The 55,652-nt window shown below is 72.0% G+C and carries 49 protein-coding genes and 1 pseudogene; 26 read left to right on the top strand and 24 right to left on the bottom strand.

The genetic code is table 11. From position 1 onward, the window contains the following. Positions 1-421: 421 nt before the first annotated feature. A complete protein-coding gene (locus tag ACFW6B_RS37115; protein ID WP_386603512.1) occupies positions 422-1,087 on the top strand; it encodes a hypothetical protein in 666 nt (221 codons plus the stop codon). Positions 1,088-1,159: 72 nt separating this feature from the next. Here the strand turns inward: ACFW6B_RS37115 and ACFW6B_RS37110 are convergent, their stop codons facing one another. Beyond that, positions 1,160-2,566 (bottom strand): adenylate/guanylate cyclase domain-containing protein, encoded by a 1,407-nt coding sequence (locus tag ACFW6B_RS37110; RefSeq protein ID WP_386603509.1) that lies wholly within the window; start codon positions 2,564-2,566, stop codon positions 1,160-1,162. A gap of 184 nt (positions 2,567-2,750) precedes the next feature. Further along, entirely contained in the window at positions 2,751-3,620 is an 870-nt protein-coding gene (locus ACFW6B_RS37105) for a biotin--[acetyl-CoA-carboxylase] ligase (RefSeq protein ID WP_386603507.1), read from the bottom strand. Between the two features lie 188 nt (positions 3,621-3,808). On the opposite strand from ACFW6B_RS37105, the gene ACFW6B_RS37100 reads away from it, so the two are divergent. The 4 genes from ACFW6B_RS37100 to ACFW6B_RS37085 all read left to right on the top strand — a co-directional run bounded on the left by ACFW6B_RS37100 (position 3,809) and on the right by ACFW6B_RS37085 (position 6,601). Continuing rightward, complete coding sequence (locus ACFW6B_RS37100) at positions 3,809-5,401, top strand: acyl-CoA carboxylase subunit beta (protein ID WP_386603506.1); 1,593 nt, start codon at positions 3,809-3,811, stop codon at positions 5,399-5,401. A gap of 32 nt (positions 5,402-5,433) precedes the next feature. Then, positions 5,434-5,643 (top strand): acyl-CoA carboxylase epsilon subunit, encoded by a 210-nt coding sequence (locus ACFW6B_RS37095; RefSeq protein ID WP_386603504.1) that lies wholly within the window; start codon positions 5,434-5,436, stop codon positions 5,641-5,643. A 158-nt stretch (positions 5,644-5,801) separates the two neighbouring features. Further along, a complete protein-coding gene (gene mmpB / locus ACFW6B_RS37090) occupies positions 5,802-5,930 on the top strand; it encodes a morphogenic membrane protein MmpB (protein WP_386603502.1) in 129 nt (42 codons plus the stop codon). Positions 5,931-5,980: 50 nt separating this feature from the next. Then, on the top strand, positions 5,981-6,601 hold the full coding sequence (locus ACFW6B_RS37085; protein ID WP_386603500.1) for a Maf family protein: 621 nt from the start codon (positions 5,981-5,983) through the stop codon (positions 6,599-6,601). Between the two features lie 164 nt (positions 6,602-6,765). On the opposite strand, the gene ACFW6B_RS37080 is transcribed toward ACFW6B_RS37085, so the two are convergent. Continuing rightward, complete coding sequence (locus tag ACFW6B_RS37080; protein WP_386603498.1) at positions 6,766-7,581, bottom strand: pentapeptide repeat-containing protein; 816 nt, start codon at positions 7,579-7,581, stop codon at positions 6,766-6,768. 355 nt (positions 7,582-7,936) lie between these two features. On the opposite strand from ACFW6B_RS37080, the gene ACFW6B_RS37075 reads away from it, so the two are divergent. Together ACFW6B_RS37075 and ACFW6B_RS37070 are read left to right on the top strand one after the other, a co-directional pair. Further along, positions 7,937-9,709: an acetyl/propionyl/methylcrotonyl-CoA carboxylase subunit alpha gene (locus ACFW6B_RS37075; protein ID WP_386603496.1), complete on the top strand. Its 1,773-nt coding sequence runs from the start codon at positions 7,937-7,939 to the stop codon at positions 9,707-9,709. A gap of 314 nt (positions 9,710-10,023) precedes the next feature. Next, positions 10,024-10,569 (top strand): TetR/AcrR family transcriptional regulator, encoded by a 546-nt coding sequence (locus ACFW6B_RS37070; RefSeq protein ID WP_386603520.1) that lies wholly within the window; start codon positions 10,024-10,026, stop codon positions 10,567-10,569. 27 nt (positions 10,570-10,596) lie between these two features. Here ACFW6B_RS37070 and ACFW6B_RS37065 read toward each other — a convergent pair whose 3' ends face one another. Next, positions 10,597-11,565, bottom strand: a complete 969-nt coding sequence (locus ACFW6B_RS37065; RefSeq protein WP_386603494.1) for a DeoR/GlpR family DNA-binding transcription regulator — start codon at positions 11,563-11,565, stop codon at positions 10,597-10,599. A 167-nt stretch (positions 11,566-11,732) separates the two neighbouring features. Further along, positions 11,733-13,181: an NAD(P)H-quinone dehydrogenase gene (locus ACFW6B_RS37060; RefSeq protein WP_386603492.1), complete on the bottom strand. Its 1,449-nt coding sequence runs from the start codon at positions 13,179-13,181 to the stop codon at positions 11,733-11,735. Between the two features lie 107 nt (positions 13,182-13,288). On the opposite strand from ACFW6B_RS37060, the gene ACFW6B_RS37055 reads away from it, so the two are divergent. The 4 genes from ACFW6B_RS37055 to ACFW6B_RS37040 all read left to right on the top strand — a co-directional run bounded on the left by ACFW6B_RS37055 (position 13,289) and on the right by ACFW6B_RS37040 (position 17,957). Further along, entirely contained in the window at positions 13,289-13,726 is a 438-nt protein-coding gene (locus ACFW6B_RS37055; protein WP_386603490.1) for a gamma-glutamylcyclotransferase, read from the top strand. A 181-nt stretch (positions 13,727-13,907) separates the two neighbouring features. After that, positions 13,908-14,732 carry a purine-nucleoside phosphorylase gene (locus ACFW6B_RS37050; protein ID WP_386603488.1) on the top strand — a complete coding sequence of 275 codons (825 nt, stop codon included), beginning with the start codon at positions 13,908-13,910 and terminating at the stop codon, positions 14,730-14,732. 82 nt (positions 14,733-14,814) lie between these two features. Then, entirely contained in the window at positions 14,815-16,446 is a 1,632-nt protein-coding gene (locus tag ACFW6B_RS37045; RefSeq protein ID WP_386603486.1) for a phospho-sugar mutase, read from the top strand. A 290-nt stretch (positions 16,447-16,736) separates the two neighbouring features. Further along, the gene (locus ACFW6B_RS37040; RefSeq protein WP_386603484.1) at positions 16,737-17,957 is read left to right on the top strand and encodes a hypothetical protein; all 1,221 of its coding nucleotides are present in this window, start codon (positions 16,737-16,739) and stop codon (positions 17,955-17,957) included. Between the two features lie 229 nt (positions 17,958-18,186). Here ACFW6B_RS37040 and ACFW6B_RS37035 read toward each other — a convergent pair whose 3' ends face one another. Next, the gene (locus ACFW6B_RS37035; protein WP_386603481.1) at positions 18,187-18,861 is read right to left on the bottom strand and encodes a PH domain-containing protein; all 675 of its coding nucleotides are present in this window, start codon (positions 18,859-18,861) and stop codon (positions 18,187-18,189) included. A gap of 162 nt (positions 18,862-19,023) precedes the next feature. Between ACFW6B_RS37035 and ACFW6B_RS37030 the strand changes: the two genes are divergently transcribed. From ACFW6B_RS37030 to ACFW6B_RS37015, 4 genes are all read left to right on the top strand, one after another. Continuing rightward, positions 19,024-19,881: a class I SAM-dependent methyltransferase gene (locus tag ACFW6B_RS37030; protein ID WP_386603479.1), complete on the top strand. Its 858-nt coding sequence runs from the start codon at positions 19,024-19,026 to the stop codon at positions 19,879-19,881. Positions 19,882-20,274: 393 nt separating this feature from the next. Next, a complete protein-coding gene (deoC, locus tag ACFW6B_RS37025) occupies positions 20,275-21,228 on the top strand; it encodes a deoxyribose-phosphate aldolase (RefSeq protein ID WP_386603518.1) in 954 nt (317 codons plus the stop codon). Positions 21,229-21,234: 6 nt separating this feature from the next. Continuing rightward, on the top strand, positions 21,235-22,692 hold the full coding sequence (locus ACFW6B_RS37020) for an aldehyde dehydrogenase family protein (RefSeq protein ID WP_386603477.1): 1,458 nt from the start codon (positions 21,235-21,237) through the stop codon (positions 22,690-22,692). Beyond that, complete coding sequence (locus ACFW6B_RS37015; protein WP_386603475.1) at positions 22,693-23,598, top strand: aldehyde dehydrogenase family protein; 906 nt, start codon at positions 22,693-22,695, stop codon at positions 23,596-23,598. 324 nt (positions 23,599-23,922) lie between these two features. Here the strand turns inward: ACFW6B_RS37015 and ACFW6B_RS37010 are convergent, their stop codons facing one another. Then, positions 23,923-24,330, bottom strand: coding sequence for a hypothetical protein (locus ACFW6B_RS37010; RefSeq protein WP_386603472.1), 408 nt, complete (start codon positions 24,328-24,330; stop codon positions 23,923-23,925). A 263-nt stretch (positions 24,331-24,593) separates the two neighbouring features. On the opposite strand from ACFW6B_RS37010, the gene ACFW6B_RS37005 reads away from it, so the two are divergent. After that, on the top strand, positions 24,594-25,241 hold the full coding sequence (locus ACFW6B_RS37005) for a uridine kinase (protein ID WP_386603470.1): 648 nt from the start codon (positions 24,594-24,596) through the stop codon (positions 25,239-25,241). A gap of 224 nt (positions 25,242-25,465) precedes the next feature. On the opposite strand, the gene ACFW6B_RS37000 is transcribed toward ACFW6B_RS37005, so the two are convergent. Further along, positions 25,466-26,260, bottom strand: a complete 795-nt coding sequence (locus tag ACFW6B_RS37000; RefSeq protein WP_386603468.1) for a SigE family RNA polymerase sigma factor — start codon at positions 26,258-26,260, stop codon at positions 25,466-25,468. A 296-nt stretch (positions 26,261-26,556) separates the two neighbouring features. Between ACFW6B_RS37000 and afsQ1 the strand changes: the two genes are divergently transcribed. The 5 genes from afsQ1 (at position 26,557) to ACFW6B_RS36975 (ending at position 30,523) form a co-directional block, all read left to right on the top strand. After that, positions 26,557-27,234, top strand: coding sequence for a two-component system response regulator AfsQ1 (gene afsQ1 / locus ACFW6B_RS36995; RefSeq protein ID WP_037625670.1), 678 nt, complete (start codon positions 26,557-26,559; stop codon positions 27,232-27,234). Next, positions 27,231-28,814: an ATP-binding protein gene (locus ACFW6B_RS36990; protein ID WP_386603465.1), complete on the top strand. Its 1,584-nt coding sequence runs from the start codon at positions 27,231-27,233 to the stop codon at positions 28,812-28,814. The genes afsQ1 and ACFW6B_RS36990 overlap by 4 nt, the downstream gene beginning before the upstream one ends. 125 nt (positions 28,815-28,939) lie before the next feature. Beyond that, positions 28,940-29,590 (top strand): hypothetical protein, encoded by a 651-nt coding sequence (locus ACFW6B_RS36985; protein WP_386603463.1) that lies wholly within the window; start codon positions 28,940-28,942, stop codon positions 29,588-29,590. A gap of 63 nt (positions 29,591-29,653) precedes the next feature. Further along, complete coding sequence (locus ACFW6B_RS36980; RefSeq protein WP_386603461.1) at positions 29,654-30,235, top strand: VanZ family protein; 582 nt, start codon at positions 29,654-29,656, stop codon at positions 30,233-30,235. Positions 30,236-30,319: 84 nt separating this feature from the next. Next, positions 30,320-30,523, top strand: a complete 204-nt coding sequence (locus ACFW6B_RS36975) for a PspC domain-containing protein (protein WP_386603459.1) — start codon at positions 30,320-30,322, stop codon at positions 30,521-30,523. Positions 30,524-30,724: 201 nt separating this feature from the next. Here the strand turns inward: ACFW6B_RS36975 and ACFW6B_RS36970 are convergent, their stop codons facing one another. Together ACFW6B_RS36970 and ACFW6B_RS36965 are read right to left on the bottom strand one after the other, a co-directional pair. After that, positions 30,725-31,075: an ATP-binding protein gene (locus ACFW6B_RS36970; RefSeq protein ID WP_386603457.1), complete on the bottom strand. Its 351-nt coding sequence runs from the start codon at positions 31,073-31,075 to the stop codon at positions 30,725-30,727. Positions 31,076-31,218: 143 nt separating this feature from the next. Continuing rightward, the gene (locus tag ACFW6B_RS36965) at positions 31,219-32,373 is read right to left on the bottom strand and encodes an adenosine deaminase (protein WP_386603455.1); all 1,155 of its coding nucleotides are present in this window, start codon (positions 32,371-32,373) and stop codon (positions 31,219-31,221) included. A 113-nt stretch (positions 32,374-32,486) separates the two neighbouring features. Between ACFW6B_RS36965 and ACFW6B_RS36960 the strand changes: the two genes are divergently transcribed. Beyond that, positions 32,487-33,248 (top strand): alpha/beta hydrolase, encoded by a 762-nt coding sequence (locus ACFW6B_RS36960; protein ID WP_386603453.1) that lies wholly within the window; start codon positions 32,487-32,489, stop codon positions 33,246-33,248. A 145-nt stretch (positions 33,249-33,393) separates the two neighbouring features. On the opposite strand, the gene ACFW6B_RS36955 is transcribed toward ACFW6B_RS36960, so the two are convergent. Then, complete coding sequence (locus ACFW6B_RS36955) at positions 33,394-34,356, bottom strand: LysR family transcriptional regulator (protein WP_386603451.1); 963 nt, start codon at positions 34,354-34,356, stop codon at positions 33,394-33,396. Between the two features lie 62 nt (positions 34,357-34,418). Here ACFW6B_RS36955 and ACFW6B_RS36950 point away from each other — a divergent pair, with 62 nt between their 5' ends. Then, entirely contained in the window at positions 34,419-35,726 is a 1,308-nt protein-coding gene (locus ACFW6B_RS36950; RefSeq protein ID WP_386603449.1) for an MFS transporter, read from the top strand. Between the two features lie 193 nt (positions 35,727-35,919). Next, positions 35,920-36,996, top strand: coding sequence for a sigma-70 family RNA polymerase sigma factor (locus ACFW6B_RS36945; RefSeq protein WP_386603447.1), 1,077 nt, complete (start codon positions 35,920-35,922; stop codon positions 36,994-36,996). 39 nt (positions 36,997-37,035) lie between these two features. Here the strand turns inward: ACFW6B_RS36945 and ACFW6B_RS36940 are convergent. The 13 genes and pseudogenes from ACFW6B_RS36940 to ACFW6B_RS36880 all read right to left on the bottom strand — a co-directional run. After that, positions 37,036-37,275: pseudogene (locus tag ACFW6B_RS36940) on the bottom strand (hypothetical protein); the annotation flags it as partial. 68 nt (positions 37,276-37,343) lie between these two features. Further along, entirely contained in the window at positions 37,344-38,627 is a 1,284-nt protein-coding gene (locus ACFW6B_RS36935; protein ID WP_386603445.1) for a thymidine phosphorylase, read from the bottom strand. Between the two features lie 65 nt (positions 38,628-38,692). Further along, positions 38,693-39,106 (bottom strand): cytidine deaminase, encoded by a 414-nt coding sequence (locus ACFW6B_RS36930; protein ID WP_386603443.1) that lies wholly within the window; start codon positions 39,104-39,106, stop codon positions 38,693-38,695. Then, positions 39,103-40,368 carry an ABC transporter permease gene (locus ACFW6B_RS36925; RefSeq protein WP_386603441.1) on the bottom strand — a complete coding sequence of 422 codons (1,266 nt, stop codon included), beginning with the start codon at positions 40,366-40,368 and terminating at the stop codon, positions 39,103-39,105. Before ACFW6B_RS36925 ends, ACFW6B_RS36930 begins: the two co-directional genes overlap by 4 nt. After that, a complete protein-coding gene (locus ACFW6B_RS36920) occupies positions 40,365-41,489 on the bottom strand; it encodes an ABC transporter permease (RefSeq protein ID WP_386603439.1) in 1,125 nt (374 codons plus the stop codon). The genes ACFW6B_RS36925 and ACFW6B_RS36920 overlap by 4 nt, the downstream gene beginning before the upstream one ends. After that, positions 41,489-43,180, bottom strand: a complete 1,692-nt coding sequence (locus tag ACFW6B_RS36915; protein WP_386603516.1) for an ABC transporter ATP-binding protein — start codon at positions 43,178-43,180, stop codon at positions 41,489-41,491. Before ACFW6B_RS36915 ends, ACFW6B_RS36920 begins: the two co-directional genes overlap by 1 nt. A 243-nt stretch (positions 43,181-43,423) precedes the next feature. Continuing rightward, positions 43,424-44,479 (bottom strand): BMP family protein, encoded by a 1,056-nt coding sequence (locus ACFW6B_RS36910; protein ID WP_386603437.1) that lies wholly within the window; start codon positions 44,477-44,479, stop codon positions 43,424-43,426. A gap of 302 nt (positions 44,480-44,781) precedes the next feature. Beyond that, positions 44,782-45,834, bottom strand: a complete 1,053-nt coding sequence (locus tag ACFW6B_RS36905) for a BMP family protein (protein ID WP_386603435.1) — start codon at positions 45,832-45,834, stop codon at positions 44,782-44,784. A 437-nt stretch (positions 45,835-46,271) separates the two neighbouring features. After that, a complete protein-coding gene (locus ACFW6B_RS36900; RefSeq protein WP_386603514.1) occupies positions 46,272-47,495 on the bottom strand; it encodes an amidohydrolase in 1,224 nt (407 codons plus the stop codon). 483 nt (positions 47,496-47,978) lie between these two features. After that, entirely contained in the window at positions 47,979-49,052 is a 1,074-nt protein-coding gene (locus ACFW6B_RS36895; protein WP_386603433.1) for a hypothetical protein, read from the bottom strand. A 38-nt stretch (positions 49,053-49,090) separates the two neighbouring features. Next, a complete protein-coding gene (locus ACFW6B_RS36890) occupies positions 49,091-50,029 on the bottom strand; it encodes an N-acetylneuraminate synthase family protein (RefSeq protein ID WP_386603431.1) in 939 nt (312 codons plus the stop codon). A 14-nt stretch (positions 50,030-50,043) separates the two neighbouring features. After that, on the bottom strand, positions 50,044-51,351 hold the full coding sequence (locus ACFW6B_RS36885) for a cytidylyltransferase domain-containing protein (protein WP_386603429.1): 1,308 nt from the start codon (positions 51,349-51,351) through the stop codon (positions 50,044-50,046). 73 nt (positions 51,352-51,424) lie between these two features. After that, positions 51,425-52,762 (bottom strand): DUF6716 putative glycosyltransferase, encoded by a 1,338-nt coding sequence (locus tag ACFW6B_RS36880; protein ID WP_386603427.1) that lies wholly within the window; start codon positions 52,760-52,762, stop codon positions 51,425-51,427. Positions 52,763-52,960: 198 nt separating this feature from the next. Here ACFW6B_RS36880 and ACFW6B_RS36875 point away from each other — a divergent pair, with 198 nt between their 5' ends. Beyond that, positions 52,961-53,941: a glycosyltransferase family 2 protein gene (locus tag ACFW6B_RS36875; protein ID WP_386603425.1), complete on the top strand. Its 981-nt coding sequence runs from the start codon at positions 52,961-52,963 to the stop codon at positions 53,939-53,941. Then, positions 53,938-55,272 (top strand): alpha-2,8-polysialyltransferase family protein, encoded by a 1,335-nt coding sequence (locus ACFW6B_RS36870; protein ID WP_386603423.1) that lies wholly within the window; start codon positions 53,938-53,940, stop codon positions 55,270-55,272. The genes ACFW6B_RS36875 and ACFW6B_RS36870 overlap by 4 nt, the downstream gene beginning before the upstream one ends. Positions 55,273-55,652: the final 380 nt, after the last annotated feature.

The following is a 55,652-nucleotide window of genomic DNA, read 5'->3' as shown; positions in this document are numbered from 1 at the left end:
AGGAGGCGTCGCCGCTGGGCAGAACGCCGAGGCCGCAGGGCGGAACTCCAGGGGGACGGCGTCGGAAACCGGAGCGGTCGCCCGAGGAGGCGTCGCCGCTGGGCAGAACGCCGAGGCCGCAGGGCGGAACTCCAGGGGGACGGCGTCGGAAACCGGAACGGTCGCCCGAGGAGGCGTCGCTGCGGGGCGGGACGCCGGAGCAGCGGGGCGGGACGCCGGAGCAGCGGGGCGGGACGCCGGAGCAGCGGGGCGGGACGCCGGAGCAGCGGGGCGGGAAGCCGGAGCAGCGGGGCGGGAAGCCGGAGCAGCGGGGCGGGAAGCCGGAGCAGCGGGGCGGGAAGCCGGGGGTGCCGCAGGGGATGTGGGGGCGGGCGGTGCCGGTCGGGGGTGCGGGATCGTTCCGGCGGCGCGTTCGGCCGGTGTGCGCCGACCCGCGCACACCCCGCACACCCCCGGACACGACGAGCCCGCGCCCGTCCGGCTCCGTGCCGTCCGCGGCCGGCACCGCAAGCCCCGCCGGCGCCGGATCCTCTTCGCCGCGGGAGGGCTCGCCCTCGCCGCCGGGGTGCTGAGCCTCGCCCGGATGACCCCGGACGCGGTGACCGGGGGCGCGGACGGGAGGAACACGGAGGCCGAACCGGCCGTGACGGCCCCGGACAGCGGCACGGCGGACGACGCCGTCCCCACCGTCGCGGCCATGCCCACGCCCACGCACTCCGGAGCCGCGCCGGCGAGCCCCGCGATGGGCGGGGCGAGCCCGGCACCCACCTCGGACACGAGCCTGACCCCGGCACGGGTCCGGACGCCGGCCACCACGGCCCCGGCCGTCCCGGCGGCCCGCGGCGAGGCCCCCGCCACCCCGGCACCGGCCACCACCGGCATCCCCACGGCCCCCGTGGCGACCCCGCCGGCCCCGCGACCGACACCGAGGGCCACCCCGCCCGCCGAGACACCGCGGCACACCCCGGCCCCGACCACCCCGGCACCGTCGCACCGGCCGCCGGGCGTGTGCGTACCGATCGTGGGGATCTGCGTGGACGGGCTGCTGTCGCCCGACCGGGACGGTCAGGAGGGCCAGGACGACTGAGAAGCCGGGACGGCCGAGGAGCCCGGCGGCCAGAGCGACCGGTGACCGGGACGACCGGTGACCGGTGAAGCGCTACGCGCCGTCGGACCGCCGGGCCAGCAGCCACGGCTCGATGACACCGAGACCCCGGACGGGCCGCTGCCACATCGGCTGGAGCGCGAAGCGGTACGAGGGGGGCTCCTCGCCCTCCTTCTCCGCGGCGGCCGCGGCCTCGGCGGCCTCCGCCTCGGAGGCGGGCGAGGCACCGGTGCGGGTCAGCTCCTCGGCGAAGGCGCCGTCGACGAGGACGGCGTCACGCGGCGCTATGGACGTGAGCCGGCTCGCCAGGTTCACGGTCGTACCGAACACGTCGCCCATCCGGGTGGTCACCGTGCCGAAGGCGATGCCGACGCGCAGCTCCGGCATCGTCTCGTCGTTGGCCATCGTCTCGATGAGCCGCAGCGCGATCTCGGCGGCGACACCGGCGTCGTCCGCGGCGTAGAGCACCTCGTCGCCGAGGGTCTTGATGAGCCGGCCGCCGTGCGCCGCGACCAGGTCCGCCGCGGTGGTCTCGAAGGCCTCGACGAGTTCGCCGAGCTCCTCCTCCTCCATGCGGCGCGTCAGCCGGGTGAAGCCGACCAGGTCGGCGAAGCCGACGGCGAGACGGCGGTCGACCATCTCCTCGTCGTCCGCCGCCTGCACCACACGGCCGGTGGCCGCGGCGAGCTGGCGGCGCCAGACGTAGACGAGGAACTCCTCCAGCTCGGGCAGGAGCAGCTCGATCAGGGGGTACGTGACCTCGGTGCGGGTCATCCCCGGCTCCGGGGGCTCGGTCAGGCCCTCCAGGAAGGAATCGATCTGCCATTCGGCCAGACGGGCGGTGGTCTGCCCGGTGGACCGGGCGACCTGGACGGCCATGGCCTCGCTCAGCAGGCCCGCCTCGACGAGACCGGCGAGGCGGCGCAGGGCGAGCACGTCCGCCTCGGTCAGCGCCTTGGCCTGGCCGATGTCCGCGAAGCCCATCGCCCGCCAGAAGCGGGAGGCCAGCTCCATGGAGACGCCCGCGCTGCGGGCCGCCTGGAAGGGGGTGTACCGCCGCTCGGCGCCGAGGATCAGCCCTTCCAGGCGCAGCGCGAGCGGGTTCTCCCCGGAGTCCGGCTCGCCCTGCGGGTCCACGCGGCCGTTCGCCTCGTACCGTGCGTCGGGCCGGACGTCCGGCCGCGCGTCGGCGCCGTGGCCGCCGCCCCGGGGGTCGCTCCCCGTGGCGTAGCGGTCATCGCCGCGGGGTCCGTTCCCCTGGTCCGGGAGGTCGTCCGGGCGGTGGCCGGGACGGTCCGGGCGGGTGCCGGTCCCGGCGCCGGGACCGGCGTCCTGCCGGGCCTCGCCGTCCCCGGCGGCCCGTGCGGGTGTCCCGTCCGTGACCGGCCCGGCGGTGCGGCCCGGCTCGCCGCCGGGAGCGGGGTGGGCGCCCGTGCCGGAGCCGGTGTCGTCGACGGTCACTCCTGCTGCCCTTCCGATCTGCCGTGGTCAGGTTCGACCGCGCTCAACTCTACGGCAGGTGTGCGCTGGCTCACTCCCGATGGCGAAACCCGAGGCCGGGGACGGTGCCGGCGGCCCTCGTCGCGCACGGACCCGGTCACACGCCCCGCCGGGCGGCCCGGCTGGCTCCCCTCGGTCCCTCGTCTCACGCGGGTCGCAGGTGCACCACGTCCCCGGCGCCCACCGGCTCCTGCACGCCGTCCGCCGTCGCGATGACGAGCCGTCCGTCCCCGTCCAGGGCCACCGCCTCCCCGACGAGCGCCCGGCCGCCGGGCAGCTCGGCCCGCACCGTGCGCCCGAGCGTCGCGCAGCCGGCCGCGTACGTCTCCTGGAGGCCGGACGCGACGGGGTCGCCGCCCGCGTCCCGCCAGCGCGCGTACCACTCCTCGAAGGAACGCAGCACGGCCCGCAGCACGGTGTCACGGTCCGTGGTCGTCGCGCCCGCGATCGCGAGCGATCCGGCGCCGGGCACGGGCAGTTCGTCCGTGCGCAGCGAGACGTTGACGCCGATGCCGACGACGACCGCGTCGTCGCCGGCGCGCTCGGCGAGGATGCCGCCGACCTTGCGTTCCTCTCCGTCCACGGTGACGAGCAGGTCGTTGGGCCACTTGAGCGCGGTGTCGACCCCGGCGGAGCGGGAGAGCGCCGTCGCGGCGGCGACGCCGGTGAGCAACGGCAGCCACCCCCAGCGTTCGACGGGTACCGGGCCGGGTTTCAGCACCACGGAGAAGAAGAGGCCGGAGCGGGCCGGAGCGGTCCACCGGCGGTCCAGGCGCCCGCGTCCGGCGTCCTGTTCCTCGGCGACGAGGACGGTGCCCTCGTCGGCCCCTTTCCCTCCGGTGACGGCTGCGGCCAGGTCGGTGTTGGTCGACCCGGTCCTCTCCACCACCTCCACGTCGCGCCACAGGCCGCCGTCGCGGACCAGCGCCCTGCGCAGGGCGGCTCCGTTCAGCGGCGGACGGTCCAGGTCGGACCACCGGTTGTCGTTCGCGTCTGCTGCATCTCGCGGCGTCATGCAACCCAGCCTAGGTGTGGTAAACGCCGCACTGCCGATCGGTAGGGCCGCCACTACGCTACGGATGAGTAGCAAGCCCCCCTTCTGAGCACCGCTTCCGAGCACCGCTGAGCACCGCTTCTGAGCACCGCGTTTTCCGAGCAGTCACCCTCACGTCCCCTTTAGATCAGGCAGGGAGCCGCAACCCGATGTCCGAGCCGGAAGAGCTGCACCACCCCGACATCCACACCACCGCGGGCAAGCTCGCGGATCTGCAGCGCCGCATCCAGGAAGCGACGCACGCCGGCTCGGAGCGCGCCGTCGAAAAGCAGCACGCCAAGGGCAAGTTGACGGCTCGTGAGCGCATCGAACTGCTGATGGACGAGGGCTCCTTCGTCGAGTTCGACGAGTTCGCGCGGCACCGGTCGACCGACTTCGGGCTGGAGAAGAACCGCCCGTACGGCGACGGCGTGGTCACCGGCTACGGCATGGTCGACGGCCGCCCCGTCGCCGTGTTCTCCCAGGACTTCACCGTTTTCGGCGGCGCCCTCGGCGAGGTCTTCGGGCAGAAGATCATGAAGGTGATGGACTTCGCGCTGAAGACCGGCTGCCCGGTCATCGGCATCAACGACTCGGGCGGCGCCCGGATCCAGGAGGGCGTCAGCGCCCTCGGCATGTACGGCGAGATCTTCCGCCGCAACACGCACGCGTCGGGTGTCATCCCGCAGATCAGCCTGGTGGTCGGCCCGTGCGCGGGCGGCGCGGTGTACTCCCCCGCCATCACCGACTTCACGGTGATGGTCGATCAGACCTCGCACATGTTCATCACGGGTCCCGACGTCATCAAGACGGTGACGGGCGAGGACGTCGGCTTCGAGGAGCTGGGCGGCGCCCGGACGCACAACGCCGTGTCGGGCGTGGCCCATCACATGGCGGGCGACGAGAAGGACGCGATCGAGTACGTCAAGCAGCTGCTGTCGTACCTGCCGTCCAACAACCTCAGCGAGCCCCCGGTGTTCCCGGAGGAGGCGGACCTCGCGCTCACGGACGAGGACCGCGAGCTGGACACGATCGTGCCGGACAGCGCGAACCAGCCGTACGACATGCACGCGGTGATCGAACACGTCCTGGACGACGCCGAGTTCTTCGAGACTCAGCCGCTGTTCGCGCCGAACATCCTCACCGGCTTCGGCCGGGTCGAGGGCCACCCGGTCGGCATCGTCGCCAACCAGCCGATGCAGTTCGCCGGCTGCCTGGACATCGACGCGAGCGAGAAGGCCGCGCGGTTCGTGCGGACGTGCGACGCGTTCAACGTGCCCGTCCTGACCTTCGTGGACGTGCCCGGCTTCCTCCCGGGCGTCGGCCAGGAGCACACGGGCATCATCCGCCGCGGCGCCAAGCTGATCTACGCGTACGCCGAGGCGACCGTCCCGCTGATCACGGTCATCACCCGCAAGGCCTTCGGCGGCGCGTACGACGTCATGGGCTCCAAGCACCTGGGCGCCGACCTCAACCTCGCCTGGCCCACCGCGCAGATCGCGGTCATGGGCGCGCAGGGCGCGGTGAACATCCTGCACCGCCGCACCATCGCGGCCGCCGAGGACCAGGAGGCCACCCGGGCCCGGCTGATCCAGGAGTACGAGGACACGCTGCTGAACCCGTACACGGCGGCCGAGCGCGGTTACATCGACGGCGTGATCATGCCGTCGCAGACCCGCTCCCACGTCGTGCGCGGCCTGCGTCAGCTGCGTACGAAGCGGGCGTCGCTGCCGCCGAAGAAGCACGGCAACATCCCGCTCTAGACCCCCCGCAGACCAGGATCCTGGGAGCAGACATGACGATCAAGGTCGTACGGGGCAATCCGACCCCCGAGGAGCTGGCCGCCGCACTGGCGGTGGTCCGGGCACGCGCCGCGGCGGTGGCGTCCGCCCCGTCCGGCGCGTCCGGGCCGCGTGACTCCTGGTCCGACCCCGCCCGCATCGCCGCGCACCGGCTCCCGCGGCCGGGCCCGACGACGTGGGGCCGCACCTACTGGCCGGGCTAGCCCCCTCGGGCCACCGGCCGGGCCGGCCACCTCGGCGAGCGACACCCCGATTCCCCCGCGGACCCCGTCCGCGGGGGAATCTTCGTTTCACAGGACGTCCGCAAGTTGAGTACGCGTACTCAGGCGTCCGGCTCCTTCGTCACCGCACGATCGGGAGCATGCTGTGGTCCGACCCCGAGAACGAACCCCCCGATGAGCTGCGCGACATGCAAGAGATGTTGCGGCGCCTGGGCGTTCTCCTGGCTCTGGCCATGGTGGTCGCGATGGTCCTGGTGGGCGTCCGCTGAGCCTCCCGGCAACCGAGGCGCGGGCGGATCGGCGCCGATACCCTGGGCACATGACCGATCAGCCGCGCCGCCGTCTCGTGCTCGCCTCCCAGTCCCCCGCCCGGCTCAATCTGCTGCGGCAGGCCGGACTCTCCCCCGAGGTGATCGTGAGCGGGGTCGACGAGGACGCCGTCACCGCGCCCACCCCCGCCGAGCTGGCCCTCGCGCTGGCCGAGGCGAAAGCCTCCGTCGTGGCGGCGCGGCCCGAGGTGCAGGGCGCGCTGGTGATCGGCTGCGACTCGGTGCTGGACCTGGACGGCCAGGCGCTCGGCAAGCCCGCCGACGCCGAGGAGGCCACCGCGCGCTGGAAGGCGATGCGCGGCCGGGCGGGCACGCTCCAGACGGGGCACTGCGTCTGGGACACGGCCCAGAAGCGGTGGGAGTCGGGGATCGCCTCGACCGTGGTCCGCTTCGGCGAACCGACCGACGACGAGATCGCCGCGTACGTCGCTTCGGGTGAACCCCTGCACGTGGCGGGCGCGTTCACCCTGGACGGCCGCTCGGCGCCGTTCATCGAGGGCATCGACGGCGACCACGGCAACGTCATCGGCATCTCGCTGCCGCTGGTGCGCAGGCTGCTCGCCGAACTGGGTGTCGGCATCACGGAGTTGTGGGCGCCCCGGGAGGCGTGAGGACCACCGCCCCGGGCGCCGGCCGGGACGGCCCGCCGCCCGGGCCCACCCGCCCGTACCCCGCTCAGGCGGGCACCGGCACGCCTGAGCGCCCCTGCACCCGGGTGCCGGGGCACCCGGACACCCGAGGGCGGCAGAGGGCCGGGAGGAAGACCAGGGGGCCGTCAGGGGGCCGGAGCGGCCGCCGCGGCCACGGGTTCCGCCTCGACGGCGCCCGCCGCCTCGGCTCCCTCCGCCAGGTCGGCCTTGGCCAGGTCGCCCTTGGTCAGGTCGGCCTTCGTCAGGTCGGCCTTCGTCAGGTCGGCCTTCGTCAGGTCGGCCTTCGTCAGATCGGCCTTCGTCAGATCGGCCTTGGTCAGATCGGCCTTCGTCAGGTCGGCCTTCGTGAGATCCGCCTTCCCCAGATCCGCCTTCCCCAGATCCGCCTTCCCGAGGTCGACCTTCCCCGCGGTGACGCCGTCGCCCTCGCCCGGGCCCGTGCTCGTCGCGTCGGCGCTCCCGGCGGGGCCGGTGGAACCCTCCTCGGCCGTGTCGCCCTCGCCGCCGCCGGTCCCGCCGGCCTCCGGCTCGGCGTCGACCGGACCGGCCTCCCGGCCGTCGTAGGCCAGAAGGGTGAACACGATCAACGCGAGCACCACCATCATGAAGGTGAACGCTCCCCAGCCCACCAGACCCACCGTGAAGGCGCCGAGCAGCGCGTGCACCACGGCGGCGCTGATCAGCAGGACACGCCCGAGGACACCCGGCGGCCGCTGCCGGAGCGCGACCAGCAGGGCCGTCACGGCGCACGCCAGGAAGTAGAGGCCGAAGACCAGCCCACCGATCTTGGACGACCGCGCCATCACGTCGGAGTCCAGTCCGGCCATGGACATGTCCTGGCGGTCCACGACCGTGCCGAGGAACCAGTTGAGGAGGGCGATACCCACCGCCTCCACGAAGAGCACGATCGCCGCCACCCACACCAGCGGTCTGCGCACCACCGGCCCCACCCACTTCCGCGTGCTGTTACCCCAAGTACGTCTTAGACATCCCGAACGCTACTAACGGGTAAACCCAGGGACAAGGGTTCCGTCGAGGGCAAAGAATCGTTGGGCCATTCGTAGGGACTCGACAAAGAATCGTTGTGGGCCGCAGCACGGAGTCACAGAGACCTTGGCCACACAGGAGGGCTAGGGTTCAGGGAAGGATTCCCGCGTGCCTTGGCACGACAAGGGATTTCGCGGGTAGGGCGAGCCTCGTATCACGCTCCGTGTGGGCAAGCTCACCACTGGGGACAGCTCGAAACGTCGTGTTGGCTGTCCCTAAACTCGGCTTGTTTTCAAGGAGGGAGCCATCGTGCGCAAGGTGCTCATCGCCAACCGTGGCGAAATCGCTGTCCGCGTGGCCCGAGCATGTCGGGATGCCGGGATCGCGAGCGTTGCCGTGTATGCGGAACCGGACCGGGACGCTCTGCATGTCCGTGCGGCGGACGAGGCGTTCGCGCTGGGCGGTGACACTCCGGCCTCCAGTTACCTGGACATCGCCAAGGTGCTGCAGGCCGCCAAGGACTCGGGCGCGGATGCCATCCATCCGGGTTACGGCTTCCTTTCGGAGAACGCGGACTTCGCCCAGGCCGTTCTCGACGCGGGGCTGATCTGGATCGGTCCGCCGCCGCAGGCGATCCGCGACCTGGGCGACAAGGTCGCCGCCCGGCACATCGCGCAGCGCGCGGGCGCGCCGCTGGTGGCCGGCACCCCGGACCCGGTCTCGGGCGCCGAGGAGGTCGTCGCGTTCGCCGAGCAGCACGGTCTGCCGATCGCGATCAAGGCCGCGTTCGGTGGCGGCGGTCGTGGTCTGAAGGTGGCCCGGACGCTGGAGGAGGTTCCGGAGCTGTACGAGTCGGCGGTGCGCGAGGCGGTCGCGGCCTTCGGCCGCGGCGAGTGCTTCGTGGAGCGCTACCTCGACAAGCCCCGGCACGTGGAGACCCAGTGCCTGGCCGACCAGCACGGCAACGTGGTCGTCGTGTCCACGCGTGACTGCTCGCTGCAGCGCCGTCACCAGAAGCTGGTGGAGGAGGCTCCCGCCCCGTTCCTGTCCGAGGCGCAGGTGGCGGAGCTGTACTCGTCCTCCAAGGCGATCCTGAAGGAGGCCGGCTACGTCGGCGCCGGAACGGTCGAGTTCCTGGTCGGCGTGGACGGCACGATCTCCTTCCTGGAGGTCAACACCCGTCTGCAGGTCGAGCACCCGGTCACCGAGGAGGTCGCCGGCATCGACCTGGTCCGCGAGATGTTCCGCATCGCCGACGGCGAGGAGCTGGGCTACGGCGACCCGGAACTGCGCGGCCACTCCATCGAGTTCCGCATCAACGGCGAGGACCCGGGCCGCAACTTCCTGCCCGCTCCCGGCACGGTCACGTCCTTCGTGCCGCCGACCGGCCCCGGTGTCCGGCTGGACGCGGGCGTCGAGTCCGGCAGTGTCATCGGCCCGGCCTGGGACTCCCTGCTCGCCAAGCTGATCGTCACCGGCGCCACCCGCAAGCAGGCCCTCCAGCGCGCCGCCCGCGCGCTCGCCGAGTTCGACGTCGAGGGCATGGCCACCGCTATCCCCTTCCACCGCGCGGTGGTCGAGGACCCGGCGTTCGCCCCGGAGCTCACCGGCTCGCAGGACCCGTTCACGGTCCACACCCGGTGGATCGAGACCGAGTTCGTCAACGAGATCAAGCCGTTCGCCGCCCCGGCGGACGCCGAGACCGAGGACGAGCCCGGCCGCGAGACGGTGGTCGTCGAGGTCGGCGGCAAGCGTCTGGAGGTCTCGCTGCCGGTCTCGCTGGGCATGTCGCTGGCCCGCACCGGTCTGGCCGCGGGCGCCAAGCCCAAGCGCCGCGCCGCGAAGAAGTCCGGCCCGGTCGCCTCGGGCGACACCCTGGCCTCCCCGATGCAGGGCACCATCGTCAAGGTGGCCGTCGAGGAGGGCCAGGAGGTCAAGGAGGGCGACCTGATCGTCGTCCTGGAGGCCATGAAGATGGAACAGCCCCTGAACGCGCACCGCTCCGGCACCGTCAAGGGCCTGAGCGCGGAGGTCGGCGCCTCCGTCACCTCCGGGGCCCCCATCTGCGAGATCAAGGACTGAGCAGCGCGAACGGGTGACGCGCCCGTCCCCTCGCGTCCGAAGCGCCCGGCGACCGCATCTGCGGCCCGCCGGGCGCTTCGCCGTGCGGGGCGGTGGCCGGCCACGGCGGCGCCCGGCCCCCCGTCCGCACAACCCTCCGTGATGCTTCGAGCCGTCCGGCGCGCGGCCCGTGGCGTCCGCCGGGGAACCGCCGGTGGCATCCTGGAGCGCAGCCGTGCGACGGAAGAGGGCGGGTGGAAGCCATGGTGGGCGCGACCACGAGCGAGCGGACCGGGACGCCGGGGCCCGCCCGGAGTCCAGGAGCGCCGCGTGTGATGCGGGCGGACGCCCGGCGCAACCACGGACGGCTGCTCGCCGAGGCACGCTCCGCCTTCGCCGAGCACGGCACGGACACGTCCCTGGAGGACGTGGCCCGGCGCGCGGGCGTCGGAATCGGCACGCTGTACCGGCACTTCCCGAATCGGCACGCCTTGATGAGCGCGGTCTTCGAGGAGGCCGTGAGCGATCTGCTGGCCCGCTCGCGCGAGTTGCTCGACGCCCCGCAGCCGTGCACCGCCCTGGTGGAGTGGCTGCGCGAGATCATCGCGCACGCGGGCGAGTACCGCGGGCTCGCGCGCGCCCTCATGTCGGCCTCGCGGGACGACGGTTCCCACCTCGCCCGGTGCAGCGGCCCGATGCGTGAGGCGGGCGGCGCCCTGCTGCTGCGCGCCCAGGAGTCGGGGGCCGTGCGCCCCGACGTCTCGATCGGTGACCTCCTCCAGCTGACCAACGCGATCGCGCTGGCGGCGGAGGAGACGGCGGACGACCCCGCGCTGGCCGACCGTCTGCTGGGCCTGACACTGCGCGGCCTCAAGCCCTGAGGCCGCTCCGGCTCCCGCCGACGCCGCTCAGCGGCGTCGGAGATCGGCCACCCGTGCCCTTTCGGCCGGGGGCTGGTCCCCCATCACCGTCGCGCTCCGTAGCTGCGGTCCCGAGCCCGGGACCACCTGGCCACGGCGCGGCCCCGGGAGCGGTACCTCCCGGCGCGGCTGTCGCCCGGACGGGAGCGGATCCCCTCCCGCGCCGCCCGACGCCGACGCCCCGGCCACCGCGATCTGGACGCCCTGGTCGGCCAGGGCCTGCAGTTCGGTGGCCGCACGGTCGTCGTGGGCGGGCGGCTCGTCCGTGACGAGCCGGGTGACGAGGTCGGTCGGCACGGTCTGGAACATGGTGTCCGTCCCGAGCTTGGTGTGGTCGGCGAGGACCACGACCTCGGCGGCCGCCTGGACGAGGGCGCGGTCCACGGACGCCGAGAGCATGTTGGACGTGGAGAGTCCGCGCTCGGCGGTCAGACCGCTCCCGGACAGGAACGCCCGGGACACGCGCAGCCCTTGCAGGGACTGCTCGGCGCCCGAGCCGACCAGGGCGTAGTTGGAACCGCGCAGGGTGCCCCCGGTCATCACGACCTCCACGCGGTTGGCGTGGGCCAACGCCTGGGCCACCAGCAGGGAGTTGGTGACGACGGTCAGGCCGGGCACCCGCGCGAGCCGGCGGGCCAGCTCCTGCGTGGTGGTCCCCGCCCCCACCACGATGGCCTCGCCTTCTTCCACGAGGCCCGCGGCGAGATCGGCGATGGCCGTCTTCTCGGCGGTCGCGAGATGCGATTTCTGCGGAAAGCCGGACTCCCGCGTGAACCCGCCCGGCAATACCGCACCGCCGTGCCGGCGGTCGAGGAGTCCTTCTGCCTCCAGAGCGCGCACGTCCCGCCGTACGGTCACTTCGGAGGTCTGGACGACGCGGGCGAGCTCACGGAGCGACACGGCCCCGTTCGCTCGCACCATTTCGAGGATCAATTGGCGACGTTCTGCAGCGAACACGAAACTGACAGTAACCCCAACGACCGTCTGCTTTCAGCAGTTTGCGCCGAATAACAGAAGTTGTTCGCATGGCGGGGTGGTAAGTGGTATACGCGCCCACTCGCACCGCCCCCGCCTCGCGCAGCGTCACCAACTCCCCGTGACCAGCGGGGAGTCGCCGAAAGACGTCAGCCCTCGCCCGAGGTCTTGCGGGTGTGGAGCTGCCGTGCCACCTCGGCGATCGAGCCGGACAGGGAGGGGTACACGGTGAACGCGTTCGCGATCTGTTCGACCGTCAGATTGTTGTCGACCGCGATCGAGATCGGGTGGATGAGCTCCGAGGCGCGGGGGGAGACGACCACGCCGCCGACCACGATGCCGGTGCCGGGGCGGCAGAAGATCTTGACGAAGCCGTCGCGGATGCCCTGCATCTTGGCGCGCGGGTTGCGCAGCAGCGGCAGCTTCACGACCCGGGCCTCGATCTTGCCCGCGTCGATGTCGGCCTGCGTGTAGCCGACGGTGGCGATCTCGGGGTCGGTGAAGACGTTCGAGGAGACCGTCTTCAGGTTCAGCGGGGCCACCGCGTCGCCGAGGAAGTGGTACATGGCGATGCGGCCCTGCATGGCGGCCACGGACGCGAGGGCGAAGACGCCGGTCACGTCACCGGCCGCGTAGACGCCCGGGGCGGTCGTGCGCGAGACCCTGTCGGTCCAGATGTGCCCGGAGTCGCGGAGCCTGACCCCGGCCTCCTCCAGACCCATGCCCGCGCTGTTGGGGATGGCGCCGACGGCCATCAGGCAGTGCGTGCCACTGATGACCCGGCCGTCGGCGAGCGTGACCTCGACCCGGTCGCCGACGCGCTTGGCGGACTCGGCGCGGGAACGGGCCATGACGTTCATGCCGCGGCGGCGGAAGACGTCCTCCAGGACCGCGGCGGCGTCCGGGTCCTCGCCCGGCAGCACCCGGTCGCGGCTGGAGACGAGGGTGACGCGGGAGCCGAGCGCCTGGTAGGCGCCGGCGAACTCGGCGCCGGTGACGCCGGAGCCGACCACGATGAGTTCCTCGGGCAGCTCGTCGAGGTCGTAGACCTGGGTCCAGTTCAGGATGCGCTCGCCGTCGGGCTGCGCGTCGGGCAGCTCGCGCGGGTGCCCGCCGGTGGCGATGAGCACGGCGTCGGCGGTGAGGGTCTCCTCGGCGCCGTCGGCGGCGGTGACCACCACCTTGCGGGAGCCGTCGAGGGCCTGCATGCCCTCCAGCCGTCCGCGGCCGCGCAGCACACGGGCGCCGGCGCGGGTCACCGAGGCGGTGATGTCGTGCGACTGGGCGAGCGCGAGGCGCTTCACACGGCGGTTGACCTTGCCGAGGTCGACGCCGACCACCTTGGCCGCCTGCTCCATCGGCGGGGTGTCGTCGGCGACGATGATCCCCAGCTCCTCGTACGAGGAGTCGAAGGTCGTCATCACCTCGGCCGTGGCGATGAGGGTCTTCGACGGCACGCAGTCGGTGAGCACCGACGCCCCGCCCAGACCGTCGCAGTCGACGACGGTCACCTCCGCGCCGAGCTGCGCGGCCACCAGCGCCGCTTCATATCCGCCGGGTCCGCCACCGATGATCACGATCCGAGTCACGTACTCCATTGTCCCGCACGCTTCAAGGTGCTTCCGCCCAGGGGTCCCGGGTCCGGCACATCCGGGCCACTTTGTTACGCGAGAGACGCACGCGCCGCTGCCGTACCCTCGACCCCATGTCGCTCTACGCCGCGTACGCCGGCAATCTCGACCCGCGGCTCATGACGCGCCGCGCCCCGCATTCGCCGCTGCGCGCGACGGGCTGGCTGAACGGCTGGCGACTGACGTTCGGCGGCGAGCACATGGGCTGGGAGGGGGCGCTCGCCACGATCGTCGAGGCACCCGGGTCCCAGGTCTTCGTGTCGCTGTACGACATCGCACCGCCGGACGAGGACTCCATGGACCGCTGGGAGGGCGTCGGCCTCGACGTCTACCGCCGGATGCGCGTACGGGTGCACACACTGGAGGGTGAGGAGAGCGCGTGGCTCTACGTACTGAACGGGTACGAGGGGGGACTGCCCTCGGCGCGTTATCTGGGCGAGATCGCGGACGCCGCCGAGTCCGCGGGGGCGCCGCACGACTACGTCATGGAGCTCCGCAAGAGGCCCTGCTGAGGTTCGGTCCACCGGGGCGCGCCGCCGCTCCGCGGCGTACCTCCCACCCGCCCGCCCGTCACGACGTGCCCTCGCGGTGTCCTCCCTCTCACCTATTTGTCGGAAACGACAAGACAACGATCGCAAGACCGTGAGCACTGTCATCTACGCGCGTAGGCCCAAACCGGCTACGCTCTTGCGCGTGAACGAATCTCTTCTTCCGGACGACATCCAGGGCGACCCCCACGCCGCCGCCGACGCCGCCGCCACGCGCCTGCGCGAGCTGACGGGCGCCGAGACCCACGACGTCGCCCTCGTGATGGGCTCCGGCTGGGCCCCCGCGGTGGACGCCCTCGGCACCCCCGAGGCCGAGTTCCCGGTCACCGAGCTGCCCGGCTTCCCGCCGCCGGCCGTCGAGGGACACGGCGGCACGATCCGCTCGTACCGGATCGGCGACAAGCGCGCCCTGGTCTTCCTCGGCCGCACCCACTTCTACGAGGGCCGCGGCGTCGCCGCCGTCGCGCACGGTGTCCGCACCGCCGTCGCCGCCGGCTGCAAGACCATCGTCCTCACCAACGGCTGCGGCGGTCTGCGCGAGGGCATGCGCCCCGGTCAGCCCGTGCTGATCAGCGACCACATCAACCTGACGGCCACCTCGCCGATCGTGGGCGCGAACTTCGTGGACCTCACCGACCTGTACTCGCCGCGCCTGCGCGCGCTGTGCAAGGAGGTCGACCCCACGCTGGAGGAGGGCGTCTACGCGCAGTTCCCCGGCCCGCACTACGAGACGCCCGCCGAGATCCGGATGGCCCGTGTCATCGGCGCCGACCTGGTCGGCATGTCCACGACCCTCGAAGCCATCGCCGCGCGTGAGGCGGGCGCCGAGGTGCTCGGCATCTCCCTCGTCACCAACCTCGCCGCCGGCATGACGGGCGAGCCCCTCAACCACGAGGAAGTCCTCCAGGCGGGCCGCGACTCGGCCGCGCGCATGGGAGAACTTCTGACCCAGGTGCTGGATCGTCTGTAGACGACAGGGCGGTCGCCCCCGGCGCCGGGGGCGGGACGACCCGGCACACGGAACCGTACGACCGAAGAGAGGTGCACCCCAGGTGCAGGACGACACCGTCGCGCGGGCCAAGGCGTGGCTGGCCGAGGACCCCGACCCGGAGACCCGTGACGAACTCGCCGAGCTCATCGAGGCGGAGGACGTCACCGAACTGTCCGTCCGCTTCGGCGGGACGCTCCAGTTCGGCACCGCGGGTCTGCGCGGTGAGCTCGGCGCGGGGCCCATGCGGATGAACCGCAGCGTGGTCATCCGGGCCGCGGCCGGACTCGCCGCGTATCTCAAGGCCAAGGGACAGACCGGCGGACTCGTGGTGATCGGCTACGACGCCCGCCACAAGTCCGCGGACTTCGCCCGGGACACGGCGGCCGTGATGACGGGCGCCGGCCTGCGCGCCGCCGTCCTGCCCCGGCCGCTGCCCACCCCCGTCCTCGCCTACGCCATAAGGCACCTCGGCGCCGTCGCGGGCGTGGAGGTCACCGCGAGCCACAACCCGCCCCGGGACAACGGCTACAAGGTCTACCTCGGCGACGGCTCCCAGATCGTCCCGCCGGCCGACGCGGAGATCGCCGCCGAGATCGCCGCGGTCCGCGCGCTCGCCGACGTGCCCCGCCCCGACTCCGGCTGGGAGACCCTCGGCGAGGAGGTCCTGGACGCCTATCTGGCCCGTACGGACGCCGTCCTCGCCGAGGGCTCGCCGCGCACCGCCCGCACCGTCTACACGGCGATGCACGGCGTCGGCAAGGACGTGCTGCTCGCGGCCTTCGCGCGGGCCGGGTTCCCGGAGCCGGTGCTCGTCGCCGAGCAGGCGGAGCCCGACCCGGACTTCCCGACCGTGGCCTTCCCCAACCCGGAGGAGCCCGGCGCGATGGACCTCGCCTTCGCGGCGGCCCGCGCGGCGGAACCCGACCTGGTCGTCGCCAACGACCCGGACGCCGACCGGTGCGCCGTGGCCGTGCGGGCCGGAGCCGACTGGCGCATGCTGCGCGGCGACGAGGTCGGCGCGCTGCTCGCCGAGCACCTGGTGCGGCGCGGCGCGCGCGGCGTCTTCGCCGAGTCGATCGTCTCCTCCTCGCTGCTCGGCCGGATCGCCGAGGGCGCCGGTCTGCCGTACGAGGAGACCCTCACCGGCTTCAAGTGGATCGCCCGCGTCGAGGGCCTGCGGTTCGGGTACGAGGAGGCGCTCGGCTACTGCGTCGACCCCGAGGGCGTACGCGACAAGGACGGCATCACCGCCGCCCTCCTGATCACCGAGCTGGCCTCGGAGCTCAAGGAGCAGGGCCGGACCCTGCTCGACCTCCTCGACGACATCGCCGTCGCGTACGGGCTGCACGCCACCGACCAGCTCTCGGTCCGGGTGCAGGACCTCTCCGTCATCGCGAACGCCATGCGCCGGCTGCGCGAGCAGCCGCCCACGGAGCTCGCGGGCCTCGCCATCACCAGGGCCGAGGACCTGACCCGGGGGACGGACCGGCTGCCGCCCACGGACGGCCTGCGCTACACCCTCGACGGCGCCCGGGTCATCGTCCGCCCGAGCGGCACCGAGCCCAAGCTGAAGTGCTACCTGGAGGTCGTGGTGCCGGTCGACGGCCACGACGCCCTCCCGGCGGCCCACGCGAAGGCGGCCGAGCTGCTGACGGCGATCAAGCGGGACCTGTCGGCCGCGGCCGGCATCTGATCCCACGCTCCGGCTGGAGCGGTGCTCTCCCACCGGAGTAGTGCTCTCCAGCGGGAGCGGCGCTCTCAGACTGGAGCAGCGCTCTCAGACTGGAGCGGCGCTCTCCGACCGAAGCGGCGCTCTCTCCGGCGGGAGGCGGCACTCTGTCGCCTCCCGCCGGGCCATGACATGCACATCCACCCTCCTTACGGGTGATTTCCGCACGGCAGTTGCCGCAGCGCTCCCGTGCGCCGCCGGACGACCGAGGAACGGTTACCGGCAGCGCACCATCGAGCCCCAGGAGCCGCCGCGTGCCCTCGACCGATTCCCGGCCGACGTCCGCCCCGCCCCGGAGCACCCCGGACGCGGCCGCCCACGGCGTCCCCGCCGCCCGGCGCGCGCCCGGCGCGGCCGGTCTCCTCACCCTGGTCCGCGCCGGTCTGCGGCACGCGGCCCCCGCCCTGACGGCCTACGCGGCCGTCCGCCTCACCGGACTGCTCGCCCTCGCGCTCTGGGCGCACCGCAGACATCACGGTGTCTGGCCGATCCTGGCGGCCCAGTGGGACGCGGACTGGTACCTCGGCATCGCCGACCACGGTTACGCACGCCATCTGGGCACCGCGTTCGACGCGAACAACCTGGCCTTCTTCCCGCTCTACCCGGTCCTGGTCAAGGCGGTCGCGGCGGTGACGCCGGGCACGCGCGCCTCGACCGGTCTGGCGGTCTCGGTCGTGTGCTCGTTCCTCGCCGCGTGGGGCGTCCACGCGGTGGGCAGCCATCTGCACGGCCGTCGCGTGGGCGTGCTGCTGACCGTGCTGTGGGCGGCGCTGCCGGTCGGGCTGGTCCAGTGGATGGGTTACACGGAGTCGCTGTTCACCACGTTCGCGGCGTGGGCGCTGTACGCGGTCCTCACCGGCCGGCCGCTGTGGGCCGCCTCGCTGGCGGCGCTGGCGGGGCTGACCCGGCCCACCGGGATCGCGGTGGCCGCCGCCGTGACCGTGGCGGCCCTGCTGTCGCTGCGCCGGGGCTTCACCGTCCGGGCACTCGCCGCGGCCGTCCTGGCCCCGGCGGGCTGGCTCGCGTACGTCGGCTGGGTGGGCCTCAGACTGGGCCGCTGGGACGGCTACCTCGCCGTACAGCGGCTGTGGCACAACGAGTGGGACGGCGGCGCGGAGACCGTGCGCCGGCTGCGGGAGGTGCTGGCGCAGAACTCCTCGCCGGAGCTGTTCCTGGTGATGGTGACCGTGACCCTGCTGGCGGCGGTGGCGCTGTACGCGCTCTCGGCGGCGGACCGCCAGCCCCTTCCCCTCCTCGTCTTCACCGGGGTCCTGCTGCTGATCGTCCTCGGCAGCGGCGGCGTCTACTTCCCGCGGGCCCGCTTCCTGCTTCCGGGCTTCCCGCTGCTGCTCCCCGTGGCCCTGCACCTGGCCCGCGCCTCACGCCGCTCCAGGGCGCTGTTCCTGACGGCCGCGGTCCTCGGGTCGGCGTACTGCGGGGCGTACATGACCCTGGTGTGGCCGAGCGCGCCCTAGGGCGCGCTCGGCCGGGCCCCGGAACGTGTCTGCCGGGCCCGGGGCGCGGCCGTCAGCCGGAGCGTCCGTTCACGTGGTCGGAGGTGCGCCGGTCCCGGGGGAGCCGAACACCGTCCGTCGTCCCGGTGTCGCCGGGAGCGGGCAGGCACGCCGGATCCGCCGGGGCTCCGGAGCCGGGAGCGGGGAACGGGCTGCGGGGATCGGGGAGCGGGGAACGGGCCGCGGTGCCTCAGCCGACGGCCAGCAGGATGGTCAGGAGCACGAGGCCGGCCAGCGCGGGGCCCATCAGCTCGTACGCCCAGCGCACCGTGACCTCTCCCTGCGAGCCCTCCGCGGCGGCCCGGGTCTCGGCCAGCTGGCGCAGCTCGTCCATGATCCGGTCGGTCTCGGGGCGGACCGGCGCGTCGGTGGCGGCGCCCAGGCCGAAGGCGGACGCGCGGCCCGGCGACGGACGCCTGCCGCCTCCACGGTTGGCCTCGGCCCGCGACAACTGTCTGGCCGCCTTCTTGCGGGCGCGCAGTGACACCGGCAGCGCCCACAGCTGGTACTTCGTGCCCGAGGCGTCGACCACCTCGTTCGAGTAGTGCGACCGCAGGGAGGCGACCTTGCTCCAGGGGAGCACGATCACGCGCAGCGGGTTGCGGACGCGCAGCCGGTCCTCGTTGGCGTAGACGGCGGGGCGCAGCGTGAAGGCGGTCACCACGGGGACGACGAGGATCAGTCCGGCGAGCGCCAGCCAAGGGGTGCGGCCGTGCCCGGAGAACAGTGCGTCGATGCCGAGCCAGCCCACGATGAGCAGCAGGAGGACGCCGCCCGCGATACCGGCGGGCGACCGGTAGATCCGGTCCCGGGCCTCGGGTCGCGAGGTGTCCGGAAGGGGTGACTGGTGGTCGGGGGTCGTCATGGTCCCGATTGTGCACGACGTGTGCCGCGCGCTCGGGCTCGGCCGGGTCTCGCTATGGTCGCGAAGGGCCTCGCGACATCCGCCTTCCCGGCGATATCCATATCCGGGTCCGCAGGAGGACGGTGTTGTCCACAGGCCGTACGGGCAACCACAGGAGGCGTGATGGGATCCGATCACGGGGCCGGCGACACGGCGGGCGACGAGCAGGCCGCGCGCTGGAACGGGCCGTCGGGGAACGCCTGGGTCGAGGCCCAGGACATGGTGGACGCGTTGTTCGCGCCGCTGGAGAAGCTGCTCGTCGAGACGTTTCCGGCGGGGCGGGGCGGCCGGGTCCTCGATGTCGGCTGCGGCACGGGCGGCACGACGGTGGCCATCGCGCGCCGGCTCGGGGCCGGGGGCCGGTGCGTCGGCGTCGACATCTCGGAGCCGATGGTGGAGGCCGGGCGGGCCCGGGCGGAGCGGGAGGGTGCGGAGGTCTCGTTCGTTCGTGCCGACGCTCAGGACCACGTCTTCGAGCCCGCCTCCTTCGACGGGGTCGTCTCCCGTTTCGGGGTCATGTTCTTCTCCGATCCGGGGCGGGCCTTCGCCAACCTGCGGCGGGCGGCGAAGGAGAACGCCGGCCTGCGGTTCGTCGTCTGGCGCGACATCGCGGAGAACCCGTTCATGACGACGGCCGAGCGGGCCGCGGCGCCGTTCCTCCCGGATCTGCCCGTGCGCGAGTCCGGCGCGCCGGGGCAGTTCGCCCTGGCGGACGCGGACAGGGCGCGTCGTCTGCTGGAGGGGGCGGGGTGGGCCGGGGTCGGCGTCCGGCCCGTCGACGTGACGTGCGTCATGCCCGAGAAGGAGCTGGTTCCGTACTTCAGCAGGTTCGGGCCGGTCGGTATCGCCCTGCGTGACGCGGACGAGACGACGAGGGGCCGGGTCGTCTCGGCGGTCCGCCCCGCGTTCGACCCGTACGTCCACGACACGGAGGTCCGCTTCACGGCGGCTTGCTGGCAGATCGACGCGCACGCGGGCTAGCCGCGCGGGTGAGTGGGGGCGGCACCGGTCCGGTGGGGGGTCGGGGCCGTGCCGGTGCATCAGCCCGTCGCCGTTGGACGAGCGGTGAACGTTAGTGGCGACGGGCATCGATGTACCGGCACGGCCCCTCCCGCCGGATCCCGGGTGCGGGTGCAAGATCCAGCCCCTCCGGCGTTTGAGGAGCGGGGGTCCGGGGGCGGCGCCCCCGGTACGGGTCGGGTAGGGGCGGAGGGGGCGAAAAACGCCCGTAGCAGGCGGAGGCCGAAAACGGGGGCCCGGGGCGACCCCGAGGGGTCGGCGGACGCGCGCACCGGGCGGGGTGGCCGAAAAAATCCCCCGGACCCCGGGGGCTGTACAAGCCGCTACGCGCGTAGATATGCTCGTCTGGTGACCATGCCCACCTCTGCCCACGCACACGCACTCGGCGACGTGACCGCGTCCGACAGCACGCTGCGCCGCTTCCTCCACGGGCTGCCCGGCGTCGACGCGGTCGGCCTGGAGGCGCGCGCCGCCTCGCTCGGCACCCGTTCCATCAAGACCACCGCGAAGGCGTACGCCATCGACCTCGCCATCTCGATGGTCGACCTGACGACGCTGGAAGGCGCGGACACCCCGGGCAAGGTCCGGGCGCTCGGCGCCAAGGCGGTCCTCCCGGACCCGACCGACCGCACGACGCCCACCACGGCGGCGGTCTGCGTCTATCCCGACATGGTGGCCGTCGCGAAGGAGGCCGTCGCCGGCTCCGGGGTGAAGGTCGCCTCGGTCGCGACCGCGTTCCCGGCCGGCCGCGCCGCGCTCGCCGTGAAGCTGGCCGACGTCCGTGACGCCGTCGCCGCGGGTGCCGACGAGATCGACATGGTCATCGACCGCGGGGCGTTCCTCGCGGGTGACTACATGAAGGTGTACGACGAGATCGTCGCCGTGAAGGAGGCCTCGGGCGCCGCTCGCCTGAAGGTCATCTTCGAGACCGGCGAGCTGTCGACGTACGACAACATCCGGCGGGCGAGCTGGCTCGGCATGCTCGCCGGGGCCGACTTCATCAAGACCTCCACCGGCAAGGTGGCCGTGAACGCGACGCCCGCGAACACGCTGCTGATGCTGGAGGCGGTCCGCGACTTCCGCGCCCAGACCGGCGTGCAGGTCGGCGTGAAGCCGGCCGGCGGCATCCGCACCACGAAGGACGCCGTCAAGTTCCTGGTCCTGGTGAACGAGACCGCGGGCGAGGACTGGCTGGACAACCACTGGTTCCGCTTCGGCGCGTCCTCGCTCCTGAACGACCTGCTGATGCAGCGTCAGAAGCTGGCCACCGGCCGCTACTCCGGCCCCGACTACGTGACGGTGGACTGATCCATCATGGCTTCCGCATTCGAATACGCCCCGGCGCCCGAGTCCCGCTCCGTCGTCGACATCGCCCCCTCCTACGGCCTGTTCATCGACGGTGAGTTCACCGAGGCCGCCGAGGGCAAGGTCTTCAAGACCGTCTCCCCCTCCACCGAGGAGGTCCTCTCCGAGATCGCCCAGGCGGGCGAGGCGGACGTCGACCGCGCGGTGAAGGCGGCCCGCAAGGCGTTCGTGAAGTGGTCCGCGCTGCCGGGCTCCGAGCGCGCCAAGTACCTGTTCCGCATCGCGCGGATCATCCAGGAGCGCAGCCGCGAGCTGGCGGTCCTGGAGACGCTGGACAACGGCAAGCCGATCAAGGAGACCCGGGACGCGGACCTCCCCCTGGTCGCCGCGCACTTCTTCTACTACGCGGGCTGGGCCGACAAGCTCGACCACGCCGGTTTCGGCGCGAACCCGCGTCCGCTGGGCGTCGCGGGCCAGGTCATCCCGTGGAACTTCCCGCTGCTGATGCTGGCGTGGAAGATCGCCCCGGCCCTCGCGACCGGCAACACGGTCGTCCTCAAGCCCGCGGAGACCACGCCCCTGACGGCGCTGTTCTTCGCGGACATCTGCCGCCAGGCGGGCCTGCCCAAGGGTGTCGTCAACATCCTTCCCGGGTACGGCGACGCGGGTGCGGCGCTGGTCGCACACCCGGACGTGGACAAGGTCGCCTTCACCGGCTCCACGGCCGTGGGCAAGGAGATCGCGCGGACGGTCGCGGGCTCGCACAAGAAGGTCACGCTCGAACTGGGCGGCAAGGGCGCGAACATCGTCTTCGACGACGCCCCGATCGACCAGGCCGTCGAGGGCATCGTCAGCGGCATCTTCTTCAACCAGGGCCAGGTCTGCTGCGCGGGTTCGCGGCTGCTGGTCCAGGAGTCGATCCACGACGAGCTGCTCGACTCGCTCAAGCGCCGTCTGTCGACCCTGCGCCTCGGCGACCCGCTGGACAAGAACACGGACATCGGCGCGATCAACTCCTCCGAGCAGCTCGCGCGCATCACCTCGCTCGTCGAGCAGGGCGAGGCGGAGGGCGCCGAGCGCTGGTCCCCGGCCTGCGAACTCCCGTCCGCCGGCTACTGGTTCGCGCCGACGCTCTTCACGAACGTCACCCAGGCGCACACCGTCGCCCGGGACGAGATCTTCGGTCCGGTGCTGTCCGTCCTGACGTTCCGCACCCCGGACGAGGCGGTCGCCAAGGCCAACAACTCCGCGTACGGCCTCTCGGCGGGCGTCTGGTCCGAGAAGGGTTCCCGGATCCTCTCCGTGGCGAACAAGCTCCGCGCGGGTGTCGTCTGGTCCAACACGTTCAACAAGTTCGACCCCACCTCGCCGTTCGGCGGGTACAAGGAGTCGGGCTTCGGCCGCGAGGGCGGCCGGCACGGCCTGGAGGCGTACCTCGCCCCGTCTAGCCCGGAGGGCGAGCGATAAATGAGTGCAGCCGAGAAGTCCGAGCAGCAGCGCCTGAGCGTCTTCAAGACCTACAAGCTATACGTGGGCGGCAAGTTCCCGCGTTCCGAGAGCGGCCGGGTGTACGAGGTGAGCGACTCCAAGGGCAAGTGGCTGGCGAACGCGCCGCAGTCGAGCCGCAAGGACGCCCGTGACGCGGTCGTCGCCGCGCGCAAGGCGTTCGGCGGCTGGTCCGGCGCGACCGCGTACAACCGCGGCCAGGTCCTGTACCGCGTCGCCGAGATGCTGGAGGGCCGCAAGGAGCAGTTCGTCCGCGAGGTGGCCGACGCGGAGGGCCTGTCGAAGGCGAAGGCGGCGGCCGTCGTGGACGCGGCGATCGACCGCTGGGTCTGGTACGCGGGCTGGACCGACAAGATCGCCCAGGTGGTGGGCGGCGGCAACCCGGTCGCGGGCCCGTACTTCAACCTCTCCTCCCCCGAGCCGACGGGTGTGGTGACGGTCCTGGCACCGCAGGAGTCGTCCTTCCTGGGCCTGGTGTCGGTGATCGCCCCGGTGATCGCCACCGGCAACACGGTGATCGTGATCGCCAGCGAGAAGTCCCCGCTCCCGGCGCTGTCGCTGGGCGAGGTGCTGGCCACCTCCGACGTGCCCGGCGGCGTGGTGAACATCCTGTCCGGCCGGACCGCGGAGATCGCGGCCCCGCTGGCCGCGCACCAGGACGTCAACGCGATCGACCTGGCCGGCGCGGACGAGGTGCTGGCGAAGGAGCTGGAGGTCGCGGCCGCGGACAACCTGAAGCGCGTCGTCCGTCCACAGGCTGTGGATTACGCGCGGACTCCCGGGACCGAGCGCCTGACGGCCTTCCTGGAGACGAAGACGGTCTGGCACCCGACGGGCTCCCTGGGCGCCGGGGGCTCGTCGTACTGAGCCCCGGGCCGCCGCCGCCCCGAGATGTCGGAGCCCCGATCCGTGTCCCCGGGGCCCCGCGCACGAAGGAGCCGCGCTTTCCCTCCGCCAGGGGGGGAAAGCGCGGCTCTCTCATGTCCGGGGCCGCCCAGGCCCTGTCGTCAAATCCCCGTCGTCCGCCCGGAGGGCGGGCCCGGCGGCGTCAGGTGCGTGCTCTCGGCGTGCCGGCCCCAGGCCTGCGTACTGGATGTACTCGGGTCTGGGGCCGGTGCGGCGAGAGTGCGCGCATGGCGTCGCCGGGCAGACAGGGATTTGACGACAGGGCCCAGGCCCGTGCGCGAGGCGTCAGTGCAGGAGTGCGGCCGCCTGGCCGACCCCCGGGATGCTGCCGACCGACTGCGCCTGCGCCACAGGCCCGGTGAGCATCTTCGAGGACAGCGGCTTGAAGTCCCCGACCTGGGTGCCCAAGCCGTTGTCGAGCGGGTCCACACCGGTGCCGGCCAGCGGGTTGGGCTTGAGGTCCTCGACGGGGCCCGTGACATGCCCCACGGTTCCGGTCAGCGCCTTCGCCCCCGCCTGCGGGTCGACGTCGCCGAGCGGGGCCGACCGGGTGCGTACGGTGTCGACGACGGAAGCCGTGTCCGCGAAGGCCGGTGCGGCCGCGGCCACACCGGCGGCGGCCACACCGACCACCGCGGCGATCCGCGCTGTCGTACGGGCCAGGGTGTTCCGCTGGGCTGCGTGTCGCGCCATCAGGTATTCCTCTTCGGCTAGCGGGGATTGAAGGACGGAGGATCGAGACGGATTGCGATTGGTGCGACACGCACAGTAGTTGACGGGGATCACGCCCCGGGTGGTCAATGCGGCGGATTCGCTCCTGCGGGTCAACAGGCATATCAGCGCCACTCGTCACATTCACCCGACATCCGTCCGTACGTTCGGCGAAGACGGGGATAATGGTGGGGAGCCGCGCCGACGCGCGGCGCCGCCGGACCTTTCACAGAAGGCACAGACCATTGGGTTCCCCTCTCCCGATACCCGCCCGCGTGGTGCTGCTCTGCGGCCCCTCCGGCTCCGGGAAGTCCCTTCTCTCCGCGGCCTCCGGGCTCCCCGTGCTCCGGCTCGACGACTTCTACAAAGAGGCCGGCGACCCGACGCTGCCCCAGGTCGAGGGCAGCGAGGACATCGACTGGGACCACCCGCGGTCGTGGGACGCGGACACCGCCGTCGCCGCGATCGAGGAACTGTGCCGTACGGGACGTACGACCATCCCCGTCTACGACATCTCACTGAGCGCCCGCACCGGGACCGAGGCCCTGGGCATCGACGGGGCCCCGCTGTTCATCGCGGAGGGGATCTTCGCCGCCGAGATCGTCGGGCGCTGCCGCGAACTCGGCGTTCTCGCCGACGCGTTGTGCCTGTCCCGCGGCGCGGTCACCACGTTCCGGCGCCGTTTCGTGCGGGACCTGAGGGAGGGCCGCAAATCGGTGCCCTTCCTGCTGCGGCGCGGCTGGCGGCTGATGTGCTCCGAGCGTTCCATCGTGGCGCGCCAGGCCGCGCTGGGCGCCCACCCCTGCGACCGGGACGAGGCCCTGGACCGGCTGAAGGCCGCGTCGGCCACCACGGCCGCACCCCGGGCGTCCGCCCCCACGGCGACCGCGTAACCGCCGACGCCCCGGACACGAAGGCCCGAACACGAAAGAAGGTCCAGGCGGACCCCCGACCGCTTGGACCTTCTTCCGTTTCCCCCGTGGTCCCCCGTGGCACGGCCGATTGCCCGTGCCCCGTTTCCCCGTGACCCCGTTCGGTGCCGGTTCCCCCCGGAACCGGCTCCCCCGTCACCGGCTCCCCCGGAGCCGGCCCGTCCTTCTTGTCGCTCCCCCGGCCCTCAGGCGACGAGCTCGCCGAAGGACTCCTCCTCGTCACGGCCGAAGCTGAGGACCTCGTCCTCGCGCATCCGGCGGAGCGACCGCCAGATGCTGGACTTCACCGTGCCGACACTGATGCCGAGGATCTCCGCGATCTCCGGGTCGGTGCGGCCCTCGTAGTAGCGCAGGACCAGCATCGTGCGCTGGAGTTCGGGCAGCCGGGCCAGCGCCTGCCACAGGACCGCGCGCAGCTCGGTGCCGCGCATCGCGTCCGTGTCGCCGGCCGTCTCCGGCAGCTCCTCGGTCGGGTACTCGTTCAGCTTGCGGCGGCGCCACGCGCTGATGTGCAGATTGGTCATGGTGCGGCGGAGGTAGCCCCCGACCGCGGCCTTGTCGCTGATCCGGTCCCACGCCCGGTACGTCGAGAACAGCGCGCTCTGCAGCAGGTCCTCGGCCTCGAAGCGGTCACCGGTCAGGTGGTAGGCGGTTGCGTACAGGGAGGCGCGGCGCTCCTGGACGTAGGCGGTGAAGGCCGCTTCGGCCTCCGCGCTCCCCGCCCCGGAACGACGCTCCCCCGAGTCCTCCCCGTACGCGGCTCCCCCGTGAGCCTTCCCCCCCGTCGTGCCCACGGCGGCGGGCGCCGTGGTGTTCTCCCCCGTGAAAGTGTCAACCACCGTCATGTACACGGTGTGCTGACGCCCGGCACCGCGAGCGCACCCCCGAGAGCTCACATTCCCGGACTTCTCCGTGGCCCGGGTGACGTCGTGGAGCCGCGTGACAACTGCGCTAGTGCTGGTGCGGTGCAGCGTGTTCATCTCGCGCCCCCCGTCGTGGAGTCCCGGTTCTTCGGTTCGTTCCGTCGTGCGTCCTGCCTTGTGTCGAAAAGCTTGCCGGGCCCACTTCATGGCCGTGTCCCCCGACTGTCACAGACCTGTCACAGGGACCGCCCCCGGGCGCGGCACGGCGCGATCACGGAGAAGAGCGGTACGACTACGCAGACGGTCACTCGGGCCCCGGCCGACGTCCGGGACGCCCTCAGTCGGGCCCGGGAGACGAGTGGGAGCGCTCCAACAGTCGATACACGAGCATGACATGGGCCAGAATGACATCCGTGCCTTCCCTGTTGCTGATCGAGGACGACGACGCCATCCGGACGGCCCTGGAGCTCTCACTGACGCGCCAGGGACACCGGGTGGCCACCGCTGCCACCGGCGAGGACGGTCTGAAGCTGCTGCGCGAGCAGCGACCGGATCTGATCGTGCTGGATGTGATGCTGCCCGGCATCGACGGATTCGAGGTGTGCCGGCGCATCCGTCGCACCGACCAGCTTCCGATCATCCTGCTGACCGCGCGCAGTGACGACATCGACGTCGTGGTCGGACTGGAGTCCGGCGCCGACGACTACGTCGTCAAGCCCGTGCAGGGCCGGGTGCTCGACGCCCGGATCCGTGCCGTGCTGCGCCGCGGCGAGCGGGAGGCGAACGACTCGGCGTCGTTCGGCTCGCTGGTCATCGACCGTGCCGCGATGACGGTCACCAAGAACGGCGAGGATCTGCAACTGACGCCCACCGAACTGCGGTTGCTCCTGGAGCTGAGCCGCAGGCCCGGACAGGCCCTGTCCAGGCAGCAGTTGCTGCGCCTGGTGTGGGAGCACGACTACCTGGGCGACTCGCGCCTGGTCGACGCCTGTGTGCAGCGGCTGCGCGCCAAGGTGGAGGACGTGCCGTCCTCGCCCACTCTGATCCGTACCGTGCGCGGCGTCGGCTACCGGCTGGACAACCCTCAGTGACCAAACCGCAGGACAAGCTCCGCGGCTGGGCCGCGGCGCGCAAGGCGTTGCTGTCCGGTCTGCGCTTCACCAGTCTGCGGCTGCGGCTGGTCGTGGTGTTCGGACTCGTCGCGCTCACCGCGGCGGTGTCCGCGTCGGGCATCGCGTACTGGCTCAACCGCGAGGCCGTGCTGACGCGTACCCAGGACGCGGTGCTGCGCGACTTCCAGCAGGAGATGCGCAACCACGCGAGCATGCTGCCCGTGCACCCGGCGCAGGACGAACTCCAGCGCACGGCGCGGCAGATGGCGAACAGCAGCCAGCGCTTCAGCGTGCTGCTGACCGCCGAGGCCGCCGACGGCAGGAGGATCACCGGCAACTCCGAGCTGGACACGTTCACGCTGGAGGACGTGCCCAGGTCCCTCCGCAAGGCGGTGAACAAGCAGCAGCCGCTGACCTCGACCAACACGTCCGCGTACCACTTGTACTGGCAGCGGATCACCCAGCACGACAAGTCGTACCTCGTGGGCGGGGCCCGGGTGATCGACGGCAGCACGACCGGTTACATGCTCAAGTCCCTGGAGCCGGAGGCCAAGGACCTCAACTCCCTGGCCTGGTCGCTGGGGATCGCGACGGGGCTCGCGCTGATCGGCTCGGCGCTGCTCGCCCAGGCCGCCGCGACCACGGTCCTCAAGCCGGTCCACCGCCTCGGCATCGCGGCCCGCCGGCTCGGCGAGGGCAAGCTGGACACCCGGCTGCGGGTCTCCGGCACGGACGAACTCGCCGATCTGTCACGGACGTTCAACCGGACGGCGGAGTCGCTGGAGAAGCGGGTCGCGGACATGAGCGCGCGGGACGAGGCGTCCCGCCGGTTCGTCGCCGACATGTCGCACGAACTGCGTACGCCGCTCACCGCGATCACCGCCGTCACCGAGATCCTCGAAGAGGAACTGGACGCGCAGACCGGCAGTGTCGACCCGATGATCGAGCCGGCCGTACGGCTCGTCGTCAGCGAGACCCGGCGCCTGGGCGACCTCGTCGAGAACCTGATGGAGGTGACCCGCTTCGACGCGGGCACCGCCCGTATCGTCCTCGACGACGTGGACATCGCCGACCAGATCACCGCGTGCATCGACGCGCGCGCCTGGCTGGACGCCGTCGAACTGGACGCCGAACGCGGCATGATGGCGCGGCTCGACCCGCGCCGGCTCGACGTCATCCTGGCGAACCTGATCGGCAACGCGCTCAAGCACGGCGGTTCGCCGGTCCGGGTGTCGGTGCGCGTGGAGGGCGAGGAACTGGTCATCGAGGTGCAGGACCACGGTCCCGGCATTCCCGAGGACGTCCTGCCGCACGTCTTCGACCGGTTCTACAAGGCCAGCGCGTCCCGCCCGCGTTCCGAGGGCAGCGGTCTCGGGCTCTCCATCGCCCTGGAGAACGCGCACATCCACGGCGGCGAGATCACCGCGGCGAACGCTCCCGAGGGCGGGGCGGTCTTCACGCTGCGCCTGCCCCAGGACGCGTCGGAGCTGCTCGCCGACCACCCGCGGGGCCGGGATGCCTCCGCGCACGGGAACGGCACGGAAGGCCCCACCGGATGACCCCCGCACACCCCCCGGTCCCGGGGACCGCCCACCCCACAGGTTCCCCGGGTGCCGCCTGCCGGCCGTCGGCCGGTTCTCCGGAGACCACCCGCGCCCGGACCGCCGGTTCACCACGCACGCCGGTGGCCCGCGGCTCCGCGCGACCCGCCCGCCCCCGCGTCCCCGGCTCCCCGGTGGGACGGGGCTGGCTGGGTGTGGTGCTGCTCGCCGGGCTGCTCGCGGGGTGCGGCATCCGTCCCACCCAGGTGCCCACCGACTTCGGTCCGGCGCCCTCGCGGGTGCCCTGTGCCCTCTCCGCCACCGACGTCACCGCCCAGACCTCGCACGGGGTACCGGTCCAGGTCTTCCTGACCTGCTCGGAACAACTGGTCACGGTCGACCGGTCGGCACGCATCCCGGACGGCACGGCGGAGTCGGAGCGCCGGGTCCTGGTGGCCCAGGCGCTGCTGGACGAGCTCGCCGAGGCCCCGACGACGCCCGAGGAGCAGGCCGGGTACACGACGGACGTACGCGGCGGCATGACGGTCAGCGGGCCCGGCGACGGGGATCCCGAGGACGCCCTGCGGCTGAGCACCCCGCCGCAGGACCTCACGCGGACGGCCCTCGGCCAGATCGTCTGCACCTTCTCGGACTCGGCCGCGGCGCGGGACGACGGCAGTGTCGTCCTGGGCGGTCCCGCCCCCGCCGGCCTGCGCAGTTACCAGTGCACCCCCGAGGTGCGCGCCGCCCCGGGCGACACGGCCCCGGCGTCGACGGCTGTCCGGAGTTCGTAACGCTACGGGGCCGAAACCCACCGCAGCGGAACCGATCGTGCCGGGGGCCGCGTCTTGGGGGGCGTGCAGCGTCAAGGTTCAGAGGACGGCAGCGCCGTCACCCGCGTCCGTGCGACAGGAGGTGTCCTCCTCGTCGCACACCTGGCGCTCGTCGCCTGGATCACGCTGCGTCCGCTGGACGTCCCCTGGATGAGCGCCGCCAACCTGCGGCCCTTCGCGGGTATCAGAGCCGACCTCGCGCTGGGGCCCGAGGTGGCGGCCCGGCGCATCGCCGCGGGCCTCGGTCTGCTCGCCCCGCTGGGCGTGCTGCTGCCGATGGCGGGGGGCCGGCTCGCCGTCTCCCGTCTCGGCTCGCTCCTGCGGACGACCGCCGCGGGCGTGCTGCTGTCGCTGGGCATAGAACTGCTCCAGACCGGGGTCCCGGGCCAGGTCGTGGACATCGACTCGATCATGCTGAACACCGTCGGCGTGGCCCTCGCGCACCTCGCGGTCGTGCCCGCTCTCAGGGCCCGGTTCCGCCGCAGGGCCGAGACGCGGCGCCGCGCGGCCGTTCTCCGGGAGGACCTGGCTCAGGGTCGGACCCCGACGATTCCCAGGGTCGGGATCGCCCCCTGGAGCGAGGTTTCGCGTACTTCGTCCTCGTAGCGTTGAGGGCATCGGTGAAAGCACCGGTGAGAACGACGAAGCCGGCCCGGCCGGCACTCGACGACGGTTCGCGAAGGAGCCACCATGACCGCCATCGCCCGCCCCACGAACGGCCGCATGATCGGCGGAGTCTGTGCTGCGCTGGCACGGCGCTTCGGCACCTCGGCGACGACGATGCGCGTCGTCTTCGTCCTGTCCTGCCTGCTCCCCGGCCCGCAGTTCCTGCTCTACATAGCCCTGTGGATCCTCTTCCCGTCCGAGGACAAGGCCGCCCGCAACGCCTGGTGACCCGGGTCGGCGGACGGCGACGGGCGGTCGGCGGCGGACACACGGCGAACGCCGGTGGGGCGCACCCGAGAAGGGTGTGCCCCACCGGCGTTCGCGCGGGCGGGGGCGACGCGACCGGAACGCGCGCGGCCCGTCCTCGCACGGCAGAAGGCCCCGGGCCCCGACGGGCGGGGGCCTTCGTCCGTCGGCCGACGGAGAACGTCAGCCCAGCGGAATCCCGTTGACCGGCATGCCGTGCGTGGGCAGCCCCTGCACCGGCAGCCCCCCGAGCAGTCCGGCCATGGGCGCGGACGCCCCTTCGGCGAGCAGACGCGCGGCGGCGGGCTGCGCGGCGACCGCACCCGCGCCGAGGGCGCTCTGGCCCTGGGCGAGCGCCTGGCCGACGGGCAGTGGCGAGGCGACGTTCTCGGCGGGCAGCGTCCTGGCGACGGTGTCCAGCGCCGAGGACGCCTCCGACACGGCCGGGGCGGCGTTCGCGGCACCCGCGCCGACCGCGGCGAAAGCGGCACCGAGAGCGGCGACACCGAGGGTCTTGGCAGCAGACTGCTTCATCGTGAATGCGTCCTTGGGGTGGGTGAGACGGGTATGTGGGCGGTCCAGAACCGTAAACACGCCGTCCCGTCGTCCGCAAACACCGAAAAGCGGCCGAATCATGGAGGAGAAGTGAAGACCCGGCCGCTCCCCGTTCGCCTGGATCAGGCCTGTTCTCCCACGGAACCGCTGGTGGAGGCGGTCTGCTGGAACAGCCACTCGGACTTCAATTCCGCATATCCGGGCTTGATCACGTCATTGATCATGGCCAGTCGTTCATCGAAAGGAATGAATGCTGACTTCATAGCATTGACCGAGAACCACTGCATGTCGTCGAGTGAGTAACCGAACGCCTCGACAAGGTGCTCGAATTCGCGGCTCATGCTCGTCCCCGACATCAGACGGTTGTCGGTGTTGACCGTGGCGCGGAAGTGCAGGCGCCGCAGCAGCCCGATGGGGTGGGCCGCGTACGAGTCGGCGGCGCCGGTCTGGAGGTTGGAACTGGGGCACAGCTCCAGCGGGATGCGCTTGTCGCGGACGTACGACGCGAGCCGGCCGAGTTCCACCGAGCCGTCCTCGCGCACCTCGATGTCGTCGATGATGCGGACGCCGTGCCCGAGCCGGTCCGCGCCGCACCACTGGAGGGCCTGCCAGATGGACGGCAGGCCGAACGCCTCCCCGGCGTGGATCGTGAAGTGGTTGTTCTCCCGCTTCAGGTACTCGAAGGCGTCGAGGTGCCGGGTGGGCGGGAAGCCGGCCTCGGCGCCCGCGATGTCGAAGCCGACGACGCCCGAGTCGCGGTGGCGGTTGGCGAGTTCGGCGATCTCCAGGGCGCGGGCGGCGTGCCGCATCGCGGTCAGCAGCGCGCCGACCCGGATGCGGTGGCCGTTCTCCCGGGCCAGCCGTTCCCCTTCCCTGAAGCCCTCGTTGACCGCCTCGACGACCTCTTCGAGGCTGAGCCCGCCCTCCAAGTGCTGCTCGGGCGCGTACCGCACCTCGGCGTAGACGACCCCGTCCTCGGCGAGGTCCTCGGCGCACTCGGCGGCGACCCGCACCAGCGCCTCGCGGGTCTGCATGACGGCGCAGGTGTGCGCGAAGGTCTCCAGGTACCGCTCCAGCGAACCGGAGTCGGCGGCCTCGCGGAACCAGATCCCGAGCTTGTCCGGATCGGTCTCGGGGAGGTTCGAGTAGCCCGCGTCGCGGGCGAGTTCGACGATCGTACCGGGGCGCAGGCCCCCGTCGAGGTGATCGTGCAGCAGGACCTTGGGCGCCCGGCGGATCTGCTCCGAGCTCGGGGTGTTCCGGATCTGGCTCGTCATTTTCGCACTGTAGCCCCTACGCGCGTAGATCTCCTGTTGTACGCATCCGCCGATATGTAACGGTGACCGTGCGGACAGGTGGCGTACACCCTTGCTTCTGACACTGTTCTGTCATGGCACAGCAAGCGACGCCGGTTCGCACGGCCCGGCTGGGGAGGGCGCTCGGCCCGGAGCCGACGGCGGTCAGCGGAGTTGTTCTGCTGCTGCCGGGCGGTGAGGAGACCTCGTCCCGAAGACCGTCCCCCATGATGGCGACCGCTTCCGTACGCGCGCTCGGGCGCCGGCTGACCCGCGCCGGACGCGCGGAGGGCCTGGTCGGCCACGTGGTGCACTACCGGGTCCGCGGCTGGAACGGCAGCGAGGCCCATCTCGCGGCCGACGCCTCCTGGGCCGCGGACGAGGTCGTCCGCCGCTACGGCGACGTGCCCGTGTGCCTGGCCGGCATCGACATGGGCGGCCGGGCGGCGCTGCGCGCGGGCGGGCACGCGGCCGTCAACTCCGTGCTGGCGCTTGCGCCCTGGCTGCCCGAGGACGACGTCGCGGCGCCACCCGAACCGGTGAAACAGCTCGCCGGACGGCGGGTGCTGATCGTGCACGGCACCAACGACGCCCGCACCGACCCGGAGTTGTCCTTCCGGCTCGCCGCGCGCGCGAAGAAGGCCAACCGCGGCATCTGCCGCTTCGAGGTCCACTCGGACGGGCACGCGCTGCACCAGCACCGGAACGAAGTCCTCGCCCTCGCCGAGGACTTCGTGATGGGCGCGCTGTTCGGCCGCTCCTTCTCCCGCCCCGTCGAGGACGCCTTCGCCGCGCCCCCGCCCCTGGGCCTGCGGATGCCGCTGGCGGCGGGCTTCGGACGGTCGTTGCGCCGCTAGCGCGACGGCAGGCGACGTTCGCGGCACCGGAGCGTGCCCGGCGGTTCCCGTCGTCGCGCCGCTGGGGCCCGTCCGGTGGTCTCCGTCGTCGCCCGGCGGGCGGGAACCGCCGGGCAGGACCCGGGTCCTGCCGCTCCGCGGTGGTTCAGTCGGGCAGCAGGCGACCGCGGCGGGCGAGCAGGAACTTCTTGAAGGCGGCCACCGGCGGGGTGTCCGGGCGGCCGGCCGGCCAGGCGACGCCGATCTCGCGCACGGCGCGCGGGGCGGTGACGGTGAGCTCGACGACCCCCGGACGGGGAACGGCCGGCGGCGGCAGCAGGGCGACGCCAAGACCGGCGGCGACGAGGCCCCGGAGCGTCTCCGCCTCCTCCCCCTCGAAGGCGATGCGCGGCCGGAACCCCGCCTCCTGGCACAGGTCGTCGGTGATGGCGCGCATCCCGTAGCCGGGTTCCAGGGTCACGAAGACCTCGTCGGCCGCCTCGGAGAGCCTGATGCGCCTGCGCGAGGCGAGCGGATGGTCGGCGGGCACGACCAGGCGGAGCTTCTGCTCGTCGAGCCGGCGGCTCACCAGATCGGGCGCGTCCGGCACGGGCGAGGTCAGACACAGGTCCAGCTCGCCCGAGCGCAGCCGCTCCAGCATGGCCTCCCCGTAGTTCTGCACGAGGCTGAAGCGGACACCCGGATGATCGGCGCGGAACGCGCGGATCAGCCCCGGCACCGTCTCCGAGCCCATCGTGTGCAGGAAGCCGAAGGCGACCTTGCCGGTGGCCGGGTCCGCGTCCGCGCGCACCTCGTCGGCGGCGCGCACGACCTCGGCGAGGGCCCGCTCCACGGAGGAGAGGAAGGTGCGGCCGGCCGGGGTCAGCGCCACCGTCCGGCCGTGACGCGCGAACAGGCCGACGCCCAGGTCCTGTTCCAGCCTGACGACGGCCCTGGACAGGGTCGACTGCGGGACCCCCATCTGCTCCGCGGCCCGGGTGACGTGCTCGGTGCGGGCGACGCCGGCGAAGTACGCCAGGCGCGGGGCGAGCAGTCTCGCGAAGTGAGCACTGTCTCCTGTGTCACTGAACGATGACAGGTGAGGCTGTGACCTCTGCTGATGCTCCATGGGAACGATTATGGCGATTCCATGCATTGGACGGATGAACGGCGCGTCCCTAGGTTCGAAGCATGCCTTCCGCCAGTACCGGGGCACCCGCCGTCACGGGTGCCCCCACCGCCGCTCCCGTCACCGCCGCCGCTCCCGTCACCGTCCCCGACTCCCGCATGGCTCCCGGCGGGCCCGGCTACCGCCGGATGAACTTCGCGCTCTTCCTCGCGGGCGTCGCGACCTTCGCGCTCCTCTACTCCACCCAGGCCCTGCTGCCGCTGATCTCCTCGGACTTCGGGGTGAGCGCGGGCGAGGCGAGCTGGACGGTGTCGGCCGCGACGGGCGGGCTCGCGCTGTTCGTCCTGCCGATGAGCGCGCTGTCGGAGCGCTTCGGACGGCGTACGTTGATGACGGCGTCCCTGGTGGTGGCGGTGGCCGTCGGTCTCCTGGTCCCCTTCGCGCCGTCGATCGGGGCGCTGGTGGCGCTGCGGGCGGTCCAGGGCGCGGCACTCGCGGGGCTCCCGGCGTCGGCGACGGCGTACCTGGCGGAGGAGGTCCGCCCGAGGGCTCTGATCACCGCGATCGGTCTGTTCGTCGCGGGCAACAGCATCGGCGGGATGAGCGGCCGGGTCGTCACCGGCTGGGTGGCGCAGGAATGGGGCTGGCGGGCGGCCGTCGGCACGATCGGGCTGATCGCCGTGGTCTGCGCGGTGGCCTTCCGGCTGCTGCTTCCGGCGCCCCGGCACTTCACGCCGGGTTCGCTGCGGCCCCGGGTGCTGGCCCGCACGGTGCGCGACCACCTGGCGAACCCGCTGCTGTGCCGGCTGTACGCGATCGGCGCGCTGTTCATGATGGTGTTCGGCGGGGTCTACACGGTCATCGGCTACCGCCTCGGCGAGGCGCCGTTCTCGCTCCCGCAGGGCGTCATCGGCTCGGTCTTCCTGGTCTACCTCGTCGGTACGGTGTCGGCGTCGTCGGCGGGACGGCTGGCCGGCCGGCTGGGCCGTCGCGGGGCCCTCTACGTGGCGGGCGCCACCACGACCGCCGGTCTGCTCCTGTCCCTGGCCGACTCCCTGGCGCTGATCCTGCTCGGCCTGGTCCTGATCACCGCGGGCTTCTTCGCGGGCCACGCGGTGGCGTCGTCGTCGGTGAGCCACACCGCGAAGAAGGGGCGGGCGCAGGCGTCGGCCCTCTACCAGTCCTCGTACTACATCGGCTCCAGCGCCGGCAGCACGCTGGGCGCGGTCGCCTTCCACGCGGGGGGCTGGGCGGGCACGGTGGCCCTGGGCCTGTTCGCGGTCCTCGGGGTCGTCTCGATCACCCTGCTCGGCACCCGCGCGGCCCGCACCGCCGCCCACCGCCCCCCGGCCCCGGCCCCGGCTCACTGAGGTCCCGGCCCCTTGAGGTCCCGGCTCACGGAGGGACCGGCTCACGGAGGGGCCGGCCCCGGCCTCTCCGGAGCACCCCCCGTGACCTGCTGCTTTCCCCACTCCGCACACCGTTGTCAGTGGGCCGGAGTAGCTTCCGAAGTGCCGCGCGACGGTGCGCGAACCGGGAAGACGGCCACAAGGGCGGATTGCGATGAGTGAGGGTACGGCGACGACGACGGACCTGGACGTCCGGCTGGAGAAGCACCGGGTCGAACTGACCGGGTACTGCTACCGCATGCTCGGTTCGTCCTTCGAGGCCGAGGACGCGGTGCAGGACACGATGGTCCGGGCCTGGCGCGGCTACGCCTCGTTCGAGGGCCGCTCCTCGATGCGGTCCTGGCTGTACCGGATCGCGACGAACGTCTGCCTGGACATGCTCAACGCGGGCAACAGAAGGGCTCGTCCGATGGATCTCACAGGACCCTCGCCGCTGGCGCAGGCGGCGCTCACCCCCCGCCCGGACAACACCTGGCTGGAGCCGATGCCCGACGGCCGTGTGCTGCCGACGCCCGGCGATCCGGCGGAGGCCGCGGTCGCCAAGGAGTCCGTGCGCCTGGCCTTCATGGCGGCCCTCCAGCAGCTCCCGCCCAAACAGCGCGCGGTCCTCATCCTGCGCGAGGTCCTCGCGTGGAGGGCGAGCGAGGTCGCCGAACTGCTCGGGACGACGGTCGCCTCGGTCAACAGCGCGCTCCAGCGGGCCCGCGCCACCCTCGCGGAGAACAACGGGCCGGGCGCGGACGCCGCGACCTCCGACCCGCTCGACGAGGAGCAGCAGAAGCTCCTGGAGCGCTACGTGGAGGCGTTCGAGGGGTACGACATGACGGCCCTGACGGCGCTCCTGCACGAGGACGCGGTCATGACGATGCCCCCGTTCGACCTGTGGCTGCGCGGCACGGACGACATCACCGGCTTCATGACGACCCTGGGCGCCGCCTGTGCCGGCTCACGGCTGATCCCGGTGGAGGTCAACGGCCTGCCCGGCTTCGCGCAGTACAAGCCGGACGAGGAGGCGGGCGGCCACACCCCCTGGTCGGTTCAGGTGCTGGAGATCTCAGAGGGCCGTGTCTCCGGGTTCCACTTCTTCCTGGACACGGCCCGCTGGTTCCCGCTCTTCGGACTCCCCCTCCGTCTCGACGGTCCCGAGGGGGCCGGGACCGCCGGGCCCCGGGGCGGGGGCGGGCCCGTGGGGGTCGCGGATCTCGAAGCGGAGGCCGACGAGGTCGAGTAGGGAGCGAAGTGCCTGGTCCGGGCCGTGCAGGCAGATGCGGCCTCCCGCCCGGCGGGCCGCCAGTTCCATGCGGGCCAGCGCGTCGACGGTGGTGAGGCCGGGCGGTCCGAGGGCCGTGACGTCGCAGACGACGACACCGCCGTCGCTCGCCCCGAGGAGAGCGCGGACGGCCTCGCAGAGCCGGGGCACCTCGTCCCGGGTGACGAGGCCCAGCAGCACGAGCACGTCCGGTTTCACGAAATCCACGGTCGATAGACCGCCGGGCGCCCGTGAACTCATCGCGGGCATGCCGAACGGGGCCGGTGGAGGTCCACCGGCCCCGTTCGCCCGAACGACGGAACCGCGGGTCAGGCGATGCGGTCCAGCACGATCGGGGTGGCCTTGAAGTCCGTGCCGGCCCCGGCGATGTCGTACGAGCCCTCGACGGCCTGGAGCGCGTACTCGAAGCGGTCCGGGGTGTCCGTGTGGAGGGTCATGAGGGGCTGGCCCGCCGTGACCGTGTCACCGGGCTTGGCGTGCAGCTCGACGCCCGCGCCCGCCTGTACCGGGTCCTCCTTGCGGGCGCGTCCGGCGCCCAGGCGCCACGCGGCGATCCCGACGTCGTACGCGTCGAGGCGGGTCAGCACGCCGGAGGCCGGGGCGCTGACGACGTGCGTCTCGCGGGCGGTGGGCAGCGCGGCGTCCGGGTCGCCGCCCTGCGCGGCGATCATGCGGCGCCACACGTCCATCGCGGAGCCGTCGGCGAGCGCCTTCGCGGGGTCGGCGTCCTTGATCCCGGCCGCGTCGAGCATCTCGCGCGCCAGGGCGATCGTGAGCTCGACGACGTCGGCGGGGCCGCCGCCGGCGAGGACCTCGACGGACTCGCGGACCTCCAGGGCGTTGCCCGCGGTCAGGCCGAGCGGCGTCGACATGTCGGTGAGGAGCGCGACCGTCCTCACGCCGTGGTCGGTGCCGAGGCCGACCATGGTGGAGGCCAGCTCGCGGGCGTCCTCGATGGTCTTCATGAAGGCGCCGGTGCCGACCTTCACGTCGAGGACCAGCGAGCCGGTGCCCTCGGCGATCTTCTTGGACATGATGGAGGAGGCGATGAGCGGGATCGCCTCGACCGTGCCGGTGACGTCGCGGAGCGCGTAGAGCTTCTTGTCCGCGGGGGCGAGTCCGTCGCCGGCCGCGCAGATGACCGCGCCCGTGGTGTCGAGGACGTGCAGCATCTCCTCGTTGGACAGCAGCGCGCGCCAGCCCGGGATCGACTCCAGCTTGTCCAGGGTGCCGCCGGTGTGGCCGAGGCCGCGTCCGGAGAGCTGGGGCACCGCGGCACCGCAGGCGGCGACGAGCGGGGCCAGCGGGAGGGTGATCTTGTCACCGACGCCGCCCGTGGAGTGCTTGTCGGCGGTCGGGCGGGACAGGGAGGAGAACTCCATGCGCTCGCCCGAGGCGATCATCGCGGCCGTCCAGCGGGCGATCTCACGGCGGTTCATGCCGTTGAGCAGGATCGCCATGTTGAGGGCGGCCATCTGGTAGTCGGCGACCTCGCCGCGGGTGTACGCGTCGATGACCCAGTCGATCTGCGCGTCGCTGAGTTCGGCACGGTCCCGCTTGGTACGGATGACGGAGACGGCGTCCATGGCCATGGCGTTCCTTCCGGAAGATGAGCGGCCCCTCCCCGGCGTCAGCCGGTCGGAGGGGCCGCGGGGCGTTACTTGGTGAGATGGCCCGGCCCGAAGGCCTGCGGCAACATCTCGGACAGGGGCACGAGCCCCCGGGGTGTCTCCAGGATCAGTTCCTCCCCGCCGAACTCGAACAGGAGCTGCCGGCAGCGTCCGCACGGGACGAGGATCTCGCCCTGTCCGTCGACACACGTGAAGTGCGTCAGCCGGCCGCCTCCGGTGGCCCGCAGTTCGGAGACCAGACCGCATTCGGCGCACAGGCCGAGGCCGTAGGAGGCGTTCTCGACGTTGCAGCCGGAGACGATCCGGCCGTCGTCGACGCGGGCCGCCGCACCGACGGGGAAGTCCGAGTAGGGGGCGTACGCGCGGGTCATCGCCGTACGGGCCGCCTCCCTCAGTTCCTCCCAGTCGACGTCCGCGGACCCCGCGACGGCGGCCGTCACTTCCCCTGTCCCTTCCGGTACGGCAGGCCGTCCGCCTTCGGCATGCGCAGGCGCTGCGCCGACAGGGACAGGACGAGGAGGGTGATGACGTACGGCGTGGCGGAGACGATCTGGTTGGGCACCTCGTTGGTGTTGGCGTACCAGAGGTACACGAGGACGCCGATGACCGCGGTGATGGCGGCCGAGACGTACTTCTTCTTGACCGCGAGCCAGATCGCGCCGATCACGAGCAGGATGGCGCCGAGCAGCAGCAGGGCGTGGACGTTCTCGGAGCCGCCGCGCAGGTTGAGGCTGTCGGTGTAGCCGAACAGTCCGGCGCCGAGCGCGAGACCGCCGGGCATCCAGTTGCCGAAGATCATCGCCGCGAGACCGATGTAGCCGCGGCCCGCGGTCTGGCCCTCCAGGTAGAAGGGGTTGGCGACGAGGGAGAGGAAGACACCGCCGAGGCCGGCCAGGCCGCCGGAGACGATGACGGCGATGTACTTGTACTTGTAGACGTTCACGCCGAGCGACTCGGACGCGACCGGGTTCTCGCCGCAGGACCGCAGGCGCAGACCGAACGGGGTGCGCCACAGGACCCACCAGGTGCCGGGGATCAGCGCGATGGCGATCAGGGTCAGCCAGGAGACGTCGGTGACCAGACCGCCGAGCAGGCCCGCGATGTCCGAGACGAAGAACCAGCCCTTGGAGTTCAGGGTGGTGAGCCAGTCGGAGAGCCCCGGCACGGTGAACTGGCCGAGCGACTCGACCGGCGGGGACTGCTTGGCCGAGCCGCCCTGGACGCCCACGAAGGCGAGCGGGGAGAGGTAGCGGGTGACGCCGAGCGCGAGGATGTTGATGGCCACACCGGAGACGATGTGGTTGACGTTGAAGGTGACCGTGATGATCGCGTGGAGCAGACCGCCGACGGCGCCGCCGATGATGCCGATCAGGACGCCGGTCCACGGGCCCCACTGGTAGCCGGCCCAGGCGCCGAACCAGGTGCCGAGGATCATCATGCCCTCGAGGCCGATGTTGACGACGCCCGAGCGCTCGGCCCACAGACCGCCGAGACCGGCCAGGCCGATCGGGACGGCCAGTTCGAGCGCGGTCGACATCTGGCTGACGTTGGTGATGCCGTCGGCGCCGGTGATGATGCGGACGATCGAGGTCAGCGCCAGGGCGCCCGCGATCACCAGCAGGAGGACGGGGAGCGACATCCGGCGGCCGCTCGGAGCCGCGGGCTGCGCTGTGGGCTGGTTGACGTCGGTCGCGGTGGTCATCGGCCCGCCACCTCCTTCTCGGTGTTGTCGTTTCCGCCGAGGACGTTGCCCGCGGCGAGTTCGGCGCCGACGCGGCGCTGCTGGCGGCGCAGACCCCACTCGCGCACGGACTCGTAGGAGACGACGACGGCGATCACGATCAGGCCCTGCATGATGACCGCGATCTCCTTGTCGTACCCGTGGAAGTCCAGCTCGGGCGAGGCCTTGTCGAGCCAGGCCCACAGCAGGGCCGCGAAGGCGATGCCGACGGGGCTGTTGCGGCCGAGCAGCGCGATGCCGATGCCGAGGAAGCCGATGCCGGTCGGGAAGTTCAGGCTGTACGTGTGGGTGTCGCCGAGGAGGATCGGCAGACCCGCGAGGCCGGCGATGCCGCCGGAGAGCAGCATGGCGGTGAGCACCATGCGCTTGGGGTCGACACCGCTGGCCGCGGCGGCGGACTCGGAGGCGCCGGAGGCGCGCAGGTCGAAGCCGAAGCGGGTGCGGTTGAGGACGATCCAGTAGCCGATGCCGAGGACCACCGCGAGGACGACCAGGCCGTAGATCTCGCCCGCGTCGCCCATGCTGAAGCCGGGGATCCAGCCGGACTCGTGCATCTCGCCGGTGGTGTTGTTGTTGCCGACCTTGACGCCGAAGACGTCGGGCAGCCAGAGGTAGGCGATGACGGAGGTCGCGATCGCGTTCAGCATGATCGTCGCGACGACCTCGCTGACCCCGCGGGTGACCTTGAGGACACCGGCGATGCCGGCCCAGAAGGCACCGGTGCAGATCGCGGTGATCATCAGCAGCGGGACCTGGAGCGCGGCCGGCAGGGCGACGTGCGCGCCGACGACCGCGGCCATCATGGCGGCGAGCTGGTACTGGCCGTCGACACCGATGTTGAACAGGTTCATCCGGAAGCCGATGGCCACCGCCAGCGCCGCGATGTAGTACAGCGAGGCCTGGTTGATGATCAGGACCTGGATGTCGGAGTACGTTGCCTGCTCGAACATGATCGAATACGGCTCGAACGGGCTCTTGCCCGAGGCGAGCAGCACGATCGAGGTCAGCGCCACGGCGACGACGAGCGCGATGACCGGTCCGGCCACCGCGAGGAGCAGGCGCTCCTTGTCGAACTTCTTCATCAGCGGGCCTCGTCTTCCGGGGCGTCGGCCGGGTTCTCGGTGGGCTCTTCGAGCTCGGCCGCTTCGGCGAGCTCCTCGTTCTCCAGGTGTCCGGAGGCGGCACCGGTCATGGCCGAGCCGAGCTCCTCCGGGGTGATCGTGGCCGGGTCCGCGTCCGCGACCAGCTTGCCGTTGTAGATCACCCGGAGCGTGTCGGACAGGCCGATGAGTTCGTCCAGGTCCGCGGAGATCAGCAGAACGGCGAGTCCTTCACGGCGTGCCGAGCGGATCTGGTCCCAGATCTGCGCCTGCGCGCCGACGTCCACACCACGGGTGGGGTGGGCGGCGATCAGGAACTTCGGCTTGTGGCTCATCTCGCGGCCGACGATCAGCTTCTGCTGGTTGCCGCCGGACAGGGAGGCCGCGGTGACGTCGATGCCGGGGGTGCGCACGTCGTACTCCTCGACGATGCGGCGGGTGTCCTCCTGGGCGCCCTTGATGTCGATCCAGACACCCTTGGCGTTGGGCTTCTCGGTGACGTGGCCGAGGATGCGGTTCTCCCAGAGGGGAGACTCCAGGAGGAGGCCGTGGCGGTGGCGGTCCTCGGGGATGTAGCCGATGCCGTTCTCGCGGCGCTTGCGGGTGGACATCCCGGTGACGTCCTCGCCCATGAAGCGGACGGCGCCGGAGTCGGCGGCCTTCAGGCCGATCAGCGCGTCGATGAGCTCGGTCTGGCCGTTGCCCTCGACACCCGCGATGCCCATGACCTCACCGGCGTGGATGGTGAAGGAGACGTGGTCGAGGACGAGGCGTACGGCGCCGCGCTCCACCTCGTCCATGAGCAGGGCCGCGGAGCCCTTGCCCATCGAGACCGAGCCCTTGGCGAAGACGACCAGGTCCTCGACCTCGATCACGGCCCGGTCGGTGACGGTCGACTCGGAGGTCTCCGGCGTGGGCAGTTCGCTGCCGACCATCAGCTCGGCGAGCTGACGCGGGGTCGTCTCGGAGGGCACGGCGGTGCCGACCGTCGTACCGCGCCGGATGACCGTGATGTCGTCGGCGACCGAGAGGACCTCGCCCAGCTTGTGCGAGATGAAGATGACCGACAGGCCCTCGGCCTTGAGCTCGCGGAGGTTGTCGAAGAGCGCGTCGACCTCCTGCGGCACGAGGACGGCGGTGGGCTCGTCCAGGATCAGGATGCGGGCACCGCGGAAGAGGACCTTGAGGATCTCCACGCGCTGCCGTTCGGCGACGCCGAGCTCCTCGACCAGGACGTCGGGGCGGACCCCGAGGCCGTAGCGGTCGGAGATCTCCAGGATCTTGCGGCGGGCCTTGGCGCCGATCCCGTACAGCTTCTCGCTGCCGAGGGTGACGTTCTCCAGGACGGTGAGGTTGTCGGCCAGCATGAAGTGCTGGTGGACCATGCCGATGCCGCGGGCGATGGCCTCGCCCGGCGACGAGAAGGTGACCTGTTCGCCGTCGACGGCGATGGTGCCCTCGTCCGGCTTCTGCATGCCGTAGAGAATCTTCATCAGCGTCGACTTGCCGGCGCCGTTCTCGCCGACGAGGGCGTGCACGGTGCCCTTGCGGACGCTGAGGTGGATGTCGTGGTTGGCCACGACGCCGGGGAATCGCTTCGTGATCCCGGCGAGTTCGACAGCGGTCGCCTGACTGTCGACCGCGCCGGCCGGAGGGCTGCTGGACGCGTTGATGGCGCACTCTCCTGAGGGAAAGGGGGTCGTCTACGCGCGTAGCGCCCCTACGGCAACGAAAGGGGCCACGGGCCGCGAGAACGGGATACGTGGAGCAAGACTCCTCGTATCCCGTTGAGCGGACGTAACCCCGCGGTTACCAAGCGGCTCCGGGGCAGGACGGGCACCTTTCCGTGCCGGCCGGCACGAAGACTTGCCCGAACTTCCCCGGGACCGCATTGGCTGCTCCTGAGGTAACTCTCGTCAGCTGGTCTTGACCTTGATCGCACCGCTGATGATCTTCTCCTGGGCGGCCTTGACGGCGTCCTGGATCGCGGCGTTGTTCTTGAAGGCCGGGTTGGAGTCGGCCAGGCCGACCTCACCGGACTTCAGATCGCCCCGAACGATACCGCTCTCGGGCTTTCCGTCCTCGACCGACTTCGCCAGGGTGTAGACCGCCTTGGCGACATCCTTGGTCGCGGAGGTCAGGATCGAGTCCTTGTACTTGGCCAGCGCTTCCTGCTTGTACTGGTCCGAGTCGACACCGATGGCCAGGACCTTCTCGGCGGCGGCGGCCTCGATGACACCCTGACCGGAGAGACCGGCCGCGGCGTAGACGACGTCGGCCTTCTTCTCGATCTGGCCCTCGGCGGCGGCCTTGCCCTTGTCCGGGCTGGAGAAGCCACCCTCCTGGGCGGTCTGGGTGAGGTACTGCGAGAGGACCTTGACGCCGGGCTTGGTGTCCTTGACGCCCTGCTCGAAGCCCGCCGCGAACTTGTGGATCAGCGGGACGTCCACACCGCCGATGAAGCCGACCGTGTCGGTCTTGGTGGCCTTGGCGGCCGCGACGCCGGCGAGGTAGGAGGCCTCCTGCTCGGAGAAGACCAGGTCCGCGACGTTCTTCGCCTCGACGGAGGAGTCGTCGACGATGCCGAAGGTGGTGTTCGGGAACTTCTCCGCGGCGGCCTTGACGGCCGGGCCGTAGGCGAAGCCGACGCCGATGACCGGGTTGAAGCCCTGCTTGGCCAGCGAGACCAGGCGCTGCTCCTTGTCCGCGTCCGTCTCGCCCTCGGTGGGCTCGACGTCGGCGGTGTCGTACTTGAACTCGCCCTTGGCCTTCATCAGGCCCTCGTACGCGGCGTCGTTGAAGGACTGGTCGCCCTTGCCGCCGACGTCGTACGCGATGGCGAGGCCCTTGTTGCCGCCCTTGTCGTCCGAGGAGGCCGAGGAGGAGGTCGAGGTGCCGCCACAGGCGGACAGAGCGAGGGCGAGAGAGGCGGTCGCAGTGCCTGCGAGCGCGATGCGGGTAACCCGGCGCATTACATGTGCTCCTGTCGTACAGCGCCCGACGGTTCAGCTTCGGCGCTGGCTTCGCCGCAGATTAACGCGCGTAGACCTACGAGAAAACCCCTTCTGTCCACCTTGTTATCCGGCTGTGCTCGACGCCACTCGTCCACGGGCCCGGGACGCGCCGACCGCAGGGAAAAGGTGGCGGAGGGTGACCTTCTGTGCGGACGGCGGAACGGGCGGGCACCTGGGGCGCCCGCCCGTTCGGCGGTACTTCGATCGTGTCCCGCCGCTTCGGCGTGGCGGCGGGCCGGGCCCGCCGCCGTCCGGGTGACCTAAGAGGTCTTGACCTTGATGTCGCCGGCGATGATGGCCGCCTTGGCCTTGTCCACGGCCTCGGTGAGACCGGGGACCTCCGCCATCTTCGGGTTGCTGTCGGCGAGGCCGACACCGTTCACCTTGAGGTCGAAGGTCTGCGTGCCGGTCAGCGGCTTGTCGTCGTGGACCGACTTGGACAGCGTGTAGACCGCGCCGCCGACGTCCTTGAGCGCGGAGGTGAGGATCTTGTCCTTGTACGCCGCCAGCGCTTCCTGCTTGTACTGGTCGGAGTCGACGCCGATCGCCCACACGCCCGCCTTGGAGGCGGCCTCGATGACACCCTGGCCGGAGAGGCCGGCGGCGGCGTACAGGACGTCCGCGCCCTTCTCGATCTGGCCCTCGGCGGCGGCCTTGCCCTTGTCGGGGCTGGAGAAGCCACCCTCCTCGGCGGTCTGCGTCAGGTACTGCGAGAGGACCTTCACGCTGGGCTTGGTGTCCTTGACGCCCTGCGTGTAGCCGGCCTCGAACTTGTGGATCAGCGGGACGTCCACACCGCCGATGAAGCCGACCGTGTTGCTCTTGGTGGCCTTGGCGGCCGCGACACCGGCCAGGTACGAGGACTCCTGCTCGGCGAAGACCAGGGAGGCGACGTTCTTGCCCTCGACGACCGAGTCCACGATGCCGAAGGTGGTGTCCGGGTACTTCGCGGCGGCCTGCTCCATCGCGGGGCCGTAGGCGAAGCCGACGCCGATGACCGGGTTGTAGCCCTGCTTGGCCAGCGAGACCAGGCGCTGCTCCTTGTCGGCGTCCGTCTCGCCCTCGTTGGGCTCGATGTCGGCCGTCTGGTAGCCGAACTCCTTCTTCGCCTTCTCCAGACCCGCGTACGCGGCGTCGTTGAAGGACTGGTCGCCCTTGCCGCCGACGTCGTACGCGATGGCGAGACCCTTGTCGCCGCCGCTCTCGCTGCTGCTGCTGTTGCTCTCGCTGCTGGTGCCGCCGCAGGCGGTGGCGGCGAGTGCGAGCGACGCGACCCCCACCGCGATGCGGGTCAGGCTGGCTATCCGACGCATCTGAAGTTCCCCATTCTCCAAAGCCCCGCAGTGGGTGCTGAGTTCGGCGCACATTAACGCGCGTAGACCGTCCAGGGAACGGGGTTCCGCCTGGCCGTTATCCATTCGTGCCGATGGCCGGTTACGTCCCTGTGAACCACCCGGCCGAAAGGTGTGTTCGGGGATGCAGTGACCTGACGGCCCCTCACGCGGCGGTTCCGGCGAACGGATCCGACGTGACGGAACGGGTGGCCCCTGCTCCACGAAGTGACTGTTGTCGAACAACTGCCGCCCACGCTACTGCCGGGGTGTGGAGGGCGCGACCGGAGTTCACCCGGCCGTGTCCGGCGCCCGCCGACACCCTGGTGCCGCGGCGGACGCCGGTGCCGCGACACCGGGAGGACCGGGAGGACCGCCGGCCGGACAAGTCCCCGGGAGGACCACCGGCCGGACAGTCCCTAGGCAGGCTGCTGGTCCAGGAGGGCCGCGGCGGTGAACATCTCGACGCCGACCGTGATCGCGTGCTCGTCGGCGTCGAAGTCGCCCCGGTGCAGGTCGCGGGTGACGCGGTCGCCGGGGCGCCGCACTCCGAGCCGGGCCATCGCGCCGGGCACGTGCTCCAGGTACCAGGAGAAGTCCTCGCCGCCGAGGCTCTGCTCGGTGTCCTCGATGGAGTGCGCGCCGCGCCGGGCGGTCATGGCCTCGCGGAGCAGTTCGGTGACGACCGGGTCGTTGACGACCGGCGGGACGCCCCGGACGTAGTTGATCTCGGACTTGGCGCGGTAGAGGTTCGCGATCTCGTCGATGGCCGCGTGGACGAGGTCGGGTGCGGCCCGCCACGCCTCGAGGTCCAGGCAGCGGATCGTCCCGGACAGTTCGGCGTGCTGGGGGATCACGTTGCAGGCGTGGCCCGACTCGATGCGTCCCCAGGTCACCGCGAGCCCGCTGCGGGCGTCCACGCGCCGGGCGACCAGCGCCGGCACGTCGGTCACGACCCGCGCGGCGGCGGTGACGAGGTCGGTGGTGAGGTGGGGGCGCGCGGTGTGGCCGCCCGCGCCGTCGAGTGACACTTCGAGCCGGTCGCACGCCGAGGTGATGGGGCCGTGCCGCAGTCCGATGCGCCCCGCGTCGACCCTCGGGTCGCAGTGCACGCCGACGATCCGTCCGACCCCTTCGAGCACGCCCGACTCGATCGCGTCCGGGGCGCCGCCGGGCAGCACCTCCTCCGCCGGCTGGAAGATCAGCCGGACGCGCCGGGGCAGCAGGCCCCGGGCGTGCAGGTCGGCGAGGACGAGACCGGCGCCGAGCACGACCGTGGTGTGGACGTCGTGGCCGCAGGCGTGGGCGCGGTCGGGCACGGTCGAGCGGTACGCGCAGTCACTCTTCGTGTCCGGAATGGGCAGCGCGTCGATGTCGGCGCGCAGCGCCAGCATGGGGCGTACGTCGTCCGCGTCCCCGATGTCACAGATGAGGCCGGTGCCCATGGAGAGGACCCGCGGCTCGAGGCCCGCCTGCTCCAGGCGTGCCTTGATCGCCGCGGTGGTGCGGAACTCCTGGTTGCCGAGTTCCGGGTGCATGTGCAAGTCGCGGCGGAACGCCACGAGTTCGGAGCGCAGTGCCTCGGGCAGCGCGCCCGGGAGCAACGGCTCCCCGGGGAGATCGGCCTCGGACTCTCGGGACATCAGTTGGTTCACCCTTTGAAGGGTAGGACGACCGGGCGGCCAACTGACCCACGATCAACAAAAGTTCAGCCCGTTAGGGGAAGAAAATCTGACCGTGTGGTGCATGGCCGGCTACGAGGATGGGTAGACTCGCCCGGCTCTCCGGGCGTTTGGATCTTGAACGGGCGCGGGTGACCGGCTGTGATCCGACTCGGCGGGCGGTGTCCGCCGATGTGCACCGGGAACGCCCGGGGTCTCCGGGTCCGTTCCCCTTCATGGTCTCCACGGTCTCACACCACCGCATCCGGGTCCCGGATCCGGCGCCGGCTCGCGACACCCGGGGCACGTTCCGTGACGGGGGCCGCCTCCGGGCGGGCCGGGGAAGTCCCGTCCGACGGGACGGCGGCGCGGCGGGACGGGCGGAAGCGCGCCGGGGCGGGCGCCGCCCGCCGCACCACCGGGGCGCGCCGGGCCCCACCGGCGGACGAAGCCCGCGGACAGGCTCTAGCCGCCGGAGGCCGTCGAGAGGCGGTGGACGTCGCGGGCCGTCCCGGTGACCCCGGACAGGAAGCCCTGGGCCCTCGGCGAGGCGTTCTCCGTCAGCCAGGCCGGGTCGATGTCGCAGACCGCGACCCGCACCTCGGTGCCGGCCAGGGCGAGCGGCAGCGTGTGGACGACCGTCGACGGGAAGCTCAGGATGGTACGGCCTATGGGGCCGCGCCGGGCGATCAGTTCGAGCGGCAGGTCGGGGCGGACGATCTCCAGGCCCGTCCCGGCGGCCAGCCGGTGCAGTTTGTCCGCGCTCTCGCGGCGGTGCGCGAAGTAGCGGTCCGCGCCGTGCGCCTTCGCCAGCGCGCGGACGGCTTCCAGATAGCGGTCCGGATCGACCACGCCCGTCTCGACGAGCGAGGTGCCGACCAGGTCCGCGCCCTTGGTGAGGCGCGGCGGGCCGAACCGCTCCCGGGTCCAGGAGAACGCGTTGGCGGTGACCGTGACCCCCTCCGGCGCCGATTCGATCGGCATCGAGGAGAAGACCTCGACCGTGCGGCGGCCGCTGGGCGTCAGCCTGCGGCGGGCCGAGGCGGACACGGGGGCGAAGATCACGTCCCGCGGGCCGGGGCGGCCGCCGCGCCGGTGCCAGCGCACCAGGCGCTCACCGCGGGCGAGCTGGGCGACGAACTCCATCGTCGCCGTGCCGTCGTCGACCACGACCAGGTCGCGCGCCCTGGTGATGGTCAGCAGGAGCTGCACGTAACGGGAGAACGGGTCCCCCATGACGATCCGCCGGGCGCGGCGCAGCAGCGGGGCCAGTCCCCCGATGGTGCGGAAGGGGGCCGTGGTGCCGCCGCGCGCCTCCTCCCAGCGGACCGTGTGACCCTCGTCGCGGGCGAGTTCCGCCATCCGGCGGAGCTGGCCGCGGGTCATCGGGTCGTTGGGGGACAGGACGACGAGGGTGAGTCCCGCGCCGGGCGCCGCACCGTCGTGGGCGTGCGCCCACTCCAGCACGTTCAGGAGCTGTACCGGGCTCTCGACGAAGGCGAGAGTGGCGGGGCCGGCGGAACCGGCGCGGGGGCTCATCGACGTACGACCGTCCCGTCGTAAGGGATTCAGGGCGTTCAGACCGAGACGGGCTCGCCCGCGGCCGCGGCGATCTCGGCCTCGGCGACGACGCCCGTGACGCGGCGCAGCTTCTTCATCGGGCCGAGTTCGGAGTCGTAGACCTTCTTGACGCCGTCGCCGAGGGAGGCCTCGATGGTGCGGATGTCGCGGACGAGGCGGGTCAGGCCCTGCGGCTCGACGGAGGCGGCCTGGTCGGAGCCCCACATCGCGCGGTCCAGGGTGATGTGGCGCTCGACGAAGGCGGCGCCGAGGGCGACCGCGGCGAGCGTGGTCTGCAGGCCCGTCTCGTGGCCGGAGTAGCCGATCGGGACGTTCGGGTACTCGGCCTGCAGGGTGTTGATGACCCGGAGGTTGAGCTCCTCCGCCTGCGCCGGGTAGGTCGACGTGGCGTGGCACATCAGGATGTTGTCGCTGCCGAGGACCTCGACCGCGTGGCGGATCTGCTTCGGCGTCGACATGCCGGTGGAGAGGATGACGGTGCGGCCGGTGGCGCGCAGGGCGCGCAGCAGCTCGTCGTCGGTCAGCGAGGCGGAGGCCACCTTGTGAGCCGGGACGTCGAACTTCTCCAGGAAGGCGACGGCCTCGGTGTCCCACGGGGAGGCGAACCAGTCGATGCCCTTCTCCTTGGAGTACTCGTCGATCCGGCGGTACTCGTCCTCGCCGAACTCCACGCGGTGGCGGTAGTCGATGTAGGTCATGCGGCCCCAGGGGGTGTCGCGCTCGATGTCCCACTGGTCGCGCGGGGTGCAGATCTCCGGGGTGCGCTTCTGGAACTTGACGGCGTCGCAGCCGGCCTCGGCGGCCGCGTCGATGAGCTTGAAGGCGTTCTCCAGCTCGCCGTTGTGGTTGATGCCGATCTCACCCACGACGTAGACGGGGCGGCCGGGACCGGCGGTCTTCGAACCGAACTGGCGCATACGGGAGTTGGTGCTCATGGTGGGGAAGTTCCTTACTTGTCGAGGGAGTCGAGAGAAGGGCCGAGGATCCAGCTGGCGATCTCTCGGATCGCGCCGTCGCCGCCGGGGACGGTGGTGACCGCGCGTGCGGCGCCGCGCACGACGTCGTGGGCGCTCGCGACCGCCACCGGCCAGCCCACGAGGGCGAAGCAGGGGAGGTCGTTGACGTCGTTGCCGACGTAGAGCACGCGCTCGGGCGCGATGCCCTGTTCCTCGCACCACTGCTTCAGCGCGAGGTCTTTCCGGTCGATGCCGTGCAGGACCGGGAGCTTGAGCTTCCGGGCCCGGGCGGCGACGACCGGGTTCTGTTCCGAGGACAGGATCAGCATCTTCAGACCGCTCCTGCGGAGGGCTGCGATGCCGAGGCCGTCCCCGCGGTGCACGGAGACGAACTCCCGTCCGTCGGAGTCGATCAGCACCCTGTCGTCGGTCTGGGTGCCGTCGAAGTCGAGGACGACCGCGTCGATGTCGTCGGCGGTCGGGAGGGAGCCGGGCCTCGTCGCGTCGAAGAGCGGCGCGAGGGCCCGGGCGCGGGCGAGGTCGTGCGGGTCGTCGATCTCCAGCACGCGGGCCGGGTCGGTGCGCACGAGTTCGGTGCGGCCGAAGAAGCGGTGCCTGGCCTCGCGGAAGCCGGTGGCCTCCATGGCGTAGACGGCACCGGTCTCCAGGAGGTCCTGGGGGCGGTCCTGGCGGCGCGGCCGGAAGGACTTGTCGTGGTTGACGCCGTAGCCGCCGCTGGTGGCGGTGTCGGCGACCAGGACGCCGGACCGGCCGTCGACCGCCGCGCGGCCGGTCCCCGCGGTCACCGCGGCCGTGGGCTCGTCGTCCCCGTCGCGCCACACGAAGCCGTGGAAGGCGGCCACGGTCAGCGCCGTGTCGGCGCCGTTCGCGACGATCGCGTCCACGACGCCGTCCACGTCCTCGCGGACGATGAACGGGCTGGTGCACTGCACGAGCAGCACCACGTCGACCGGGGAGCCGTGCAGCGCCTCGTGGGTGTCCATGGCGTGCAGGACGGCGGCCTCGGAGGTGGCGGTGTCCCCGGCGATGGCGGCGGGGCGCAGCACGACCTCGGCGCCGGCCTGGCGGGCGGCCGCGGCGATGGCCTGGTCGTCGGTGGAGACGACGACGTCCGTCACGAGGCGGGCGGCGCGGCACTCGCGCACCGCGCGGGCCACCAGCGGCACACCGCCCACGGGCAGGAGGTTCTTGGCGGGCACGCCCTTGGAGCCGCCGCGCGCGGGGATCACCGCGAGCACGCGGCGCACCGGCGCGGGCCGGCCCGCTTCCGAGTTGGTCATGCGCTTCTCCTTGACGAGGGAGCTGAGGGAGGCGTGGGGGCGAGGGGCGGCGGGGAGGCCGCCGCCGGGGTGCTCACAGTTCGCCCATCCGCCGGATCACCGGTGCCACGCGCTGGACGCCGTGGCGGTAGGCGCCGCGGGCGGCCTTGCGCACGAACTGCCGTACGGGGCTGGGTTCCCGGTCCGCCGCCGGGGCGCCGGGCAGCGGGCTGCCGTCCGGGCCGAGGTGGTGGCGGGCGAGGATGCCGGGCAGGTAGCCGGGCGCGGTGACGGGGGTGTAGTAGGGGGCGAGGGGCGGCAGCCCGTCGACGGCGAGGAGTTCGGTGATGCGCCGCCGGGCCGCGTCGAAGGCGGTCTCGTACGATCCGTCGGCGGCCACGCCTTGGCGGGCCACCCACCCGGGGTCGGGCACCGGCCGGTGTCCCGCGTCGAGCTGGTCCCAGGAGGCGAGGCAGCCGGATCCCACGAAGTGGTGGTTGCCGAGCGCCTCGCGCACCCCGAGGTCGGTCAGGACGACGGTGGGGATGCGCCGGTGCAGGGATTCCAGGGCGGCGGTGGAGCTGACGGTGACGAGCAGGTCGGTGCGGTCGAGGACCTCACCCATGTGCCCGTACACCAGACGGAAGTTGGCCGGCGGGTCCGCCTTCTGCACCAGCTTCTGGTACGGCAGCTCCTCGATGTGCGTGGTGTGTTCGCCCGGCTTGGAGCGCAGCTTGAGCAGGACCTCGCGGTCCGGGTGCAGCCGCGCGTGGCCGATGAGCCGGTCCAGCAGGTACGTACGGTCCTTGCGGCTCTCCGGTACGGAGGGCTGGGCGGCGAAGACGACCGTGCAGGGCCCGCGCCCCCGCTCCGCGGACGGGTCGCGCTCCGTGTACGCGTCCCCGCCGAGGAAGGGCAGCGCGACCTCGGTCACCGAACCGGCGTCCGCGCCCACGCCCTCGTACACGGCCCGGAAACGGTCCGCGTCCTGGCGGGAGTTGGCGAGGACGAGGTCCGCGCCGTGCCGCAGGAGCAGCCCGTCGGCGAGCTTCTCGTAGACGACGCCGACGTAGCCGGTGACGACCAGGGGGCGCTTCGCCCGGCCGTCCCAGGCGCGGGACAGGCCGTGCAGGACCGCCTGGACGGCACCGCCGACCAGGGCGAGGACGACCACGTCGTAGACGCGGTCCTCCCTGCCCATCTCGCGCAGGAACTCGACGGCGGTGACCTCGCGGAGGGAGTCCGCGCGGACGCCGACCTCTTCGAGCTGGCGGGCGGTCGGGGTGGCACGGCCGCGCAGGAGGAATCCGTCGAGGCGGACGTCCGACTCGGCCGGGGAGATGCGGTTCGCGGTGAGCGAGCCCCATTTCCACCTGGTGTCGGAATCCGCGAGGACGGCCACCCGCAGCGGCTTCGAAGTACTTGCTGGCACGTCCCAGACGCTAGGAAGCCATTCCGAGGAGCGGCCCAACCCGAATACAACAAAGGGTTAACAGCGCGTCGACGAATGGGGAATCGGCCCGGGACCGGCCGAGAAAACGACGTGGTTCACGGTACCGCCACGCGTCGTTCACCTTGCATCCCACCAACGGTAAAGACGAATGCCGGGCCGCCCCCTAACGTCACACGGGTGGTCAAGCTCTCCGTCATCGTGCCGTTCTACAACGTGCAGCAATATGCGCCCGACACCCTGAAGAGCCTGCGTGCGAACGCACGGCAGGATTTCGAATTCATCCTCGTCGACGACTGCTCGCGCGACGAGACACCGGACATCCTCGCGCGCGCGGAGCGCGAGCTCCCGGGTGCGGTGTATGTCAGACACGAGAAGAACGGAGGACTGGCCACCGCCCGCAACACCGGTATCGACAGAGCGCGTGGCGAGTACCTCACGTTCCTCGACGGGGACGACTGGCTCGCCCCCGGACACTACGAACAACTCGTCTCCTCCATCGAGGATCTGGGCTGCGACTTCGTCCGTACGGACCACGTCCAGTGCACGGCGCGGGCCCGCAGCGTGCACCGTGTCCCGCACGGCCGCCGCGGGGTCGTCATGGACCCCCGGGACGCCATCCTCCCCTCCGACCGGTCCACCTCGGTCGACTACGCCTACGCCTGGGCGGGCGTCTACCACCGCCGGCTGGTCGACCGGGGGTTGCTCCACTTCACCGACGGGCTGCGCACGGCCGAGGACCGGCCGTGGATCTGGAAGCTGCACCGGGAGGCAGAATCCTTCGCCACGGTGGGCCTGCTCGGCGTGTTCTACCGGCGTGGCGTCGCCTCCTCGCTCACCCAGATCGGGGACGTTCGCCAACTCGATTTCATTCGGGCGTTCGACCAGGTCGTGGCGGAAACCGCCGAGGACCGGGAGGCCGAAAAACTCCTGCCCAAAGCAGTGCGCACGTATTGCGCGATCATTTCCCACCACCTGGGATCCATCGAAAGGTTCGAGCCGGCAGTGGCACGGAAACTGAAGTCCATGAGTGCCGTCGCGCTGCGCCGAATGCCCCAGGGCGTGCTCGACGAGGCACTCGACTCGATGGACGTCCAGCGCGCCACCCGACTGCGCCGGCTGCGCCGACGGCCCGCGTCCGCCGCGGGGGTGGCCGCGTGACCACCCAGATCTTCATGGCGTCCACGCTGTACGGCACGGCCACGCTCGCCGCGGCCCTCGACACCGACGCCTTCGGGCCCGCCGACCGGCGCATCCTGCTCGTCTCCAACAACGCGGCGACGCCGGAGACGACGTCCGCCGTGGACGCGATGCCCGGCTTCGAGCGGCTGCGCGGCCGCTTCGACGACGTCATCTCCTGGAACGGGACCATCTCCCCCTTCCACCCGGGCGGCTGGGCCCCGCGGCCGGACGACGTCCCCCTGTGGGAGCGGTATCTGCGGCTCGCCTGGCACCTCGGCGACGACGACGTCGAGCTGGCCGTGGAGTCGATCCAGGTCAACCCGGCGCTCGGCGTCTCCCAGATCTTCACGGGCGCGCCCGTCACGGTGTACGCCGACGGTCTGATGAGCTACGGCCCCACCCGCAACAAGATCGACCCGCTGGTCGGCACCCGGGTGACCCGGCTGCTCCATCTGGACCTGGTCCCGGGTCTGACGCCGCTGCTGCTCACCGAGTTCGGCGTCGAGCCGCAGATCGTGCCCACTGACGCGTTCGTGAAGGTGCTCGCGGAACTCGTCGACACCGGGGACGAGTTGCCGTCGGTCGACGAGCCGGCGCTGCTGCTCGGCCAGTACCTCTCGGCGCTGGAGATCCTCACCGCCCAGGAGGAGGAGGAGCTCCACGTACGGATGCTGAGGGGGGCCCTCGCGCTCGGCCACACCCGCGTGGTGTTCAAGCCGCACCCCTCGGCCCCGGCGCGCTGGTCGCGGATGCTGGAGAAGGAGGCCGAGAAGCTCGGCGCCGACCTCACCGTGCTCGACACCCCGGTCCTGGCCGAGGTGCTCTACCAGCGGATGCGGCCCGCGCTGGTCGTCGGCTGCTTCTCCACGGCACTGCTCACGGCGTCCGCCCTGTACGGCCTGCCGGTCGCCCGCGTCGGCACCGGCCCGCTGCTGGACCGGCTCACCCCGTACGAGAACAGCAACCGCGTCCCGGTGACCATCGTCGACGCGCTGCTGCCCGACCTCGCGGACGGCGCGGCGGTCACCGCACAGCGCCCCGGCATGGACGTGGCGGACCTGACGGGGCTGCTGAAGGCCGTCGGCTTCGCCATGCAGTCGAAGATCTACCCGGACCTGCGTCCGGCCGCCGAGAACTATCTGACGAACCGTCTCACCGACGACACCTGGCGCTACTTCAAGCGCAAGCGCCTGACCTCGCTGGCGCTGCCCGGGGCGGTCCCGGCCCAGCTCGCCTTCATCCCGCGCAACGCGACCGTGCGCCGGGTCGCCCGGAGGGCGCGCTCGCTGAAGCGGGCGGTGGGCCGCTGAGGGGCGCTTTCCCGCGCGGGACACCAGGGAGCGGGGCCGGGTCGACCACGACCGGGCCCCGCTCCCTTGCGTGCGCCCCCCGGCGCGGGGTGCCGGTCCCAGCTCCCTTCGCCCCCTCCGCCCCTACCCTCCCCCAAGGTCTCGGCTTCGCTCGACCAGGGGGGACCCCCATCGTCCCAGGGGCTCCGCCCCAGACCCCGCTCCTCAAACGCCGGAGGGGCTGAATTGTCCGGGACCGGAATGGCCAGGCACCACGATGCACCCGCACCCGGCGACGCGCGGGAGGGGCCGTGCCGGTACATCACATGCCCGTCGCCACCGACAGCCACATCTCCGTCCAACGGCGACGGGCGGATGTACCGGCACGGCCCCGACCCACC

Source organism: Streptomyces sp. NPDC058751, assembly GCF_042746485.1.
In the GTDB taxonomy this organism is placed as follows: Bacteria; Actinomycetota; Actinomycetes; order Streptomycetales; family Streptomycetaceae; genus Streptomyces.
Note: the sequence above shows the minus strand (reverse complement) of the source record. Positions and strands in the feature narration are given on the sequence as shown.

Bases quoted from the DNA above. Each gene is read 5' to 3' on its own strand.
- ACFW6B_RS36965 (WP_386603455.1), bottom strand. From the start codon at position 32,373: ATGACGAGCCAGATCCGGAACACCCCGAGCTCGGAGCAGATCCGCCGG.
- ACFW6B_RS36925 (WP_386603441.1), bottom strand. From the start codon at position 40,368: ATGACCACCGCGACCGACGTCAACCAGCCCACAGCGCAGCCCGCGGCT.
- ACFW6B_RS37020 (WP_386603477.1), top strand. From the start codon at position 21,235: ATGGCTTCCGCATTCGAATACGCCCCGGCGCCCGAGTCCCGCTCCGTC.
- ACFW6B_RS36970 (WP_386603457.1), bottom strand. From the start codon at position 31,075: ATGAAGCAGTCTGCTGCCAAGACCCTCGGTGTCGCCGCTCTCGGTGCC.
- ACFW6B_RS37035 (WP_386603481.1), bottom strand. From the start codon at position 18,861: ATGACGACCCCCGACCACCAGTCACCCCTTCCGGACACCTCGCGACCC.
- ACFW6B_RS36890 (WP_386603431.1), bottom strand. From the start codon at position 50,029: ATGAGCACCAACTCCCGTATGCGCCAGTTCGGTTCGAAGACCGCCGGT.
- ACFW6B_RS37105 (WP_386603507.1), bottom strand. From the start codon at position 3,620: ATGACGCCGCGAGATGCAGCAGACGCGAACGACAACCGGTGGTCCGAC.
- mmpB (WP_386603502.1), top strand. From the start codon at position 5,802: ATGCTGTGGTCCGACCCCGAGAACGAACCCCCCGATGAGCTGCGCGAC.
- ACFW6B_RS36935 (WP_386603445.1), bottom strand. From the start codon at position 38,627: ATGGCCATGGACGCCGTCTCCGTCATCCGTACCAAGCGGGACCGTGCC.
- ACFW6B_RS37100 (WP_386603506.1), top strand. From the start codon at position 3,809: ATGTCCGAGCCGGAAGAGCTGCACCACCCCGACATCCACACCACCGCG.
- deoC (WP_386603518.1), top strand. From the start codon at position 20,275: ATGCCCACCTCTGCCCACGCACACGCACTCGGCGACGTGACCGCGTCC.
- ACFW6B_RS37015 (WP_386603475.1), top strand. From the start codon at position 22,693: ATGAGTGCAGCCGAGAAGTCCGAGCAGCAGCGCCTGAGCGTCTTCAAG.
- ACFW6B_RS36895 (WP_386603433.1), bottom strand. From the start codon at position 49,052: ATGAGCCCCCGCGCCGGTTCCGCCGGCCCCGCCACTCTCGCCTTCGTC.
- ACFW6B_RS36960 (WP_386603453.1), top strand. From the start codon at position 32,487: ATGGCACAGCAAGCGACGCCGGTTCGCACGGCCCGGCTGGGGAGGGCG.
- ACFW6B_RS37060 (WP_386603492.1), bottom strand. From the start codon at position 13,181: ATGGAGTACGTGACTCGGATCGTGATCATCGGTGGCGGACCCGGCGGA.
- ACFW6B_RS37030 (WP_386603479.1), top strand. From the start codon at position 19,024: ATGGGATCCGATCACGGGGCCGGCGACACGGCGGGCGACGAGCAGGCC.
- ACFW6B_RS36910 (WP_386603437.1), bottom strand. From the start codon at position 44,479: ATGCGCCGGGTTACCCGCATCGCGCTCGCAGGCACTGCGACCGCCTCT.
- ACFW6B_RS36945 (WP_386603447.1), top strand. From the start codon at position 35,920: ATGAGTGAGGGTACGGCGACGACGACGGACCTGGACGTCCGGCTGGAG.
- ACFW6B_RS37055 (WP_386603490.1), top strand. From the start codon at position 13,289: ATGTCGCTCTACGCCGCGTACGCCGGCAATCTCGACCCGCGGCTCATG.
- ACFW6B_RS36920 (WP_386603439.1), bottom strand. From the start codon at position 41,489: ATGAAGAAGTTCGACAAGGAGCGCCTGCTCCTCGCGGTGGCCGGACCG.
- ACFW6B_RS36900 (WP_386603514.1), bottom strand. From the start codon at position 47,495: ATGTCCCGAGAGTCCGAGGCCGATCTCCCCGGGGAGCCGTTGCTCCCG.
- ACFW6B_RS36955 (WP_386603451.1), bottom strand. From the start codon at position 34,356: ATGGAGCATCAGCAGAGGTCACAGCCTCACCTGTCATCGTTCAGTGAC.
- ACFW6B_RS37095 (WP_386603504.1), top strand. From the start codon at position 5,434: ATGACGATCAAGGTCGTACGGGGCAATCCGACCCCCGAGGAGCTGGCC.
- ACFW6B_RS37085 (WP_386603500.1), top strand. From the start codon at position 5,981: ATGACCGATCAGCCGCGCCGCCGTCTCGTGCTCGCCTCCCAGTCCCCC.
- ACFW6B_RS36975 (WP_386603459.1), top strand. From the start codon at position 30,320: ATGACCGCCATCGCCCGCCCCACGAACGGCCGCATGATCGGCGGAGTC.
- ACFW6B_RS36950 (WP_386603449.1), top strand. From the start codon at position 34,419: ATGCCTTCCGCCAGTACCGGGGCACCCGCCGTCACGGGTGCCCCCACC.
- ACFW6B_RS36885 (WP_386603429.1), bottom strand. From the start codon at position 51,351: ATGACCAACTCGGAAGCGGGCCGGCCCGCGCCGGTGCGCCGCGTGCTC.
- ACFW6B_RS36905 (WP_386603435.1), bottom strand. From the start codon at position 45,834: ATGCGTCGGATAGCCAGCCTGACCCGCATCGCGGTGGGGGTCGCGTCG.
- ACFW6B_RS37000 (WP_386603468.1), bottom strand. From the start codon at position 26,260: ATGAACACGCTGCACCGCACCAGCACTAGCGCAGTTGTCACGCGGCTC.
- ACFW6B_RS37070 (WP_386603520.1), top strand. From the start codon at position 10,024: ATGCGGGCGGACGCCCGGCGCAACCACGGACGGCTGCTCGCCGAGGCA.
- ACFW6B_RS37010 (WP_386603472.1), bottom strand. From the start codon at position 24,330: ATGGCGCGACACGCAGCCCAGCGGAACACCCTGGCCCGTACGACAGCG.